Genomic DNA, 56,390 nt, shown 5'->3' on the forward strand with positions numbered 1-56,390 from the left:
CAGGACGCGTTCACGGGCGCCAGGGCGCCCTCCACTTCGGGAGGGATACGTCCGCGCGAAGAATGCGGCAGGGCGCGGCTGCTTCCGTCCGTGGCTGCCCGCGTGGAGGCCCGCGGGGTGATCCGGGCGGTGTCCACACCGTTCGCCAGCACGTGGACCTTGGCGGGGTGCTCGCCGGCGCGGTCGGCGGCCCAGGCCGCGACGGGACCGCTGACGGCGACGACGGCCGTCGCGGCACCGACGGCCGCGCGGGCGCAGCGCTCGGCTGCCGCCTCGTCGACGAGCTCGCGGTGGGTGCGCTGCTCGGCGACGAGCGGCGCGTTCACCTCCAGCACGCTGGGGACGCCGATGTCGCGCGCCCACGCCGTCGCGGCAGTGCCCCACAGGGAGTAGCGCTCATAGACCAGGTCGAGCGCCCCCTCGCCCGCGACGTCGCTGAGCACCTCGCGGACGAGTGCGTCCGCCTCTCGCAGCGCGATCTCGCGCTCCGCCGTCGACCGGGTCGGCGCCACCGGGACCTCGTGCACGACGACGTCCGACAGGTCGGTGGGGACGTCCCCGCCGGGGCGCGTCGTCACGACGTGCACCTCGGCGCCGGCGCGCACCAGCTCGCGCAGCACGGCCTGGACGTGCACGGACGACCCCTTGCGGCCGAACACCGGCACCCCTGGGTCGGAGCTCACGTACGCGACCCTCATGCCGCCCTCCCCTCCGCGACGGTGGCCGCCGCGCTCTCCAGCACGTCCAGCAGGCGGCGGGACGTGCCGACGACGTCGAACTCGGCCTCGATCAGCGCCCGCGCGCCGTCGGCGAGCCGCTGCGCCTCGCCGGGGTCGTCGAGCAGGGCGCCGAGCGCCGCGGCGAGCGCGGGGGCGTCGCCGGGCGGCACGAGCCGGCCGGTCGCGCCGTCGTGCACCGCCTCGGGGATGCCGGTGACCGGCGTCGAGACGACGGGGGTGCCGAGGGCCATCGCCTCCAGCAGCACGGTGGGCAGGCCGTCGCGGTTGCCGTCTGCGCCGAGCACGCACGGCGCGGCGAAGACGGCGGCACGCGCGACGACGTCGCGCACCAGGTCCTGCGGCAGCGGGCCGTGGAACGTCACGTGCTCCGCGCCGTCCCGCAGCAGGCCCAGCGCGGCGGCACGGTCGCGCAGTTCGGCCTCCTGCGGGCCGGACCCGACGAGGTCGAGGTGCACGTCACGGTTGTCCGCCACGAGGAGGGCGAGGGCGTCGAGGAGGTCGCCGAAGCCCTTCTTCTCCACGAGACGGCCGACGGCGCACACCCGCCCGGGCCGCCGCGGCGCCGTCGCGCGGGCGTACTCGTCGAGGTCGAGCCCGTTGTACACGCGCACGACGCCGCCTGCCGCCGGCCCGTAGGTGTCGCGCAGGTGGGCGAGGTTGTGGTCGCTCACGGTGACGACGGCGCGCGCGTCGGCGAGCTTCGTCCGCAGGTCGGCGGGGTCCACCGACTCGTGGAAGATGTCCTTCGCGTGCGCGGTGAACGTGTACCCGATCCCCAGGACGGCGGCGGCGAGCCGCGCGACCGTCGTCGCGACCGACCCGAAGTGCGCGTGCAGGTGGGTGAGCCCGGCGTCGTGCGCGGCCGTCGCCACCCACAGCGCCTGGACGGCGTCCTCCGGGTCCGCGGCGAGCAGGTCGGCGAGGGTGGCGGCCGGCAGGCCGCGGAGGTCGAGCCGGTCGTGGGCCCGGGCGAGCGCCGACCAGGCGTCCGCCGCGCGGGCCGCGCGCGGCACGAAGCGCACCGGCGCGGCGACGGCCGCGAGCGCCGCGTGGAACCGCGTGTCGACGGGCGCGCGCAGGGAGAAGATCTCGATCTCCACGCCCCGGCGCTCCAGGCCCCGCACCTCGTTGACGACGAACGTCTCCGAGAAGCGCGGGTACATCTTGGTCACGTAGCCGACGCGCGGGGTCGATGCCGTCGTCGAGGGAGTCCTGGGGGTGGTCTCAGGCCGTGGCACGGTGCTCCTCCTCCTGCTGGTCCTGCGGGTGCGGGGTGGCGGCCCCCGCGCGGGCGGGGGTCGCGAGGCGGTCGGCGAGCCCGACCACGAGCTCAGGGACGCGCGCCAGCCCGTCGAGGTCGACGTCGACCTCGGGCCGCCGGGGCGCGTCGTCGGCGGCGGTGCGGGCGAGCCAGGCGCCGACCCGCTCGGGGGTGATCGCGCCGACGAGGACGTCGAGCAGCCCGAGGTCGGCGAGCCGGCAGGCCCGCACGAGCTGCTCGGCGCGGGGGTGCGTGCGCGGCACGACCAGGCCGGGGCGGCCGGACGCGAGCAGCTCGCACACCGAGTTGTAGCCGCCCATGGTCACGACGGCGGCGGCGCCCTCGACGAGGGGGACGACGTCGCGGACGAACGCGTGCACCTCGAGGTCGTCGCGGCCGGAGGCGGCGGCGTCCAGCCGGTCGCGGGCGGCCTCCGGCAGGTACGGCCCGGTGACGAGCACTCCCCGGTGGCCCGCGGGCAGCGGCGCGGCGGCGAACGCCTCCGCGAGGGACGCGCCGTCCTGCCCGCCGCCGACCAGGCAGAGGACGTAGGGCGCGCCCTCGCGCACCGGCTCGTTGAGGGTCATGGACGCGCGACCGCGACCGAGGTATCCGGTGAGGGTCGTGGACGCGCGACCGCGACCGAGGTATCCGGTGAACACCGTGCGGGCGGCGATGTGGTCGGGTAGCGCGTACTCGGCGAGCGGGTCGTAGACGTGCGCGTCGCCGTACACCCACACCTCGTCGAAGAACCGCTCGACGACGGACGTGCTGCGCTGCTCGTGCCACTCGCGGACGGCGACCTCGGGGGTGTCGAGCACGTCGCGCAGCCCGAGCACGCACGCGGTCCCGCCCTCGCCGCGCAGCCGCCGCAGCGCGGGCAGCAGCTCACCGCCGACGCCGAGCGGCACCTTGTCCACCACGAGCACGTCGGGGCGGAACGCGGCGAGCGCGCCGTCGAGCACGCCCGCCCGGACACGGACGACGTCGTCCAGCGTGCCGCCCCAGGCGCGTGGGCCGTAGCCCCGGTCCGGGTCCTTGCCGACGCGGGGCAGCGTCACGACCTCCGTGCGCTCCGGCAGCGGCAGGCTCGTCGCCTCCCGCGCGCCGGACAGGAGGAGGACGTCGACGTCCGGGTCGGCGTCCACCACCGCGCGCGCCAGCAGCGACGTGCGCCGCACGTGGCCGAGGCCCTGCGTGTCGTGGGAGTAGAACGCGACCCGGCGTCGCGCCGGGAGCTCGGGTTCGACCGCTGATATCTGTCGCACCCTGGTCACCCTGCGGAGGTTGCCTGAGTCACGGATGAGGCGACCATGAGGGGGTTCTCATCCGGACGGGCGCAGCATCTGCACAGGGCACGCCCAGGTCCGCCGCTCACCCGTCCCGCGGGTCTGGCACGCTCCCGTCGTGACCCGACGACGCATCTTCGTGCTGGTGAGCGCCCTGATCGTGGCCGCCGCGCTCGCGGCTCTCGTCGTCGTCTGGCGCCCCTGGGACCCCGTGCCGGACGAGCTGCGCGCGGCCGCCAGCCGGGTAGCCGACCTCCCCGGCGTCGTCTCCGCTGAGGTCACCGGCTACGAGGTGGCCTTCCGCGACGCGAAGGACGGCGACGTCGCCCTCGCGACGGTCGACGTCGTGCTGGACGACGGACTCTCCCCCGAGGCCGCGAGCGCGGCCGCCGCGCGGGCGGACGGTCTGCTCGCGGCGACGCGGGTCGACGGGGTGCGCACGCTGTCCCGCACCACGGCGGTGCACACCGGCGACCCGCGGACCGCGCACGGCGTCGAGGTCTACCCGCTGACCGCGTGGGTGACCGAGGACGGCGACGCGTCCTCCGTCGCTGACGCCGTCGTCCTCCGCCGTGCGGGCGCGACGACGGTGAGCGGCGTCAGCGCGGAGGCGGCCGACGGAGAGGGACTCGTGCGGCTGGCGGAGGAGGCCGCGGAGCACAAGATCGCCGCGTCGCTCGGCACCGCCGACGACGCCGTGCGGTACGACGCCTCCGGGCGCGTCCCCGTGGTGGCGGCCGCGCGGCTGGCCGTCGACGCGGCCGGGCGGCCAGGCGTGGCGTCGGTCGTCGTGCACGCGGGGTTCCCCCCGGGCACGACGGCGGCGGACGACACCGCGCTGACGCTCCAGGTCGGCCTCGCCGGGCCGACGTCGTCCCCCGAGGCGGGCGGCGTCGCGCGCTGGCTCGACGACCCCGCCCGCGACGCCGGGGGCCGCCACCTCGCGTACACGCTCACCGAGCCGGGCTACGCCGCGCGCGTCGACGGCTGGGTCGCGGCCGCGCCGCCCCCGACGCCCGAGGAGCACACCGTGCCGCTGCCCGCGGGCGTCGGGGCGTGGCCGGCCGACGACGACGCCCCGGCCTGCGCGGGCGACGACCTCCGCCTCACCCTCGGTACGCCGGACGCCGCGGCCGGCGGCCGGTATCTCGCCGTGCTCGCCGAGAACGTGTCCGGGCGGCCGTGCGCCCTCGACGGCGTGCCGCGGCTGACCTTCCGGGACGCCGACGGCGAGCCGCAGGACGACGTCACGACCGAGCCGTCCGCGCCCGGAGTCGTCGCGGGCCGCGTCGTCGTGCCGGCGGGCGAGCGCGCGCTGGCCACCGTGCAGTGGCGGGCCATGTCGACGGCGAGCGACCCGGACGTCACCACGACGGTGGACGTCGTCGCCGTCCCGGACGGAGATCCGGTCCCGCTGGTCCCGACCGCCGAGCTCGACGTGCTCGACGGCGCCGAGGTGCGCGTCGGCCCGTGGGCGCAGGGGGCTGAAGGCTGGTCGTGAGGCGTCACGCACCTCGACCGGTGCGAACGCACAGCTCCGTGATCTCGTGCTGGAACTGTCCCGAGTCGAGGTCGAGGTCGCTGATCCACAGCATCTTCTCGAGCTGGACATCCGTCTCCCGCGCGATCCCGAGCGAACGGACGCGGACCGGCGCGTGCTCGATCCCCGTGCGCATGCCCGCCGGGCCGCCACGATTCGCGTCCGCGTCCAGCCGCCCCCAGGGACCCACGACCCACATCGCCACCTCACGGGCGGGCGGGATCTCGACCGTCTCGGTCGTGCCGGGCGGCGGGCCGTCCGACGGGTCGAACGCGAAGTCGTCCCGCGGGTCGGCGGCGACCGCGCCGAACCGGAAGACGTCGGGCAGCAGGCTCGTCACGGTGATCGGCCAGCGGGCGTCGTTGCGGACGGTCTGCACGACGGCGACGTCCTGGTCCGCGGCGAAGAGCGCCCAGAAGCCCTCATCCGGGTACGTGCACTCGTCCCTGTAGCCGGCGCCCGACGAATACATCGACCCGAGCTCGACGTCGGCGCTCGCCGACAGCCCCCACCACCCGCCGATGGCCGCGGCCGCCAGCACCGCCGCTCCGACGGCCGCAACGGTCGAACGCCGGACCCGCCGTGCGCTCACATCGCCCCGAAGCACCAGCGCCGGATCTTCGACTCGTCCTGCACGGAGTCGAGCACGCGGACGCCGTCCACGGCGCCGCGCCAGGCGCCGCCGCCGACGGTGATCGGCCCGGACGGCGCGGCCGTGAGCGGCCCTGCCTGCGCCCGTCCGGACCGTACGGGCGCCCCCATCCCGGTGAGGGAGCAGGTCCACAGGTCGACGGCGCCCGTCGCGGCGTTCCGCATCCCCGCGAGGAAGACCCAGCTGCCGGGCTCGGGGGCGACACCGGACACCGCTGTCGTCGACGTTCCGCCGTCACCGGTGGCGACCGAGAACGCCCAGCAGGTGCCGGTCGCCGACGTGCAGGAGTCGTCGGCGACGGTGCCGAGCGTGAAGCCCGGCCGTCCGTCCTCCCCCTGTGTGACGACGGACGCGGTGGCGCCGTCGGCGTCGGGCCGCACGAACGCCGCCACGGTGACGTTGCCCGCCGCGTCGACGACAGCGCCGTCGGTCGCCGCCACGTCGGAGTCGGCGTCGAAGGTCAGCGCGCCGTCGCCCGGGACGCCCCAGGGACCGGGCGACCACAGGTCCGTGCCGGACAGGTTGAGCGCGTTGCCACCGCCGAGGGTGCTGCCCGCCGTCGTCCCCGCGAGCTCGTCGAACCACCAGGTCGCACCGCGGGCCACGGGGTAGGCGACCACGAACCGGTACTCCCGCCGCGGGCCCACGTTCCCCGCGGCATCCACCGCCTGGGCGTACAGGACGGTCGGGCCGGCATAGCTCGGCGTGAGCTCGACGACCTCCCCCGGCTGCGCGCGGTCGAACAGGGCGTCACCCACGGTCGAGTACTGCACGTAGGCCACGTCGTCGGAGCCCGGCACGTCGAACCGGAACCCGCCGGTCATCCCGACCCCGCCCGCGGTCCCGTCCTCGAGGTAGACGGCGGGGTACCCCTCGACCGGGGTGACGACGGTCTCGCCGGGTGCCGTCACGTCCACCGTCAGCTCGCAGCCGACCGGCTCCGTGACGTCGCCGCTCGGCAGCACCGCCTGCGCCGTCCACCCGTACGTCCCGCCCTCGGCGAGGACACCGTCCGGGACCTTGACGGAGTGGGTCACCCCCGACACCCGCGGCGTGGTCGGGACCGACCGCCACAGCTCGTCGCCCGTCGCGAGGTCGCGCACGGCGAACTCGGCGCTCATCGAGGACGGGAACGGCTCGCGCGCGTTGGAGAGCTCGGCCACCAGGGTCGGCGTCGTCGAGCGGACCGCCGGGCGGTCGTCGCCCGCCGCGCACGACGTCTCCGGCCGGACTGTGCCCAGCGCGACGACGGTGTCCGTCGCCCGCAGCTCGACGGTCAGGGTCGCGTCGGGGCCGAAGGCTGCCCGACCGCAGCCCCGGCAGTCCTCGTCCGCCGCGGCGAGGCCGAACGCCAGCGGGCCGCCGGAGCGCACGGCCTGTCCCACGGCCCGGGTGACGTCGACGTCGACGCGCCGGTCGCCGCCGCAGCCCGCGCCTGAGAGGTCCGCGCCTGTGGACCTCCACCCGGGCGTCGAAGCGGACCACGTCGTCGCCACGGTCACGGCCGGCACCGCGTGCACCCGGACGTCGTCGATCCCGCACGCCTGGTCACGGCCCACCGGGAGCGACAGCGTCGCGGCGACCAGCACACCGTCGGCCAGCGCGGCCGGGTCGCCGAGGTCCCCGAAGTCGTAGGCCACGCGCTGCACCCCGCGCGCAGGGCAGCCCCGCCCGCCCTCGCCGACGCACTGCCCGACGACACGGTCGCCGTCGAACCCGAAGCCCGCCGTGCTGGTCGGGGCGCCGCTGCGCAGCGCCGTCCATGCGAGCGGGCCGGACTCGAGGACCACCTGCCCGCTCGGTACCTCCGTCGTCTCGAGCTGTGGTGCGGCACCGGGTGAGGCCGTCGCCGTCGTGGCGCCTCCCGTCAGCACGAGTCCAGCAAGGGCGAGCGTTGCCAGGAGCTGACGTCGTCGAACCACCGTTGACCACCGTTCGTCGTCCTCGACGCGACCAGCGCAGGTCGCCCGGACCGTCGCATCTCGGACAAGTCCGACCGAAAGGTAGCGGATCCTGTCGCCCCAGCGAACCGCAGGACCTGTTTTTCACCCGCTCGCACCAACCCCGGCGCGGCCCTCAGCCGAACGTGAACGTGTAGACCGCGATGCCGTCGGGCACGTCGAGCTCCACGATCCCGTCGGTCTGCCCGTCGCCGCGCAGCACGTCGTACAGGGTGGGGTTGCCGGCCACGTCGATCTCGCGCTCGGCGCGCACGCTGCCGTCGTCGGCGAGCACGCGGGCGGTGACCGTCCCCTCGCCGCCCAGGACCGCGAACACGTCGGTCGAGCGGTAGGCGAGGCGGAGGGTGGCGTCGTCGGAGGCCGCCGTCGCGCCCTGGAAGTCGACCTCCCACGTGCCGCCGAGGGAGAACGTGTCCGTCGGCTGCTCGTCCGGGTGCTCGTAGTCCTGCTTCCCCGAGCCGTACTCCGGGCCGCCGGAGTAGTTGAACACCTTGTTGAGGGCGAGGTACGTCTCCGGCGTCGTCTCCTCGCCGGGCGTCGTGTCCGCGACGTCGGTGGCGGGCGGCAGCTCGACGTCCGGGTCGGCGGCGCGCAGCAGGTCGCGGACGTGCTGCTCGGTGACGCCGTAGTCGCCCTCGCCGTGCTTGATGTACCGGACAGTCCCCTCGGCGTCGATCAGGTACTCGGCGGGCCAGTAGCGGTTCCGGTACGTCGTCCAGGTCGAGTACGAGTTGTCCTGCGCGATCGGGTACTCGACGCCGAGGTCGCGGGCGCCGGCGACGACGTTGCGCGTCTCGCGCTCGAAGGCGAACTCCGGCGTGTGCACGCCGATCACCTCGAGGCCGGCGTCCCGGTAGGCGTCGTACCAGGCGCTCACGTGCGGGATGGCCCGCTGGCAGTTGATGCAGGAGTACGTCCAGAAGTCGATCAGCACCACCTTGCCGCGCAGGTCGGCCAGGTCCAGCGCCGCACCGTCCGGGGTGTTGAGCCACCGGGTGATGCCGGTGAGCGGCGGCGCGGTGCCGCAGTCGGCCAGCTCCGCCGACCCGTTGGAGCACTTCGAGAGCTCGCGGTTGGCGTCCGTGACGATCCCGCCCAGGTCGAGCGCGTCCTGCACGGAGGCGTTCTCGTCCACCTGCTGCTGCAGCGCCCCGGTGTAGTCCGGCAGCGCGCGCTGCAGCTGCTGGGGCAGGTTCAGCGCGAGCGCCCCCGCGAGCAGGAGGACGACGACGCCGCCCGTGACCCGGATGCCGCGCTGGTGTCGCCGGAACGCCGAGACCCGTTCGGCGACGCGCCGTCCGGCGAGCGCGAAGACCAGCAGCGGCACCGCCGCGCCGACGGCGAACGACACCGTGAGGGCCACCGTCCCCGGCCCGATGTCTCCCGTCGCGCCCGCGACCGTGATCGCCGCGAGGACCGGGCCCGCACACGGCACGTAGAGCACCCCCAGCCCGAGGCCGAGCACGAACGCGCCCCGGTCCTGTCCGGCCGCGCGGCGCGACCCGAGCGACGCGAGCCGCAGGAAGGGCCGCTCCAGCACCTCCTCGAACCGCGGCACAATCATCCCCACCCCGAGGGCCGCGAGCAGCACGATGCCCACCCAGCGCAGCAGGTCCTGCGGCAGCCCGAGCGCGCCGAGGACCAGCGAGCCCAGCAGCGTCATCGTGCTGAAGCTCAGCACCAGCCCGGCGATCACGAGGTAGGGCCGCCACGACCGCGCACGGCGCCGGGCGGGCCGGTCCGCCAGTCCGACGGCGGGGGCTCCCTCGCCCGCCGTCGCGACGCCGGTCTCGACCTGCCCGCCCGCGCCCGCGTGCACCGCCGTCGGCACGTCGAAGCGCAGCGCCGGCTCGCGGGCGCCCTGCACCCCGCCGGCGAAGAAGATCACCGGGAGCATGGGCAGGATGCACGGCGAGATGCCGGTGATGAGGCCACCGAGCAGGCCGATCAGGACCAGGGTCTCCATGCCCGTCGTTCGGAACCGAGGGGCCGGCGGATGGGATCGCCGACGACACCCATCCGGTGCGCCGCCCACTCCGAACCCCCGGACGAGCGCCCCGGGACCGGAGGGGCGACGACGCAAGGAGAGAGAACGATGAACGTCCGCACTCGTACCCGCACCGCCGCCGCCGCCGGCTTCGCCACCCTGGCCCTGCTCGGGCTCGCGGCCTGTTCGTCCGACTCCGGCGCCGACGCCGGGTCCGGCTCCGAGGAGACGATGACGGAGGAGTCGCCGATGGCCTCCGAGGAGCCGTCGGAGGCCATGAGCGACGACATGTCCGCCGACCCGGCGGCGAACCTCGTCGGCCCGGGCTGCGACGCCTACGCCGAGCAGGTGCCCGACGGCGCCGGCTCCATCACGGGCATGTCGACCGACCCGGTCGCCGTGGCCGCGTCCAACAACCCGATGCTGAAGACCCTCACGCAGGCCGTCAGCGGCGAGCTCAACCCCGACGTCGACCTGGTCGACACGCTCAACGGCGGCGAGTTCACCGTGTTCGCGCCGGTCGACGACGCGTTCGGGAAGGTGGACCAGGAGACCCTCGACACCCTCTCCACCGACGCCGACCTCCTGACCACGGTGCTCACCTACCACGTGGTGCCCGGCCAGATCCTGCCCGAGGACATCGTCGGGGAGCACGAGACCGTCCAGGGCGACACCCTCGAGGTCACCGGCTCCGGCGACGAGCTCAAGGTCAACGACGCCAACGTCGTCTGCGGGGGCGTCATGACGCAGAACGCCACCGTCTACCTCGTCGACTCGGTGCTGATGCCGCCGATGTGACGCCGCGCCGGGGACACCGGTCGTCCGTCACGAGGCTCGCAGGGCCGCCGCACGCAGGGGGTGCGGCGGCCCTTCGGCGTGCATGGAACGGGGTGCGGAGACAGACGTGCGGGGACCTCGTGCGGACCGGTGTCCGCGGGTCAGGACTCGATCGCCAGCACGGGGTCGGTGGTCGGCTGCGCCGAGCCGCCCGCCGGCTCCAGCGTCACGGCGACCACGTGCCCGGCGCCGCCCTCGACGAGCGCGCGCGACACGCCGCCGGAGGCCGTCGGCATCAGGCCCGCGGACACGGGCGTGTCGTCGGCGACGATCCACAGCTGCCAGTCGTGACCTTCGCCCGGGGCGGGCATGCCCTCGGCGGAGACCAGGACGTCGCCGCCCGAGACCAGGGCGGTGGCCTCGCCGCCGCCCTCCACGGGCGCCGTGACGAGGCGCGCCTCCGGGTCGGCGAGCATCTGCGCGACCCGGTCGGCCTGCGCCTCCAGCCGGACAGCCTCGCGGTGCTCCTGGACGGCGATCGTGGTCGGCACGGCGACCGCGACCACCGCGGCCGCCGCGGCGGCGACCAGGCCCCAGCGGCGGCGCGGCCGGACGGCGGGCGTCGCCGGCGCGCCGGGGGCCGCGCCACGTGCCGCGGCCTGCGGCATGCCGGCCACCCGGGCGAGCACGGCGTCGCGCACGTGCGCGGGCGGCTCGTGCTCCACCGCGAACGCGGCGACGACGTCCTGGTACTCGTCGAGGGCACGCCGCGCGTCGGGGTCGGACTCCAGCAGCCGCTCGACGGCGCGGCGCTCGAGGTCGTCCACGGCGTCGAGGGCGTACGCGGGGAGCAGGTCCCAGGCGTCGCGCGTGGCGTCGTCGTCAGCCACGGGCCACCCCCAGGCAGTCGCGCAGGCGGCCGAGGCCGTCGCGGATCCGGCTCTTGACGGTGGGCAGCGCGGCGCCGAGCCGCTCCGCGACCTCCCGGTACGTGCGGCCCCCGTAATAGGCCTCGACGACCGCCTCCCGCTGGGTCGCGGTCAGCGAGTCGAGGCAGCGGCGCACGGCCGCCCCCTCGAGCCGTCGCTCGACGTCCTCGATCACGACGTCGCGGGGGGCGCCGGCGACGGACGCGTCGACGTCCCGCTGGTCGCGGTCGCGTCGCGCCTGCTCGGCGCGCACCCGGTCGACGGCGCGCCGCCGGGCGAGCGTCGCGACCCAGGTGCGCGCGGAGGCGCGCGCCGGGTCGAACCTGGCTGCGGTCTGCCACACCTCCACCATCACCTCCTGGGTCACCTCGGCGGCGTGGTCGGGGTCGCGCAGCACGCCGAGCGCCGTCCCGTGCGCGACGGGGGCGAGCGCGTCGTAGACCGGACCGAACGTGGCCGGGTCCGCGCCGACGCACGCCACCAGGGCGGCGTCGGCCGACCTCGGAGGCGTCGTGGCTGGCGGCACCTGGCCAGTCTGCCGCACCGGCCCGGCCGGATCGATCGCCATCCGCTCCCCGCGTGTCCGGTCCCGGACCGTCCGGGACACCTCAGGTTCGACGCCGGCGGCCCCGTGGATGGGTCGGTGCCGTGTGCCGCGCGTCACGCCGCACGCACGACGGCCCGATCAGGCCTCGCGGCGCGCGCGGACGGCGGCGGCCAGCGTTCCCAGCAGGTCCGCCGTGGTGTCCCAGTCGAGGCAGGAGTCGGTGACGGACTGGCCGTAGACGAGCCCGTCGAGCGGCCCCGGCTTCTGCGCGCCCGCCACGAGGAAGCTCTCCATCATGAGGCCGGTGACGTCCCGCTCGCCGTCGGCGACGCGCGCCGCGAGCTCGCGCACGACCTCGGCCTGCCGCACGTGGTCCTTGCCCGAGTTGCCGTGCGACGCGTCCACCACGACGCCCGCCTCCACCGCCCCGCCGAGGCCGGACGTGCGCGCCACCGCCAGCGCGTCCGCCACGTCCTTCTCCGAGTAGTTCGGGCCGCCGCGCCCGCCGCGCAGGATGACGTGGCAGTCCGGGTTGCCGGTCGTCTCGACGGCGGCCGCCCGCCCCTCGGCGTCCGCCCCGAAGAAGGTGTGCTCGCTCGCCGCCGTGATGCAGCCGTCGACGGCGATCTGCACGTCGCCGTCCGTCGCGTTCTTGAAGCCGACCGGCATCGACAGCCCCGACGCCAGCTGCCGGTGCACCTGCGACTCCGCGTTGCGCGCGCCGATCGCGCCCCAGGTCACGGCGTCGGCGATGTACTGCGGGCTGGTGGGCTCCAGGAACTCGCACGCGGCGGGCACGCCTGCGTCGAGCACGCCCAGCAGCACCTCGCGCGCCAGGCGCAAGCCGTGGTGCACGTCGTGGGAGCCGTCCAGGTGCGGGTCGTTGATGAGGCCCTTCCAGCCGACCGTGGTGCGCGGCTTCTCGAAGTACACCCGCATCACGACGACCAGGTCGTCGGACAGCTCACGCGCCACCGGCGCCAGGCGGCGGGCGTAGTCGAGGGCGGCCGCCGGGTCGTGCACGGAGCACGGGCCGACGATGACGAGGAGCCGGTCGTCCTCGCCGCGCAGGACGTCGCGCACCTCGCGGCGGGACGTCGTCACGAGGTCGCTGCGCGGGGTGCCGAGCGGCAGCTCCGCCCGCATGACGCCGGGCGCGGGCAGCGGGTCGAGCGCGCGGACCCGCAGGTCGGAGGTCTCTGCCATCAGGTCAGTATGCGGCCGGGCGGGTTCGGACGGCGCGGTGCGGTCGGTGGCTGCGGGGGTGGCGCTGGTGGCGGTGCTCATCGCGGGGCTCCTGGAGGGTGTCGGCGGCAGGGCGGTCGGGGGGTGGAGGCTCGGCGTCGTCGTCGCGGCGACTGCTCGATCCGTGGTCCATGCCCGACCGGAGCGGCCCGTCTGACGACGAAGGGCCCCGGACGCACGATGCGTCCCAGGCCCTGTGCTGGCTCCGGAGTAGTCGTCGGTCAGGCGTCAGCCCGCCGAGCTCCTACCGGAGCCGGCGTAAAGCGCCAATACCAACGGGTGTCCACGACGAGGACGGTACGTCGCCGTCCCCGCCTCCGTCCACTCGCGTCCACCATCCGGTCCGGCAGCCCGGTCCGGCAGCCCGGTCCGGCAGCCCGGTCCTCCAGCCCGGTCCGGCGACACCGGGCGGACCCTCGTAGTGTCGACGCATGCCGGTGCCCGACTTCGTCTCCGCCCTGCGCTCCCACGTCGGCCACGACCTGCTGTGGCTGCCGGGGGTGTCCGCCGTCGTGCTCGACGACGACGGCCGGCTGCTGCTCGGCCGCCGCGCCGACAACGGCCTGTGGGCGGTGGTGTCCGGGATCCTCGAGCCGGGCGAGGACCCGGCCGTCGGCCTGGCCCGCGAGGTGCTCGAGGAGACGGGCGTCGACGTCGTCGTCGACGCGCTCGTGGCGGTCACCGTCACCCCGCCGGTCGAGTACCCGAACGGCGACCGGTCGCAGTACCTCGACCTGTGCTTCCTGTGCCGGGCGGCGAGCCCTGCCGCCGCCGCGCGGGCCCACGTCGCCGACGACGAGTCCACCGACGTCGCGTGGTTCGCGCCCGACGACGTCCCGGCGGACCTCGCACCGTCGTCCGCGGAGCGGCTGGGACACGCCCTCGGCTGGCTCGCCGCCGGCTCCGGGGCCCCGTACTTCGTGCGCTGACCGTCCGCCCGCCCCGAGAGGAAGGCGCCCGTGCCGACCCCCGCCACCCCGTCCACCCCCGAGGAGCTGTTCGCGCACTCCCCCGCGGGCCTGGCGATCTGTCGGGCGTTCGCGGACCTCGTCGCGGACGTGACGGGCGACGACGTCACGACGCGCACCACGAGGACGCAGGTCGCGTTCCGCCGCCGGCGCGGGTTCGCGTTCGTCTGGCCGCCGTGGGTGGGGGTCCGCGACCACGTCGACGCGCCCGCCGTCGTCACGTTCGTCCTCCCGCGCGAGGACCGCTCCCCGCGCGTGACGCAGGTGGTGCACCCGACGTCGAGGGCGTGGACGCACCACGTCGAGGTCCACGACGCGGCCGAGCTGGACGACGAGGTCGCCGCCTGGGTGCGCGAGGCGTACGACGCCGCGGGCTGAGCACGTCCGTCCCGGTCCGCGACACGTGCCCCCGTTCGTCTCGCGGGTGAAACGTGGAAGTGGTTATGTGTGCCCCGCCACAGTTTGCTCGGGCGCACCGACGCGCCCCCGCACGACGGTGCCCGGCCCCCACGGCCGGGTCGCTCCGACACCCCTGGAGGAAAAACCGTGAGAGCACGCACCACGAGCGCGTTCGGCGCAGCGGGAGCCCTGCTGACCGCCGCCGTCCTCGTTCCCGGCATCGCGGCGTCGGCGTCCTCGGCGCCCGCGCCCGACGCCCCACCGTCCGACCCCGCGGCGCACGTCAAGGAGGACGACCGTCCCGACCCGCTGGCGGAGAAGCGCACCGCGCTCAAGCAGGAGGCCGTCGACCGCGTCGCCATGGGTGACGCCACCGTGCAGACGCTGGGCAAGGGCGCCCACACGTCGAAGTCGGTGAAGGTCGGCAAGAACCAGTGGGTCGAGTACGAGACCGAGCAGACGGCGCAGCTGCTCACGTTCCTGGTCGACTTCGGCGGCCAGGCCGACCCGCGCTTCCCCGACGCCCCGCAGACCGGGCCGGAGCACAACGAGATCCCGGAGCCCACGCGCAGCGACAACTCCACCTACTGGGAGGAGAACTTCTCCCAGGAGCACTACAAGGAGATGTTCTTCACCGGGCTGGAGGACCAGAACGGCGAGTCGTTCGCCGGCGTCTACGACGAGATGTCGTCGGGCCGGTTCGACCTGCAGGGCGACGTGTCCGACTGGGTGACCGTGCCGTACAACTCGGCGTCGTACGGGCAGACCGAGTCGAACACGGACATGACGCGGTTCGTGCAGGACTCGGCCGACGCCTGGTACGCGGACCAGGTCGCGCAGGGCAAGACGGCCGAGGAGATCGACGAGTACCTGCAGTCGTTCGACGTCTGGGACCGCTACGACATCGACGGCGACGGGATCTTCGACGAGCCGGACGGCTACATCGACCACTTCCAGGCCATCCACGCGGGCGAGGGCGAGGAGGCCGGCGCCCCGGAGTCGGCCATCTGGTCGCACCGGTGGGCGGTCAACCCGCTGGGCACCAACGGCCCGGCCGGGTTCCCGAAGGTCGGCGGCATCAAGATCGGCGACTCCGACATCTGGATCCGTGACTACACGACGGAGCCGGAGAACGGCGGGCTCGGCGTCTTCGCGCACGAGTTCGGCCACGACCTCGGTCTGCCCGACTACTACGACACCGAGGGCGGCGAGAACGGCACCGGCTTCTGGAACCTCATGAGCTCGGGCTCCTGGCTGGGCCACGGCGACGGCACCATCGGCACCACGCCGAACCACATGGGCGCCACGGAGAAGATGTTCCTCGGCTGGCTCGACTACGCCACCGTCGACCAGGGCGAGCGCGCCACCGTCAAGCTCGGCCCGTCGTACCACGCGACGACGAAGCCGCAGGCGGTCGTGGTGAACCTGCCGGACGGCGTCAAGGACGTCGACCTCGGCGTCGACCCGTACGACGGGCAGTTCGCCTACTCCGGCACCGGCAGCAACGCGAACTACACGCTCACGTCGCCGTCGTTCACCGTGCCCGACGGGGCGTCCCTCACCGCCAAGGTGCAGTACGCCATCGAACCGGGCTACGACCACGCGTTCGCGGAGGTCTCGACCGACGGCGGCTCCAGCTGGACCCCGCTGGCGACCAACCTCTCCGACGAGGACGCGAACGGCGGCATCTCGGGCGACTCGGGCAAGAAGTGGGTGGACCTCACCGCCGACCTCGCTGACTACGCCGGCCAGGACGCGCAGATCCGCTTCCGCTACCAGAGCGACGGCGGCCTCAACCTGCTGGGCCTCACGGTCGACGACGTGGCCGTGGGCGACGCGCTGACCGAGGACTTCGCCGACGGGTTCGCGGACTGGACGAACGACGGCTTCCACGTCATCGGCGCGGACGGCACCTACGAGGTCGAGTACTCGCACTACTACGTGGCGGAGAACCGGCAGTACGCCGGCTACGACTCGACCCTGAAGACCGGGCCGTACAACTTCGGCTGGACCTCGTCGAAGCCGAACACCGTGGAGCACTACCCGTACCAGGACGGCCTGCTGGTCTGGTACGCGAACAGCTTCTACGGCGACAACAACACGTCGCAGCACCCGGGCGGCGGGCAGGCCCTGCCGGTCGACGCGAACGCGCAGGCGCTGCGGTGGTCGGACGGCACGGTCGCCCGCAACCGCATCCAGGCGTTCGACGCGACGTTCGGCCTCGGCAAGTCCGACGCGTTCACCCTGCACCGGGAGACCGCGGCGGGTCTGACGACGCTGCGCACCTGGTCGAACAAGGCGGACAGCGTCTTCGACGACACCGACCCGAACGCCTACTACGACGCGACGAACCCCGGCGGGTCGGTCGTCGTCGGCGGCACGGGCACGAAGATCAAGGTCAAGGCCGTCAACGGCAAGAACGGCGTGATGACGGTGGACGTCACCACGCCGCGCAAGAAGGGCTGAACCTCACCACCCCGCAGACCTGTCAGGGCCACGTGCACCGCACCGTGCACGTGGCCCTGACAGGTCTCAGCGGGCGTAGCGGGCCACGAAGTTCGGCAGGATCTTCATCGGCTCGGTGACCTGGTGCTCGCGGGAGCGCGCGACGATGCGGTCGCCCTCCTCGGGCGGGAAGTACCCGTACGTGCGATACACCTCGACCCGCTGCTCGATGCCGGCCAGGTCCAGCTCGGGGTGGAACTGCGTGGCGTACAGGTTCCGGCGCACGCGGAACATCTGGACCGGAGCGTCGGCGGAGCGGGCGAGCAGGGTGGCCGACGGCGGCAGCTCGCGCACCGCCTCCTTGTGGCCGAGGTACGCGGTGAAGCGGGCGGGCACCCCCGCGAGCAGCGGGTCCTCCAGCCCCTCGGGGGTCAGCTCGATCTCGGCCGGGCCGACCGGCTCGGCGTAGGTGCGGTCGACGACGCCGCCCTGGTGGGTGCCGAGCGTCCCGACGCCGTAGCAGGCGCCGAGGAACGGGAAGTCGCGCTCCACGAGCACGTCGAGCAGGGCGGCCATCTCCCGTTCGACGCGACGCTGGACGTCGGACTTCTCGGGCTCGGGATCGGAGGAGTTGAACGGCCCGCCCCCGACGATCACCCCGGAGAGCGCGTCGAGGTCGACGTGGGGCAGCGGCTCCCGCTCGAGACGCACGCGCCGCAGGGACGCGGGCGTCAGCCCGGAGTAGCGCAGCACGGCCTCGTACTCGCCGTCGGCCGCGGCGTCCTCCGCGCGGGTGCCGAGGAAGAGGAACGGCCTCACGGTCGCAGGCTAGACGCCCCGGCGGACGCACGCCGGTCGTCCGTGACGACGGGACGCCGCGCCCAGAACGACGCGAGCGCGGAGCCCGAGACGTTGTGCCACACCGAGAACAGCGCGGCGGGCAGGGCCGCCGCCGGCGTGAAGTACGTGGTGGCGAGGCTGGCCGCGAGGCCGGAGTTCTGCATCCCCACCTCGACGCTCACCGCGCGGCGCGCGGCCTCGTCGAGCCGGGCCAGGCTCGCGGCGCCGTAGCCGAGCAGCAGCCCCAGGCCGTTGTGCAGGATGACGGCGAGCGCCACGAGGATCCCCGTGCTGAGCACGGCGTCGGCGTTCGCGGCGACGATCCCGGCCACCACGATCACGATCCCGAGGACGGAGACCAGCGGCAGGTAGGGCAGCAGGTACCGCTCCACGATCCCGCCGGCGAACGTCCGCACCAGCAGGCCCGCCAGCACGGGGAACAGCACGATCTGCACGATGGACGTGACGAGCGCGCCGTAGGTGACGTCGAGCTGCGACCCGGCGAGCCACAGCACGAGGGCGGGGGTGAGCACGGGCGCCAGCAGCGTGGACACCGAGGTCAGCGTGACCGACAGGGCCGTGTCGCCCTTCGCCAAGTAGACGATGACGTTGGACGCCGTGCCGCCGGGGGCGGCGCCGACGAGGATCATGCCGATCATCGCCTCGCCCTCGAGACCGCACAGGTGCCCGATCCCCCACGCCAGCGTCGGCATGATCGTGAACTGGGCGACCACGCCGAGCAGCACCGCCCAGGGCCGCCGCACGACGAGCCCGAAGTCGGAGCCCCGCAGGGTGAGCCCCATCCCGAACATGATGATCCCGAGGAACAGCGGGGTCTGTGCCGCGATCGGAGACAGGGCGTCCGGTGCGAGCAGCCCCGCCACCCCGCCCAGCACCACGAGCACCGCGAACCACTTCCCGGCGAGCTCCGCCACTCTGCGCATGGGCCGGGACTCTACCGTCCGTCCGGGCAACCGTGCGTGCGGCGGAGAGCCTCCCGGCGGGAGGCCCTCCGCCGCGAGGTCAGGACCAGCGGAAGAGGCGGGCGGCGAGCGGCAGCAGCACGGCCGTCCACACCACCATGACGACGCACTGCAGCGCCGGGAACCCCTCGCCGAACCAGCCGGCGTCCATGGCCTGCGTCGCCGCACCCATCGGCGTGAACTGGCCGATGTCCCGGATGACGTCCGGCATGATCGGCCCCGGCGTCCACAGCCCGGAGAGGAACAGCAGCGGGAAGTAGACGAGCGACCCGATCGCGTTGGCCGTCGACGGCTTGTTCACCACGGCGGACAGGAGCATGCCCAGGGAGAACATCGCCAGCATCCCCAGCACGAACGCGAGGACGACGACGCCGAGCTGGTTCGGGCGCACGATGCCGAACGCCACCTGCGCCACGACGAGGGCGAGCGCCACCCCGGCCAGCGACGTGACCACGTTGATGATCAGGTGCACCAGGATGAGGACCTGCGGACGCATCGGCGTCGTGGACAACCGCTGGAGCACGCCCTTGTCGCGGAAGGTCGCGAACGTCACGGGCAACGACAGGACGGCGAGCGTCCCGATCGCCATGGCGAGCACCGTGGGCAGGTACGTCGCGATCGGCGTCACGCCGTACCAGATCGAGTCCGGCGGGGCGTCGGTGATCGGCTCTCGCATGCCGGGGATGGCGAACCCGACGCCGAGGAGGATGACCGACGGGAACAGCACCCCGAAGAACACCGACCCGAAGTCGCGCAGCCAGACGGCGGTCTCGATCCGCAGCAGCGGCCCGAACCCGCGCCAGCCGCGGCGGGGCAGCCGCACGGGGGTGGCCGTGGAGATGGCGGTGGTCATGACCGTGCTCCTTCGCTGACGAGCGCCGACTGCGCCTCGGGGTCGTACGTGCGGCCGGTCACGGCGAGGAACACGTCCTCGAGCGACCGGGTGACCGTGCGGACGTCGTCCGGCACGAGGTCCGCGGCGGCGAGCGCCGGGACGAGAGAGAAGAGCACCCGGCGGGTGCCCGTCACCGCGATCTCGACGTCGGACCCGTCGAGCGGTGCCACCGCCTCGACCTCGGGGTCCCGGTCGGCCAGGACGGCGAGCTCACGGCGCCCGCGCTCGACGTCCTGCGGCGCGAACCGCACGACGACCGTGCGCCCGCCCTCCAGCCGGTCGATGAGCTCGGTGGGCGACCCCTGGGCGACGACCCGCCCGGCGTCGATGATGACGAGGCGGTCGCACAGACGCTGGGCCTCCTCCATGAAGTGCGTGACGAGCAGGACCGTCACGCCGGCCCGCCGGACACGCTCGACCAGCTCCCAGGTGGCGCGCCGTGCCTGCGGGTCGAGGCCCGTCGTGAGCTCGTCGAGCACCGCGATCTCCGGGTTGCCGACGAGAGCGAGGGCGATCGAGAGGCGTTGCTTCTGACCGCCGGAGAGGGTGGCGAACCGCCGGTCGGCGTGCGGCGTCAGGTCCAGCATCGCCATCAGCTCGGCCGGGTCGGCCGGGTCCGCGTAGAAGCCGGCGAACAGCTCCAGCGCCTCCGCCACCGTGATCTTGTCGTGCAGCGTGGCCTCCTGGAGCTGCACGCCCAGGACGTCCCGCACGGCGGCGGGGTCGCGCTGCGTGTCGATGCCGCGCACGCGCACGGTGCCGCCGTCGGCCTGCCGCAGGCCGGCGAGCGTCTCCACGGTGGTCGTCTTGCCGGCCCCGTTGGGGCCGAGAATGCCGAAGATCTCGCCGGGCTGGACGGCGAACGACACGTCGTCCACGGCCACCTTCGGTCCGTACGTCTTGCGGAGGTTTCTGACCTCCACGATGGGGTCGGCCATCTCGGTGCTCCTCTCGGTCGTGCGGTTCAGGGGTCCTCGGTGTTCTCGGACAGCGAGGTTCGGGTGGTTCACGGCCGGACCCGCACGCGGGCCATCAGCCGGAGAGCTCCGACGCCGGCGACCGCGACGGCGAGGACGCCGCCGATCGCGACGACGAGCGCCGCGACGACGGGGTCGTCGTACCCGCCGCGCAGCGGGATGCCGAGCAGACCGGTGCGCGTCGACAGGTCGACGATCGCGAGCGGGACCAGCAGCGGGACGGCGTGCAGGGGGCCCAGGAGGTACAGGCGCACCGGCAGCGCCCGGTAGTAGCCGATCGCCGCGGCGCCCACGAGCGCATAGGTCGGGACGACGAGGGTCTCGCCGACGATCGTGACGACGATCCCGGCGACCGTGTCGAGCGGCAGCGGTGTGGCACCTCCCGGCCACGGCTCGTCGATGGCACGGAAGACCCGCTCCTCGGCGAGGGTGAGCAGGACCGTCAGCACGCCGAACACGGGGCCGACGATCGCTGCTCCCTGCAGGACACCGATGACGAGCGACCGGCGGGTCCCGCCCGCCGCGAGGTGCCCGCGGAGCCAGGCTCCGCAGTAGATAGCCGCGACCGCGAGGGCGACCCATCGCGCCGGAGCGCCCGCCAGCTCGTAGGTCAGGCCGACGAGCTCCCCGCCCCACTGGTCCACGGCGGCCGGGACCACGGCGACGACGAAGGCCCAGATGCCCCAGAACCAGGCGCCCGCGGCCAGCAGCCTCCGGACGAACCGGCGGCGGACCGCCGCCGACGCGACCCGCTGGAGCGTGCCGGCATCGGGTGTCGAGAGGGCCGTCGTGGTCGTCATCTCGCTCACCTCGTCGGCCGCAGTCGGAGGGAACGCACCTGCCACCACATCCAGCCGACGGCCAGGGCGAGGACGACGACCGCCTGCAGGAGGCCGAGCGCCGCGGGCGCCTGGCCCCCGCCGAGCCCGAGGCCGCCGAGGGCGTCCGCGAACGCCCCGTTGCGGGTGGCGTGGTCCACGAGGAACAGCAGGGCCAGGCCCGGCAGCAGGAGCGCCGTGCCGCGCCACACGCCGCACGTCCGGTACGCGGCCTGGGCGGCCATCCCGACCAGCATGTACACGACGACGGTGATCGCCTCCCCCACGCCGGTGACCACGAGCCACGCGCCGCCGGCGTCGAGACCGCTGCCGAGCTGCTCCCACTCCCAGCCGAGCGCCCCGAAGAGGCCGCGCTCCACGAGCAGCATCAGCGCGTACGCGGCGCCGTACGCGACGCCGGCGACCAGCGAAGCCAGCAGGCCGCCCACGGCCAGCGACCGGCGCGTGCCGCCGGCCGCCAGGTGCGGGACGACGAGCGAGGCGAGCGCGATCATGCCGAGAGAGAGCGCGAACCACGGGGCCGCGTACTCGGCGCCGGTCATCACTCCCCCGCCCATCACGCCCCCCGCCTGGTGCACGACCAGCGGCACGCCGACGGTCGTGACGAGGAAGATCGCCCAGAACACGCCCCCGATGACGAGCGACGCCTGGCCGACCGACCGCGCGACCCTGCGCACCGAGCGGGCGTGCACCCGGGCCACGAACGCGTCGCGGTCGGCGCGGGTGACGACGGCGCTCATCGCGGTTCCCCCGCCCGCTCGCCGTCCTGCGGCTGCGTGAGCCGCACGAACAGGTCCTGCAGCGGCAGGGAGCCGAGCTCGACGCCGGCCGCGCGCGCCGCGGCTGCGGCGCCGTCGTCCGGGGCTCCCTCGACGGTGACCTGCACCGTCGCGCCGAGGCGCTGGCGGTGCAGCTCGCGCCGGCCGCGGGCGAGCTCCTCGACCGCGGCGACCGGGCCCGTGAGGCTGAACCCGCGGGACTGCATCTCCTCCGCGGTCTCCGCGAGCAGCACGGCACCGCGGTGCAGCACGACGACGTCCTCGAAGAGTCGCTCGACCTCCTCGACCAGGTGGCTGGACAGCAGGATCGTGCGCGGGTGCTCGGCGTAGTCGGCGAGGATCTCGTCGTAGAACGCGTACCGGGTGGGCGCGTCCATGCCGAGGTAGACCTCGTCGAGGATCGTCAGCGGGGCACGCGCCGCGAGCCCGATGACGGCCCCGACGGCGGACCGCTTGCCGCGCGAGAGCGCGGTCGGCTTCTTGCGCGGGTTCACCTCGAACAGGTCGAGCAGGCGCGCGGCCAGGTCGGCGTCCCAGTACGGGCGCAGGTCGGCGTAGTACTTGAGGGTCTCGGAGACCCGCTCGTCGTCCATGAGGTCGCCGCTCTCGCGGACGAACTGCACGTTCGCGGTCACCCACGGGTTCTCCCACGGGTCCTCGAGCAGCTCGCCCGTGCCGACGCGGACCGTGCCCTCGGTGGGCCGGTTGAACGCGGCGAGCAGCGAGAGCAGCGTGGACTTGCCGGCGCCGTTGCGCCCGAGGATCCCGGTGATCACGCCGGGACGCAGGTCCAGGGTGACGCCGTCCAGGGCGGTGCCGCCCTCGTCCTTGACGGCCGCGCCGTCCATGGTCAGGCGGCGCTGCGCTCCGAACCGGACGACGACGTCGTCGAGACGGGCGCCGAAGGGTGCGGGGGTCATGACTCCTCCGTGGTGGTCGTGGGGCCGCCGGGCTTCCGGTGGCCGGTGCCGAGGACGTACGCGACGAGGTCGTCGGTCGGGATGCCGAGCAGGTCGGCCTGGGCGAGCGCCGGGCCGAGCACGTCGTCGAAGTACGCCTTGCGGTGCTGGTCCAGCAGCCGCTCGCGCGCCCCGGGGGCGACGAACATCCCCAGCCCGCGGCGCTTGTACAGGACGCCCTCGTCCACCAGGCCGGTGAAGGCCTTGGCGGCGGTGGCGGGGTTGATGCGGAACGTCGTGGCGAACTGAGTGGTCGACATGACCTGCTCCTCCTCCGCGAGCTCACCGGCGAGCACCTGCGCGCGGATCATCTGGGCGATCTGCACGTAGATGGGTTCGGGTCCGTCGAACACGCGGGCCTCCTCACGGCAGGTTCAGTGGTTCTGGGGTTCATTACTCGACTAATGAACCATAGACCCATGCCGGCGCGCAACCCTTTCCGGCAGGTCCGTCCCGCTCAGTGCGGCGAGCGCCGTCCGACCGCGGGCGCGACCACCGCGATCGCGGACGCCGCGAGCACGTGCCAGGCAGGGTGCGAGAGCGTCCCGACGACCGTGCCGACACCGAGCGCGGCCAGCGCCAGGAGCAGGCGGGGCCGCAGGCGCGGCCGGGCCCGGGCGCGCAGCAGCACGGCCACGACGGCGACGGCCGCCACCGCTCCCTGCGCGACGACGGATGCCCCGGGCCAGAGGGCCGCCAGCACGACGTCGGCCAGCATCGGGACGAGCCACCACCGGGCCCGCAGCCGCCGCCCGGCGAGGTCGGCGACGGCGTCCGCCGCGACGAGCGCGTACGCGCCCAGCAACGGCGGGTCGTGCACCACGGGATTCCACGAGGGCGCGGGGCCGTGCTGCACCACCGACCCGACGCCGACCAGCATCGAGAGGACGCCGAGCGCCACACGCGACGACGCCCCCGCAGCGCTCCGGTGCGCCGTCGTCACGATCCAGGCGCCCGCGACGACGAACGCGAGGCTCGACCAGGTGTCCGCGGACCACGACATCCGTCCAGTCAATGAGCCTGCCCGCGTCCTCGCCGCCGGAGCGACCGCCCGCCGGGGCGCGAACCACCTCGGCACGCCCTGGACTACCTCGGCAGGTCCGGAACTACCTCGGCACGGCCCGGGCTACCTCGGCACGGCGCGGGCTACCTCGCCGGGTCGGCCGGGCGGACGGGTGCGCCGAGCGACCGGCGGCGCTCGGACCGGCGGCGGGCGGCGTCGTGCGCCTCGTGCAGCAGCTCCACGACCCTGCGGCCCGTGCGCTCCCCCGGGTTCACGACGCACACCCACCCCAGGTCGCCGTACAGCGGGTGCGGGAGGAAGACGTCGGGGACGACGGCGCGCTCGGGCCCGCGGTCCCCGACGAGCGCCCGCAGCCGGTCTCGGCCCACGTGCACGTTCACGCGCCACCGGTCGGGTCGGTCGAGGTCGCACGAGACGTCGTCGGGGTAGTTCTTGGTGACGACCGTGCCGTACGGCTGCACGGCGGTCGGCACCTGGCCGTCGGGGGCGTAGTAGAAGAACGCGTCGCCCCAGGCGAGCTCGGGCGTCCCGTCGCCGGCGCGGGGCTGAAGGACGAGCACGCCCTCGAGCCGCCGCACGGCCGCGATGATCTGGTCCATACTCGGAGGCGTCGTCATGGTTCAAGCGTGACCTTGAAGTGCTTCTGTGGGGTGGGGATGGAGCGTCCGCTGCGGACCGTCGACGTCGCGCGCGCCACCGGCTACTCGGTGCAGCAGGTGCGCGACCTCGAACGGCTCGGTGTCCTGCCTCCCGCCGACCGCGAGCCGAACGGGTACCGCGCCTATGGAGCGCGTCATGTCCGGGCCGCGCGCGCCTACCGGGGGATCGCTGCGGCCGTCGGGCCCGTCGTCGCGCGGCGCACGATGATCGAGGTCCGGGGCGCGCCCCTCGTCGACGCGGCCGCCGCAGTCGACGAGCTGCACGCGCAGCTCGCCACGGAGCGCGCCCGAACCCTCCAGGCCCTCGACGCGCTGGCGATGATCCGGGCCGAGCCCGCGGACCCGTCGAGCGGCGCCGTCCTCACGATCACCGAGCTGGCCGACGCGCTCGGGGTGCGCACCTCCGCGCTGCGGCACTGGGAGGCCGAGCACCTGCTGACGCCCGGGCGGGTGGGCTCCCTCGGGGCGCGCGTCTACGACGCGGCCGCGGTCGCCACCGCCCGGGTGGTCGCCGCCCTGCGGTCCGCGGGGTACGGCATCCCCGCGCTGCGCGCCGTCGTGGGAGCGCTGGACGGCCTCGACGGCACGGTCGACGCCGAGGCCGCGCTGCGGGAGCGGCTGGAGCGGATCGCCGGACGGTCCGTGGCCCTGCTGCGGGCGGGGGCGGACCTCGCCGTCGTCGTCGAGCAGCCTTCGCCCGGCGACGCCGGACGCGACCGGTGATGCTGGGAACCGTGACGGAACCTGCCACCGGCCCCCGCCGCGACGCGGTCGTGGCCGGCATCCACGTCGTCGTCGACGGGCCGCCCGACGCGCCGCCGCTGCTGCTGGTGCACGGGTCGGGCGCGACGGCGGCCAGCTGGTCGCCCACGATCCCGGCCCTCGCCGCGTCCCGCCGCGTCCTCGCGATCGACCTGCCCGGCTGCGGCCGCTCGGCGCCGGCGCCCCCGTACGACGTCCCCGCGCAGGCCGACCGGGTCGCGGCGCTCCTCGACGAGCTCGGCGCGACCGCCGCGACCGTGGTGGGGCACTCCAGCGGCGGGTACGTGGCGACGGCGCTCGCCGAGCGACGCGCGGACCTGGTCGGCGCGCTGGTCCTGCTGAGCACCGGGCCGGCTCCGGACGCGATGCTCCCGGAGGCGGCGGTCGTGCGCGTCCTCATGGGACGACCGTTCGGCCCGCTGCTCTGGCCGCTGCGCACCACGGGCATGCTGCGCCGCGGGATCCGCTCGGTGACGGCACGCCCCGTGGTGGTGCCCGACGGCTTCCTCGCCGGCGTGCGCCGCACCCGCTACCGGGACTTCCGGCAGGTCATGGACGGCTACGCCGCCTACCTCGCCGAGCGGTCGGTGCCGGACCGGCTCACCGCCGCGGGGACGTCGCCCCTGGTGATCTTCGGAGACGCCGACCCGCGATGGGACCCGGCGTCCGCGCACCGCTACGAGGCCGTGCCCGGCGCCCGGCTCGAGTACCTGTCCGGGGTCGGGCACGTGGCCATGCTCGAGGACCCCGAAGGCGTGACGCGCCTGATCCTCGACGCGCACTGACGGCCGGGACGGCTCGGGGCCCGCCGACGATCGCTCGTCGTCGGGCCCCGAGCTACCCCGGCAGATCTCGCGCTACCTCGCGGGGACCGGAACTACCCCGGCAGATCTCGCGCTACCTCGCGGGGGCGGCCTCCGCCGCGTCGACGTCGTCGAGCGCGTCGAGCTCGGCCAGGTCCGCGGCGACGATCTCCGCGATCTGCACGGCGTTGAGCGCCGCGCCCTTGCGCAGGTTGTCGTTCGACACGAACAGCACGAGGCCGCGCCCGCCGGGCACCGACTGGTCGGTGCGGATGCGGCCGACGAACGACGGGTCGGCGCCCGCCGCGGCCAGCGGCGTCGGGACGTCCGCCAGCTCGACGCCCGGCGCGGCGGCCAGCAGCTCGCGCGCCCGCTCCGGGGTGATGGCGGCGCCGAACTCGGCGTGGATCGCCAGCGAGTGCCCGGAGAACACCGGCACGCGGACGCAGGTCCCCGCGACGGCCAGGTCGGGCAGGCCGAGGATCTTGCGCGACTCGTTGCGGAGCTTCTGCTCCTCGTCGGTCTCGCCGGAGCCGTCGTCCACGAGGTTGCCCGCCAGCGGCAGCACGTCGAACGCGATCGGCGCGACGTACTTCTCGGGCGACGGGAAGTCGACCGCCGCGCCGGAGTGCGCCAGCCCCTCGAGGTCGCCGGCGACGGCGGCGCGCGCCTGGTCGGCGAGCTCCTTGACCCCGCCGACCCCCGAGCCCGACACCGCCTGGTAGGTCGCGACGCGCAGGCGCTCCAGCCCGGCCTCGTCGGCCAGCGGCTTGAGCACCGGCATCGCGGCCATCGTGGTGCAGTTCGGGTTGGCGACGATGCCCTTGGCGGCGTCGGCGATCGCCTCCGGGTTCACCTCGGAGACGACCAGCGGGACCTCGGGGTCGAGCCGCCACGCGGACGAGTTGTCGATGACGACGGCGCCCGCCTCGGCGAACCGGGGCGCGTGCTCGCGCGACGTGCCGCCGCCCGCCGAGAAGATCGCGACGTCCACGTCCGCCAGGTCGTCGGTGGCCGTGGCGGCGACGTCCTCGACGACGACGTCCACGCCCTCGAACGGCAGCGTGCTGCCCGCCGAGCGCGCCGAGGCGAAGAACCGCAGCTCCTTGACGGGGAAGGCGCGCTCCGCGAGGAGACGCCGCAGGACGCCGCCGACCTGGCCGGTGGCGCCGACGACGGCGACGTTCACGCCGGTGGTGTTGATCTGGACCATCAGCGCGTCACCGCCCCGTGCCGGCGTAGACGACGGCCTCGCCGTCGGCGGAGTCCAGGTCGAACGCGGTGTGGATGGCGCGCACGGCGTCGTCCAGGGCGTCCTCCCGGGTGACCACCGAGATGCGGATCTCCGAGGTGGAGATCATCTCGATGTTGATGCCCGCGTCGCGCAGGGCGCCGAACAGGCGAGCCGAGACGCCGGGGTGCGACTTCATCCCCGCGCCCACCAGCGACAGCTTGCCGATCTGGTCGTCGTACTGCAGCGACGCGAACCCGAGCTCCTCCTGCAGCGCGTTGAGCGCGGCCAGGGTGCTGGGGCTGTCCGCGTGCGGCAGCGTGAACGAGATGTCCGTGAGCCCGGTGTGGGCCGCCGACACGTTCTGCACGATCATGTCGATGTTCGCGCCCGCGCCGGCCACGACCTCGAAGATGCGGGCCGCGGTGCCGGGCTTGTCCGGCACACCGACGACGGTGATCTTGGCCTCGCTGCGGTCGTGCGCGACGCCGGAGATGATCGGGGCTTCCATCTGGGTTTCCTCCTGCTCGGCCGCCGGGGCGTTCGGGTCGATCGCGTCGCCGTGCGTGCCGGTGACGAGGGTGCCGGTGGTGTTGCTGAACGAGCTGCGCACGTGCACGGGCACGTCGTAGCGGCGCGCGTACTCCACGGCACGCAGGGCCAGGACCTTCGCGCCGGACGCCGCGAGCTCGAGCATCTCCTCGTAGGTGACGCGGTCGATCTTGCGGGCGTTCGGGACGATGCGCGGGTCGGCGGTGAACACGCCGTCGACGTCGGTGTAGATCTCGCAGACGTCGGCGTCGAGGCCGGCCGCGAGCGCGACCGCCGTCGTGTCCGAGCCGCCGCGGCCGAGCGTCGTCACGTCGTTGGTGGAGCTGACCCCCTGGAAGCCCGCGACGATCGCGACCTGCCCCTTCTCCACCGTCTCGCGGATGCGGTGCGGCACCACGTCCACGAGCCGCGCGCGGCCGTGCACCGCGTCGGTCATGAGGCCGGCCTGCTGGCCGGTGAAGGACTTCGCCTTGACCCCGAGGTTCGTGATCGCCATCGCGAGCAGGGACATCGAGATGCGCTCACCGGAGGTGAGGAGGATGTCCAGCTCGCGCTGCGGGGGGAGGGGGGTGATCTGCCCGGCGAGGTCGAGGAGCTCGTCCGTGGTGTCGCCCATGGCGCTTACCACGACGACGACGTCGTTCCCCGCTCGCTTGGTCGCGGCAATCCGCTTCGCCACGCGCTTGATGCTGTGGGCGTCGGAGACGGATGATCCGCCGTATTTCTGCACGACTAGTGCCATTGTCACAACCTTCTGCTGGCCGGCCTCCGTCTCTCTCAACGGTCCGCCGGGGCGTGTGCTTGCCCGTCGATGCTACGTCGTCGTCACCTCGTGCCGTGGGCGTGGTCCAGGTCGTGAACACCTCACGGCCCGCTGTGCCACGTGGCGTCGGTCGTCGGCGCGGGGGCGGCGAGCCGCGCCTCGGCCAGAGGCGGGTGGTCCGCCAGTTCGGCGTTCGCGTCCCGCCTGCTCCCCGCCGTGCGACCGCCGCCCCACCCGAGGAGCGCACGGTAGGCGCCCAGCGACCCGGCCGCCGCGAGCACGTCCTCGTCCGCGTGCGGGCTTCCCGCCGGCGCGGGCCCGGCCAGGGGCGCCACGTACAGGGCGTCGGTGGGGCAGTACGCCTCGCACATGAAGCAGGTCTGGCAGTCCGACTGGCGCGCGACGACGGGCACCCCGTCCTCGCCGCGGTCGAACACGTCGGTGGGGCACACCCTGATGCAGATGTCGCACGAGATGCACCGGGCGGCGCTGACGACCTCGATCACGCGGGCACCTCCTCTCTCGTGGTGGACGGCGAGGCCGGCCGTGGGGCGGACAGCGGGGCCGGAGGCCCCTCGGGACGGGTCCAGACGCGGTCCAGCCCTCCCGTGAGGAGGCGGTGTCGCAGCCGCGGGTCGGCTGCGGGCGCATCGACCCGCCGGTGCATCCCCCGCGACTCCCCGCGCGCGAGCGCGGCGGTCGTGACCCAGCGGGCGTGCGCGACGAGCGACGCCGCGACGCGCGCCCGCAGCCGTTCCCGGCCCTCCCCCGCCAGCCCCGGGACGGCGGCGCCCCACAGCGTCTCGAGCTCGGTCTGCGACGCGCGCAGGCCCGCGGCGGTCCGCAGCACGGTGCGCGCCGGGGGCAGCACGTGCCGCTGGGCCGCGGCGATCACCTCGCGGGCGTCGACGTCGGCCGCCGCGCCGTCCGACGGCCGCAACCCGGCCCGGCCGAGCGCGTCGACCCGGTCCGGTACGCCGCCGCGGGCGAGGGCGAAGCGGGCGGCGCCCCGGCCCGCCCAGGTGCCCGACGAGATCGCCCAGGCGCCGTTGTGGCTGCCGCCGCCGCTGATCGCGCCGGTGACGAGCTCCCGGGTCGCGGCGTCGCCGGCGGCATAAAGGCCGGGCACCGTGGTGGCGCAGTCGTCGGTGACGACGCGCAGGCCGCCGGTCCCCCGCACGGTGCCCTCGTAGACCATCCGCAGCGGGTACGCCGTCGTGAACGGGTCCACCCCTGCCTTGTCCAGGGGGACGAAGTAGTTGGGCTGAGCGTCGCGCATCTTCTGGTGGATCTCGCGCGGCGCCCGGTCGAGGCGCGCGTACACGCGCTGCCCCTGCACCAGGAGCGACTGGGCGAGCTGCCGGCCTGGCCCGTCGTCGCCCGCGCCGAGCGCCTCGCCCCGCTCGTCGTAGAAGGTGGCCCACTGGAGCATCCGCCCCTTGGTGTGCACGCCCCACTCCGGGGCGAGCGCGTACGCCGTGGAGAACTCCATGCCGGACAGCTCGGCCCCGGCCTCCACCGCCATGAGGACGCCCTCGCCCGTGTCGACGTTCGTGCCGAAGCCGCCGGCGAGGGCGGCGCACCCGCCGGTGGCGACGACGACCGCGCGGGCGCGCACCCGCCACGGCCGTCCGCCGTCCTGGCGGGCGACGCCGGCCGCGCCGCTGACGACGCCGGCCCGGTCGGCGACGAGCTCGAGCGCCGGGTGGTGGTCGAGGAGTCGGACCCCCGCGCGGTGGACGGCCCGGCGCATCCGGCGCATGTACTCCGGCCCCTGGAGGCTGCTGCGCACGGGCGCCCCCGCGGCGTCGTGCGGGAAGGGGTAGCCCTTGGCGGCGAGCACGTCGAGCTGCTCCCAGGTGGTCTCCAGGACCCGGGCCATCCAGGTGTCGTCGGTGAGGTGGCCGCCCCTCTCGGCGCGCGCCCGGGCCGCCCGCACGCGGGCCTCGCCGGGCTCGACGAGCCACAGGTTGTTGCCGCCCGAGGCCGTGGCACCGCTGGTGCCGCAGTACCCCTTGTCGGCGAGCACGACCTCGGCCCCCGCGCCGGCGGCCGCCAGAGCGGCCCACGTGCCGGCGGGGCCGCCGCCGAGGACGAGCACGTCGGCCCAGGCCTCGAGGTCGTCCGCCCCGCTCACGTGCCGACCTTCTCGTCGACGCCGAGCTCGGCGAGCAGCCGGGCACGCAGGGCCGCGAAGCCGTCGACGGACCGGGATCGCGGCGCGTCGAGCGTCACCGGCAGGTCCAACGAGATCCGACCGGCCGTCAGGACGACCACCCGGTCGGCGAGGAGCACGGCCTCGTCGACGTCGTGCGTCACGTGCAGCACGGCGGGCCGGTGCCGCTCCCACAGGTCGCGCAGCAGCCCGTACATCTTGAGCCGTGTGAGGGCGTCGAGCGCGCCGAACGGCTCGTCGAGCAGCAGCAGCTGCGGCTCGCGCACGAGGGCCCTGGCGAGCGACACCCGCTGCGCCTCGCCGCCCGACAGCGTCCGCGGCCAGGCGTCGGTCTTGGACTCCAGCCCGACCTCCGCCAGGGCGGCCCGGCCGCGCTCCGCGGCGTCCGGCCCGCGGAGCCCGAAGACGACGTTCGCCAGCACGCGCCGCCACGGCAGCAGCCGGGGGTTCTGGAAGACGACGGCGGGCGACGGCACGACGCGCACGGTGCCGCCCACGTCGGGGTCGAGCCCGGCGAGGGTGCGCAGCAGCGTGCTCTTCCCGGACCCGCTGTGGCCCAGCAGCGCGACGAACTGGCCGCGCGGGACGACGAGGTCCAGCCCGTCGAGCACCACCTGCTCGCCGAACGCGCGTCGCGCGCCCCGCACGACGACGGCGTCCTGCGCCGCCGTCATGCCGCCACCCCCGTGAACCCCGCGCGCCAGGCGAGCAGCCGGTGCTCGAGGTGCCGCACGAGCGCGTAGCTGAGCAGCCCGGCGACGGCGTAGATGAGGATGATGAGCACCGACACGTCGAACTGCAGCATCGTCTGGGCGCGGGACATCAGGTAGCCGATCCCCTGCGTGGTGTTGATCGTCTCGGCGAAGATGAGGCTCAGCCAGGCGCTGCTGAGCCCGAGCCGCAGCCCCACGAGGAATCCCGGCGCGGCCCCCGGCAGCACCACCTGCGTCACCAGCTGCCACCGGCTGACGCCCAGCGTCTGGGCCACCTCGACGAGCTGCGCGTCCACGTTCCGGATGCCGCCGTAGGTGTTGATGTAGATGGCGATGCCCACGCCGAGCACGATGAGGACGATCTTGGGCTCCTCGCCGATCCCCATCCAGATGATGAGCAGGGGCAGGAGGGCGAAGTTCGGCACGGCCTTGAGGATCTGCATCGTGGAGTCCAGGAGGTCCTCCCCGGTGCGGGTCAGGCCGGCGACGACGGCGAGCGCGCCGCCGACCAGCACGCCGATCACGGTGCCGACGACGACACGCGCCAGCGAGGCCCCGACGTGCGTCTGGAGCTCGCCCGACACGACGAGCTCCCACGTACGGGCGGCGACCGCCAGCGGCGGCGGGAACAGGTCGCGGTTGAGCAGCCCCAGCTCGCTGGCGACGGCCCAGGCCAGGAGGAGCGCCACCGGCCCGGTCAGCCTCCGGACGCGGCGCGGCACCCGCGACCAGGGCCCGCGGCGGGGGCGCCCGCCGGCGGTCACGTCCACGAGGCCGTCCGGGGCCCCGCCCGCGGGGGCGGTCGCGGCGGCCGGTCGGCTCTCGAGCGTCGGCGCCGCCATCAGGAGACCCCTGCCCACTCGCGGACGTCGAAGGCCTCGTCGAACGCGCCGTCGTCGTGCAGGAAGTCGTGCGCGGACTGGAGCTGGTCCAGGCCGGCGTCGGGGTACGGCTCGAGGGTGAACTCGTCCTCGTGCGTCGCCTCGCGCACGAGGTCGACGTCCACGCCGTCCGTCTCGGCGACCCACTGCGTGTACTCGTCGAAGCGGTCGACGATGCTCTGGTTCGTCGCGACGACGGCACCCTGCCAGGCCTCGCGGAACCCGGGGTGGGCGTCGACGAACTCCGTCGACGCGATCGTCGCGCCGGTGCTCTCGAGGCCGTGGTCCGACGTGCGGTCGATGACGGGGAACCCCTTGCGCGCGAGCTCGACGGCGCTCGCACCGCCCACGAGGGTGGCGTCGACGGAGCCGGAGCTGAGCCCGGCGATCGACTCCGGGGTGCCGAGGTCCTTCACCTCGATCTGGTCGGCCAGGCCGGCGGCCTCGACGAGCTGGTGGGCGGACCGGTCGCGGATGGTGCCCTGCGGCGCCGTCACGTCCTTGCCGACGAGGCCCTCGATCGTGGTGGGGCCGCCGGGCGCGCCGATCAGCCAGGTGTCGCCGTTGATCGAGTCGAGCGCGAGCAGCTCGACCTCGGCCCCGTTGCCGCGGGCCGTGAGCGCCGGGTTGTCGCCCACCGCGGCGACGTCGACGGCGCCGCCCAGCAGCGCGGCGACGACGTCCTTGCCCGACTGGAAGAAGGAGTACTCGATCTTGTCGACGCCGGCGTCCTTCAGCTCGTCGAGCAGGATCCCCTCCTTGTCGCCCCAGCCGAGGGAGCCGGCCGGCGTCCCGGTGACGGACGTGGCGCCCACGCGGAGCGTCCCCACGGACGCGTCCTCGCCGGAGCCCGTGTCGGCCTGCGACGCCGCCGAACAGGCCGACAGGGCGACGACGAGCGCCGCCCCGAGCAGGGCGTGGGCGGGGCGGACGGAGAACGCGGGCACGGTCATGAGGACTCCTCGGAGACGGGCGGACGGGTCGTCGGCACGCGCCGGAAACTAGATCCCCCCGAGCGGATTGGTCGAGATCGGGGGAATCGTCTTGCCATCTGGACATCCGCCGTCTGGCGGATGAGGTGCGGCGCCACACGTCGACCGGCCCGTGCCGCCGTGCACCGCGTCGCACGCCCGCACGTGCCGGTCTATGTTGGCGTCGTCCACCTGCCATCCGTGCCAGGAGACCGACCGATGACAGCACACCGCTGGACATCCGCTGCCGCCACCGCCGTGGTGCTCGCGCTCGTCGCCACCGGGGCTCCCGCGGCCGTGGCGACGCCGCACCTCGCGGAGCGGTCCGCCACGACGCCCGCCGGAGGCTCCGCAGGCGACGACCCGTCCGCCGTCGAGGCGACCGTCAGGACTACCCCGGCGGGGGCACCCGACCCGGCCACCGCCCGCACCCTCGGCTCGGATCCGGCGCGGACCACGACCAGCGGGGACGTCCTCGCCGCCACCTCCGACGTCAGCGGGTTCGCGACCGTCGGGGTCACCTGGGCCGGTCCCGCCGGCGCCGGCCTGGTCATCAGGGCCCGCACCTCGGACGACGGGGGCGCCACCTGGTCGGGGTGGAGCCTCCTGGAGATCGAGGCGCTCGACCCCGACGCGGCCGAGGGCGGGTCCGCCCCCCTCGTCGTCGGGGACGTGGACCAGGTCCAGGTGGCGGTCGAGAACGTGGCGGCCGAGGACGTGCACGACGTCGAGCTCGTCGCCGTCGACCCCGGCCAGGGCGCGGTGGACCGAGCAGCCTCGGACTCGTCGCTCGACGACGCCGGCGGCTTGTCGCCCTTCGGGAAGGGTGCCGGCGGCGCCGTGTCGCTCGCCGGCGCCGTGGCGGCCGGGGACCAGCACGACGGGCCCGCCATCCGCTCCCGCGCCGACTGGGGCGCCGACGAGTCCCTCATGACCTGGACCCCTCGGCAGGGCCAGGTCAAGGGCGCGATCATCCACCACACCGCCGGCACCAACAGCTACACGTCCGCGCAGGTGCCGTCGATCATCCGCGGCATCTACACGTACCACGCGAAGACCCGCGGCTGGGGCGACATCGGGTACAACTTCCTCGTCGACCGGTGGGGCCGCACCTGGGAGGGCCGCGACGGCGGCGTCGAGCTCGAGATCGTCGGCGCGCACGCCGTGGGGGTCAACGACGAGACCGTCGGGGTGTCGGTCCTCGGCGACTACGAGCAGGCCACCGTCAGCGACGCGGCCGTCCGCGGCGTCATCGACCTGCTGGCCTGGAAGCTCGCCCTGCACGGCGTCCCCGCCCGCGGCCACACCACCCTCGACGGCTCGCGCGAGGCCAGGATCTCCGGGCACCGCGACGTGGGCAGCACCGCCTGTCCGGGGGCCTCGATCTACCGGCGCCTGGCCGAGATCCGCAGCAAGGTCGCGAGCGGCCAGGCCAGGTGGCGACACCTGTGGAACACGAGCACCGGGTACCTCGTCGAGTACCGCCCCCACCTCTCCCGCGACGAGGTGTGGTTCGTCTCCGGCGGCACGCGGCATCTCCTCACGAGCACCAGGGCTCGTGCGGCGCTGGCGGGGCGGCTCGGCCGGGCCTCGTACGCGAGCCACACGTTCCTGACGAGCCTGGAGCGGGGCACCGACTTCGACTCCCGCTGGGCCCGGGTGCCGTCCGGCCGCTACGTCATGCTGGACGGCAACGGCGACCTCATGTGGGCGACCGCCTGCGGCACCGTGCGCCACTGGGGTGGCGACTGCACCGACCCCCGGATCCCCGACAGGGCCAAGAACGCCTTCGACGTCGAGCCCATCTCGTTCTTCGCCAGGTCCGAGCGCACCGGCTACCTCTACCGGATCCACGACGGCCGCAGGGAGCGGGTGTACACCAGGGACGCCTGGTGGCGGCTCACCCGCGCGGTCGGCTGGACCCAGCTGCGGGACGTGAGGGTCACGTCAGCCCTGCTGAACGAGTTCCCCGCGGGCCCCTCGCACCGCTAGGCGCCGGTGACGACGTCGTAGCCCAGCTTCACGATCAGCGCGCCCACGACGACGACGAAGATGACGCGCACGAAGGCGCTGCCCTTCGCCACGGCCATGCGCGCCCCGACGTACGCGCCCACGAGGTTGGCGGCGCCGATCATCAGCCCCAGGCCCCACAGCACGGCGCCGTGCGGCACGAAGAACAGCAGCGCGCCGAGGTTGGTCGCGAAGTTGACGATCTTCGCCAGCGCCGACGCCGGCAGGAAGGCGTAGCCGAGCACGCTCACCAGCGCGATGACGAGGAACGTGCCGGTGCCCGGGCCGAGCAGGCCGTCGTACGCGCCGATGACGAGGCCGATGCCGGCGGCCGTCCAGCGGTGGCGGTTGCCCTCCCAGCGCAGGTTGTCGTGCGCGCCCAGCTTCGGCTTGAGCACCGTGTACGTGGCCACCCCGATCAGCACCACGAGGATGATCGGCTTGAACAGGTCGGCGGGGATGCGGCTGGCCAGCGCGGCGCCGCCGAAGGCCCCGGCCAGCGCGGCGAGCGCCATCGGGCCCGCCGTCGTGAGGTCCGGGCCCACCCGGCGGTAGTACGTGATCGCGCTGGTGGACGTGCCCATGATCGAGCCGAGCTTGTTGGTGGCCAGCGCCTGCACCGGCGAGATCCCCGGCACCAGCAGCAGCGCGGGCAGCTGGATCAGCCCGCCACCGCCGACGACGGCGTCGACCCAGCCGGCCGTGAGCCCGGCCAGCACGAGCAGCACGATGGTGAGGGTGTCGAGGTCGGGCACCGGGGAATCCTGTCATGCCCGCCGACGCCGACCGGCGCCCGTCCCACCGCCCACCGCCCCACGACCGCCGCCCCGTGCCACCCTGGGAGGCATGACGGACGAGCAGCGCCCCGCCGTCGCGGCGACCGGCACCGTCGAGCACGGGCCCGGCCGGCGCGAGCTCGTCGTCGTGCGCAGGTTCGACGCCGACGCCGCCGACGTGTGGGCCAGCATCACCGAGCCGGGCCTGCTCGAGGCGTGGGTCGGCCGCTGGGAGGGCGATCCGGCGACCGGCACGGTCCAGTTCTTCATGACCGCCGAGAGCCCGGACGCCGAGGCCGCCGAGTGCGTCATCACGCGGTGCGAGCCGCCGCGCGGGTACGCCGTCGACACGGCGACGCCGGGCGGGGTCTGGCACCTGGCGCTCGACCTCGCGGAGGCGGACGGGGTGACGACGCTGACGTTCCGGCAGCGGCTGGGCCCGGACGACGACGCCGCCTCGATCGGTCCGGGGTGGGAGTACTACCTCGACCGGCTCGTCGCGGTGCGCTCGGGGCGGGGTGCGGACACGGTGGCGTGGGAGTCGTACTACCCCGCGCAGCGCGAGCACTACGCCCGCGCGGCGACCGCCGCGGGCTGACGCCCCGGCTCAGGAGTGCAGGGCGTCGTACTCCGCCTCGGCGGCGACGTCGTCCGCGACGTCGAGCCGCAGGTGCGCGAGCACCCCCTGCAGCACGCGCAGCGCCGACGACGCCCGCTCGCCCCACGAGGACAGGTAGCTGAACTGCCACCACCACAGGCCCTCGAGCTCGTGCCCGTCGTCGAAGTGCTGCAGGCCCTTGGCGATCTCCTCGGCGACGCACGCCAGGTCACCGGACAGCGTCGCGGGCGCGACGTCGGCGCTCAGCGCCGGGTCGGACACCTCGACGTAGTCGTCGAAGCCGTCGAACATCTGCGCGAGCGCGTCGCGCAGCGGGTCCACGTCGGTCTCGGGCCCGGCGTCGGGCTCCCACCGCTCGGCGGGGACGACGTCCACGATCGCGGCGAGGCGCGCCCCCGCGGACAGCAGGTCCGACGTCGCGAGGATGAGCAGCGCGATCTCCGCGCCCGGTGCGGCGCCGGACGCGACCTGCGTCGTCGTCGACAGGAACGTCCGCGCCTGCGCGGACATCTGCTCGGCGACGTCCCGGAACTCGGATCCGGCCTCGATCTCACCCACGGGGTCCCCTCCTCCTGCGTCGTGGTCTCGACAGGCTCGACCGACGGCTGCGGGAGCCGGTCAGCCGCCGACGACCCGCCGGCCCTCGAACGCGCGACCGAGGGTCACCTCGTCCGCGTACTCCAAGTCTCCCCCGACGGGCAGACCCGACGCGAGGCGGGAGACGGTGACGCCCATGGGCGCGATGAGCCGCGACAGGTACGTGGCCGTCGCCTCGCCCTCGATGTTGGGGTCGGTGGCGAGGATGACCTCGGTGACCGTGCCGTCGGCCAGGCGCGTCATGAGCTGGCTGATGCGCAGGTCGTCGGGGCCGACGTTCTCGATCGGGTTGATGGCGCCGCCGAGCACGTGGTACCTGCCCCGGAACTCGCGGGTGCGCTCGATCGCGACGACGTCCTTGGGCTCCTCGACGACGCAGATCACGTCGTCGGAGCGGCGCGGGTCGGCGCAGATGCGGCATCTCTCCGACTCCGCGACGTTGCCGCACGTCTCGCAGAACTGCACGCGCGCCTTGACCTCGGTGAGCGCGTCGGCGAGCCGGCGCACGTCGGCGGCGTCCGCCGCGAGCAGGTGGAACGCGATGCGCTGCGCGCTCTTGGGCCCGACGCCGGGGAGGCGGCCGAGCTCGTCGATCAGGTCCTGGACTGCGCCCTCGTACACAAGGGTCCAGCCTACGGGCTGGCGGGGACGGTCCGGCCTCTCAGAGCCAGCCCTTGGCACGCGCCAGCCGGACGGCCTCGTGCCGGTTCGCGACCCCCAGCTTGGCCACGGCGGACGACAGGTAGTTGCGCACCGTGCCGGGGGCCAGCGCGGCCCGCTCGGCGATCTCCTCCACGGGCGCGCCGTCGGCGGCGAGCTCGAGCACGTCCGCCTCGCGGGCGGTCAGGGGCGAGTCGCCCGCGGAGATCGCGTCGGCCGCGAGCTCCGGGTCCACGTACCGGCCGCCGCTCGCGACCTGTCGCACGGCACCCGCCAGCACGGCCGCCGACACCGACTTGGGCAGGAAGCCCCGCACCCCCGCGGCGAGCGCCTTCTTGAGGTGCCCGGGCCGGCCGTGGCTCGTGACGATGACTATACCGCAGGCCGGCACCGTCCTGCGGACCGCCTCGGCGACCTCGATCCCGTCGGCGCCCGGCATCTGCAGGTCGAGCACCGCCACGTCGGGGGCGTGCCGCTCGATCGTCCCCACGGCCTCCGTCCCGTTCCCCGCGACCGCCACGACCTCGAGATCGTCCTCCAGGGCGAGCAGCTGGGCGACCGCGTCCCGGATCAGCGTCTCGTCGTCGGCGAGCACCACGCGGATCACCCGTCCACCTCCCCCGGCACGCGGGCCGTGAGGACGAACCGGTCGCCGTCGGCCGCCACGTCGAGCGCTCCCCCGACGGCGGCGAGCCGCTCCCGCAGCCCGACCAGGCCGGCGCCGCCCTCCAGCCCGGCCACCCCGGCGACGCCCACGCGGGCTCCGTCGTTGCTCACCCTCAGCACCATCTCCCCCGTCTCCTCCTGCCTGTCCAGATCGATCCGGCACTCGCGCGCGGCCGAGTGCCGCACGATGTTCGTGACGGCCTCGCGCACCACCCAGGCCAAGGCGTCGGCCTGCGGGGCCGCCAGCTCCGGCACCTCGCCCACGACCCGCACGGTCACCCCCGCCGCGCGCAGCACGGACCGGGCCCCGTCGAGCTCCGTCGACAGGTCGGCCGCCCGGTAGCCGGCGACGACGCCGCGCACCTCGCGCAGGGAGTCCTGGGCGAGCGTGCGCACGTCGTCCATCTCGTCGGCACCCCGCGGGTCGCCGCGACGCGCGAGCGCGGCCGCGAGCTCGGACTTCACCGCGACGGCGGACAGCGCGCGTCCGACGACGTCGTGCATGTCCCGCGCGATGCGCAGCCGCTCCTCCGCGACGGCGAGCCGCGCCGAGGCCTGCCGCGCGGTGTCGAGCTCGCGCACCACCTCGACGATCCACATGGACAGCCGCACCGTCGACGCCCAGAACAGGAGGAAGACGTACGCGCCCAGGCCGGTGCCGAGCGCGGACGCGACCGTCCCGGCGCTCGCGTCGGAGGCGAGCCGGACGCCGATCACGACGACCGGCACCGCGAGACCGACGGTCAGCACGCGCCGGATCGGGGTCGCGACGGCGAGGGCCCCGCAGGTCGCCGCCCCGGCCACCGCGATCATCATGCTGCGCGGGTCGCCCATGAGGCCGCCCCCGACGGCCGCGGGCAGCACGAGGACGGACACGAGCCAGACGGCGCCCGTCACCGCGAGCAGCGCCACGACCACCGGGCGGGGGCGCCGCCCGGTGGTCAGCGGCTCGTCGAACCCGACGTGGATGGTGCCGAGGCACAGCGCCATGTGCACGAGGCCCAGGCACGCCAGGACCGCCGCCGCGCCGACCGCGGGCACCTCGTCCGTGCCGGCAAGCGCCGCCACCGCGTACAGGTAGAAGAAGGGCTCGAGGAGGACGAACGAGTAGAGGCTCACGCGGGTGTACGTCTCGACCCCGCGCGCACCACCCGCCAGGGCCGTGCCGGGCCGACGACGTGTTCTCACGCCGTCAGCCTGCCACGATGCCGGGGCCGGCCGCCCCGGCGGGAGGTGGGTCACCGACGCGGCTCCCAGCGCATCCACCGCCGGGCGGCGAGCGCGCCCACGACCGTCCACGCGGCGAGCACGGCCACGGGCAGCGCGGCCGCGCCGAACGTCTCGGCGAACGTGACCACCTGCCCGTCCCCGTCGATCCCGCCGGCGCCGAGCAGCATGAGGTCCGTGATCGGGCGCAGCGGGGTGAACGTGCCGATCGTGTCGAGCACGCCGGTCGACGCACCGGGCGCGCCGAACAGGCCGGCGAACGGGATCGCGACGACGAGCAGCGGCAGCGTGGTGAGCTGCGCGGACTCCACGGTGCGGGACAGGCCGGACGTCGCGGCGGCCAGCAGCGTGAGCATCGCGGCCCCGCCGAGCACGGCCACGACGACGAGCAGCGGGTTGACGAACGCGGGCGGCGTGAGGAACACCGACACCGCGACGGTTCCCAGCACCGTCTGCGCCAGCGCCACCACGAGCGCCGGGACGGCCGTGCCGACCAGGAGCTCCGCGCGGGAGCACTCCCCCACGAGGTAGCGCTTGAGCACCAGCTCCTCGCGCCGGGCCACGAACGCGACGGTGAGGTTGTAGTAGACGACGAACGCGAGCGCCATGAACGTCAGCAGGTTCAGCAGGACGGCGCCCGTCGCGGCGGGGGCCTCGTCGCCGATGCCGCCGACCGCGGCGAACAGCCCGACCGTCATCGGCGGCAGGGCGAGCGCGTTGAACAGCGCGGTGCGGTTGCGCACCAGCAGGCGCAGCTCCGCGCGGGCGAGGGCCGCGACGCGGCGGCCGCCGCCGCCCGTGCCCGTCGCGGCCCGCCGGCGGGCCGGGGTGGTGGTCGTCGTGGTCATGCCGCTGCCTCCGTGTCGGTCGTGCGGTGCGCGTCGGCGCCGTCGTCGAGGGCGAGGAACGCCTGCTCGAGCGACGCTGCCCGGGCGTCGAGGTCGTCCAGCCGCAGGCGCCGCGCCTCGGCCCACTGGAGCAGGGTGAGCAGGTCGTCCTGCAGGCGCGTGGTGCGCAGGCGCAGGCGGCCCGTGCGGTCGACGTCGGGGACGCCGACGACGCCCGCCAGCGCGGGCAGGTCCGCCACGGCGGGCGCGACGGCCCGGCCGCCGTCGTTGCGCACCACGGCCTCCACGCGGGCGGGCTCCGCGGCGACGACGTCGGCGACCGACCCCGTCCGCACCACGCGGCCGGCCTGCATGATCGCGATGCGGTCGGCGAGCTGCTCCGCCTCCTCCAGGTAGTGGGTGGTGAGCAGCACCGTGGTGCCGGCGTCGAGCATGCCCTGCACCAGCGCCCAGGTGGCGCGGCGGCTCTCCGGGTCGAGTCCGGTGGTGGGCTCGTCGAGGAAGAGGAGCTCGGGGTCGCCCATCGTGGCGAGCGCGAGGTCCAGGCGGCGCTTCTCCCCGCCCGAGAGGCTGGCGACACGCACGTCCGCGCGGTGCTCCAGCCCCACGGCGCCGAGGACGTCGGCGACCGGGCGCGGCCGCGACAGGGTGCCCGCCCAGGTGCGCGCCGTCTCCGCGACGGTGAGGTCGCCGGAGAACCCGGCGCTCTGCAGCATGATCCCGAGGGAGCGGACGACGTGCCGCCGCTCCCGGTACGGGTCGCGACCGAGCACGCGCACCGTGCCGCCGGAGGCGGGTGCGAGCCCCTCGACGAGCTCGACGAACGACGTCTTGCCCGCCCCGTTGGTGCCGAGCAGGGCGACGAGCTCCCCGCGGTGGACGTCGAGGTCGACCCCGCGGACGGCCTCGAACGCGCCGTACCGGCGGCGTGCCCCGCGGACGTGGACGATGGGTTCCGAAGTCATGCCTCCACCCTCGCGGCGGCGCGTCGTCGCAGGTAGTGCCGCCCGTCACCGGGTTCCGTGAGGAGCGCACGGACGGGCCGTGACATCTGTCATGCCGTCCCGGTGACGGGCTGATGTCCCCCGGGTGACAGGTCCGGGAACTCTGCGCCCAGGACACGCGCCCCGGGCGTCCACGCCCTAGCGTCGGTCGGGTGACCCACCGCTGGGCCCGGCCGCTCGCCGGCGCCACCGTCGCCGCCCTGTCCGCGCTCGCCGTCGTCGTCCCGGCCGCCGCCGCGTCGTCCGCGCCACCGTCGCCGGACGCCGTCACCTCGGCGCACGGCCCTGCGCGCGCCGACCACGTGGTGCTCCTCGCCCTCGACGGGTTCGACGCCGAGTACCTGGGCCGTGCGCCGATGCCGCACCTCGAGGCGCTGCTGCGCCGCGGGTCCGTCACGACGTCCACCGGGGTCATGACCTCCATCACGAACCCGTCGTGGGCGTCGGTCGCCACCGGGGCGTGGCCGGAGCGGCACCTCAACTCCGCGTACTGGTTCGACCCCGTCTCGGGCACGGCCCAGGGGCAGCAGCGGGCCCTCGCGGTGCCGACGATCGCCGAGGCGGTCCGCGCCGGCGGCGGCACCGTCTTCTCGTCGCAGTGGTTCATCGTGCAGGACCATGGCGTGTCGTACGGCGACCCCGAGGGCCTGTACACCCAGCCGGGTGGCGACTGCAGCCGGCGCGTCGACGACGCCGTGGCGGTCTTCGCCGGCGAGCCGGTGAGCTCGGGCGGGGAGATGGTCCGGGCCGACGGGCTGCCGGCCCTGACGGCGGTGTACTGCGACGCGCTCGACGCGCTCGGGCACGCCGGCGGCGACGAGCACCCCGGCATCCCCGCCGCGCTCACCGAGCTCGACGCCCAGCTCGGCCGGCTGGTCCAGGCCACGAAGGACGCGGGGACCTACGGCCGCACGACCTTCGTCGTCACCGGCGACCACGGCATGACCACCTTCGACAAGGGGTTCGCCGCGGAGGGCCTCGCCGCGATCGCCGACGCCGGCTACACGGGCGAGGTCCTCACGGCCGGGAGGTCGCCCGCCCCCGGCACCGACGTCGCGATCGTCGTCGGCGGCGTCGCCGACCTCACGCTGCTGGGCGACGCCGCGGACGACCCGGCGGCCGAGCGCCGCGTCCGGCGCGCGCTCGAGGCGCTGCCCCAGGTCCGGGCGGTGTACGACGACCGCGACCAGCGGCGGATGCGCATGAGCCCACGCCACGGCGACCTCGTCGTCGAGCCGGAGCCGGGCTGGTCGTTCGGGAGCACGCCCGCCGCGCCCGCGGGCCGGCACGGCTCCACCACCGAGCTGGAGGTGCCGCTCGTGCTCGCCGGGTCCGGCGTCCTGCCCGGGCGGCACCCGCGCGACCCGTGGCACGTCGACGTGGCCCCGACGATCGCCGCGCTGCTGGGCGTCGACCCGCCGGCCGGGGCCCAGGGCCGGGTGCTGTCGGAGGCGCTGCGGCGCGGCTGACGCCGGTCGCGCGACGGCTCAGCCCTTCTCCGCCCCCAGCGTGAGCCCGCTGACCATCGCCCGCTGCGCGGCGAAGAAGCCGATGACGACGGGGACGGTGATCGCGATCGACCCGGCCATGAGCACCGTGACCGGCACGTCGAACGTCGCGAGCTGCGCCACGCCCAGCGACACCGTCCACCGCGACCGGTCGTCGACGAGGAAGAGCAGGGCGTACAGGTACTCGTTCCACGCGATCATGAAGATGTACAGGCCGGTGGCGGCGATGCCGGGCATCGTCATGGGAAGCACGAGGCGGCCGATCACCTGCAGGCGGCTCGCCCCGTCGAGCGCGCCGGCCTCCTCGACCGACGCCGGCACGGACGCGAAGTAGTTGCGCAGCATGTAGACGGCCAGCGGCACCGTGCTCGCCATGTAGATGAGCACGAGGCTCGCGATGGACCCGCGCAGACCCAGCCGGCTGAACAGCACGTACAGGGGCACGGCCAGGGCGATCCCCGGGAGGATGTACACCCCGAGGAACACCGCGCCCACCACGCCCCGCCCGGGGAACCTCAGCCGGGTCACGGCGTAGGCCCCGAGCACGCAGACCAGCAGGGTGGCGAGCGTGGTGGACGACGCCAGCACGAGCGAGTTCACCATGAACCCCCCGAGCCCGAAGCCTCCGGCGTCCAGGGGTCGCAGCGCCGTGAGGTACGGGGTCACGTCCACCTGCGTGGGCCACGGCACGGCCGGGTGCGCCGCGACGTCCGCGAACGGGCGCAACGACAGCCCCAGCGCGTAGAACAGCGGGAACGCCGCGAACAGCGTGCCCGCCGCGATCACGACGACGCGCACCGCCCCCGCGACCCGCTCGCCCCCGGACCGTCGACGCCTCCGACGGCTCGCCGCCGCCTCGACCGGACCCTGCCTCACTCCGTCTCCCTCCGCCGCTGCAGCACCAGGTAGAGCGCGATGAACACGGCGAGGATCGCCGTGATCGCCACCCCGACGCCGGACGCCGCCCCGATGTCCGAGCGGGTGACCAGCTCGTTGTAGACCCGCACCGCGAGCACCTCGGTCCCGGCCGCGCCCCCGGTGAGCAGGTACACCTCGTTGAAGGTCTGGAACGTCCAGATGAAGCGGAGCAGCAGGAGGATCGAGACCACCCCCGCCAGCTCCGGCAGGACGACGTGACGGATCCGCTGCCACGGCCCCGCGCCGTCGAGCGCCGCGGCCTCCTCCAGGTCGCCGGACACCGCGTGCAGCCGCGCCGCCGCGAACAGGTAGGCCAGCGGGAAGGTGTGCCAGACCATGACCACGATGACGCTGACCAGCGCCACGGGGACGGTGACGCCGAGCACCGTCGTGTCGGGCGTGGTGAGGAAGGCGACCGGCTCGTCCCAGCCGAGCAGGCTCGTGCCCACCGCGTTCACCCAGCCGTACTGGGTGTTCAGCAGGGTGCGCCACGTCTGCATCGACGCGACGACGGGCAGCACGTACGGCACGAGCACCAGCGCCCGCACCACCGCCCGGGCCGGGAACGGCCGCCGCAGCGCGAGGGCCATCGCGACGCCGGCCGCGACCGACAGCACCGCCGTCGCCACCGAGAGCACCACCGTGGTGCGCAGCGCCGTCCAGAACCCGGCCGACGTGAACAGCCCGACGACGTTCTCCGGGTCGAGCTCGAGGTCCGCGAGGGTCAGGTGCGGCAGCTGGGCGAGCTTGATGTCCTGGAATGCGAGCACCACCACTGCGAGGAACGGCAGCACCACCACGGCAGCGACCACCAGCACCGTCGGCGCCACCAGGGCGGCGCCCGCCCGGGCGTCCTGCCGGGAGCGGGTGCTCCGGGCAGGACGCCCGACCGGGGCGGCGACGCGGGTCACTCGAGGTCCTGCTGCACCGTCTCGACGGCGGACCGCAGGTCGTCCGCCACCTGGGCGGGGTCGCCGTCCGAGAACAGCGGGCCCACGGTCTGCGGCACCACCTGCTGCTGGATCGTCACGGAGGCCAGCAGCGCGTCCGGCGTGCCCGCGCCCCAGCGCACGTACTGCTCCGCGCCCGTCGCGAGCGCGTTCGCCACGTCCTGCCCGTACACGTCCGTGATCGACCGGTCCCCGCCGTCGGCCCCGAACGGCAGCGTCGCCCACGCGTCCACGTACTCGGTGGGGTCGTCCGGGGTGCCGAGCCGGGTGGGGATCCGGCCCTCCGTGGCCATGCCCAGGGAGTCCGCGTAGCCCTCCGTCATGAGGAACTCCACGTACTGCTTCGCCGCCTCGGTCTGCGCCCCCTCCGGGATCGACAGCTGGAGCACGTTGCCGAACTGGACCGCGTCGTCGTTGCTCGGGCCGAACAGCCCGGTCACCACGCCAGTGTTCGCGGAGAGGTACGTCGGGTCGTCGGCGCACTCGTCGCACGTGACCGGGTTGTTGGGGTCGAAGCCCGCCACCTCGTCGAGGATGTGCGTGGAGAACATCACCATCGACGAGTCGCCCGCGAGGTACGACGCGCGCGCGGCGTCGACGTCGAGCTCGCCCTTGCCGGCCGTCGCCGCCATGCGCTGGTAGAGCTCGAGCCCCTCCACGCAGGCGTCCGAGTCGAGCGTCACGGTGCCGCCCTCCGCGAGCTGGCACCCGTTGGGCAGCAGCGTCGCCTCGAGCGTCTCCCCCGCCCACGCGTCGCCGGGCTGCGTGCCGAGCGCGATGCCGCCGTCGCCGGCCGCCCGCATCGCCTCGGCCGCGTCGGCCACGTCGGCGAGCGACTCCGGAGGCTCGACGCCCGCCTTCTCGAACTGGTCGGTGCGGTAGAGCAGCAGGTAGCCCCAGCCGTCCATCGGGACCCCGGACGGCTGGTCGTCCACCGTGACCATCGACATGGCACCGTTGGCGAACGTGTCCGGGCCGAGGCTCTCGACGAGCTCGGCGGCGGCGTCCTGGTCGAGGATGCCCTGGTCGACCCACGCCGGCGACTGCTCCCAGCCGTGCAGGATGACGTCCGGTACCTCCCCCGACGCCGCGTTGGCCAGCAGCGTCGTGTTCTGGTCCGCGCCCGCGAGGGGCACGACCTCGACGTCGATGCCCGTCTCCTCCGTGAACCGGGACGCGATCTCCTCCTGCGCCGCGACCCGCTCCGGTGTCGTCTGCGCCGTCCAGAACGTGAGGGTGTCGACGTCCTCCGCGGCGTCGTCCCCACCACCGCCCGAGCACGCCGCGAGCAGCAGCGCCGCCGCCGCGAACGCCGGGGCGGTGCGCATGACCCTAGGTGTCGTCATCTCGTTGCCTCCTCCTGCTCCGCCGGCTCCTTGCCGGTCCGGTCGTGCGTTCCCTGCTGCGCCGCCAGGAGCCGGCCGGCGGCGACGACGACGTCGCCCCCCGGCGCGGTCGGCAGCGGGACGTCGCCGTCCACCCAGGTCTCCTCGGCGTCGGCGACGGCCGCCCGCAACCGTGCGACGGCCGCCCCGGCGTCCTCCCCCTCGGCGACCGCCTCGAGCGCGGCGAACCACGCCGCCCAGCGCGGGCGGTACAGGCCGTCCACGAGGCCCGCCCAGTGCCGTCCCGAGTAGTCGTGCAGGCCCGAGTCGTCGCGGCCCCAGACCGTCACGATGCGTCGGGCGTCGCGCGCGAGGACGGCGCGCTCGCCCGCGTCGTCGCCCCACCGGGCGGCGTCCTCGACCCAGCGGCCCGCGAGCCGGCTCCCGCTGGTGCCCGCGAGCGCCGCCAGGTCGTCGAGGGCCGCGAGCACGGTCTCGCCCTCCGCCCGGACGGCGGCGGCGTCGCCCGCGGCGGCCGCGGCGGCCGCGCGGTGCACCGGGGCGCGCAGCCGCTGCGCAGCGACGTGCGTCGTCACGTCGATCAGGTCCTCCACCCAAGGCCCGCGGGGCCCGAGCTCCTCGACCACGGTCGTGAGGAGCGCGGCCGCGCGGGCGAGCTCGGGCAGATCGCCCAGGACGTGCGGGTCCGCGTCGACGTCCACGTTCGCCGACGGCGGCCGGTCGGGGTCGAGCACCTCCCCGGCGCGCCGCTGGGTCGCGAACGGCGGGGCGAGGTCGACGGGCCGCGCGATGACGGGGGACGGCGCGGACCGCGTCGCGCCCGGTCGGTACACGGTGCGGCCGAGCACTCGCCAGGCCTCCTGCGCGGCGTCGCGCACGCGCGGGTGCCCCGCGAGGCGGTAGCGCCGCCCGACGAACCCCGCCAGCCACCCGTCGACGTCGAACCCGTCGAGGTCCTCGATCCAGGGCAGCCGGGTGGCGAGCTCGTAGAAGGCCGGGTTGTGCTCGATGGCCTCCGGCGCCAGGCCGACCCCCCGCAGCGTCGCGGGCGCCGAGCGATGCGCGGCGCCGTACCCGTCGAGCAGCCCCCGCAGGTCGCCGTGCAGGGAGAACCGGGCGCCGAAGTTGTGGACCGTGCACCACACCCAGGGCCGGCGGGCGATCTCCCGGTCGTCCGACCAGACGGGCGCGTGCTCGGCCCACAGGTCGAGGAGCAGCAGGCGGTCGCCCGGCACCGCCTCGAGGAAGGCGTCGACGCGCTCCCGCGTCCAGAACGCCCGGTGGTAGTGGAACGGCCAGGCCTGCATGACCCACGTGGCCGCCGGGTCCGCACCGCGGATACCCTCCCACAGCGAGCGGCCCAGCTCCCGGAGGTAGTCCGGGTCGGCCGAGGGCGGCTCGGACTCGATGAGCGGGTCGGCGGAGTAGAGGTGGTCGGTGCCGACGATGGCCTGCTGGTGGCGTCGCACGCTCCCGGCCAGCTCCCCCAGCTCGGCCGAGCCCGGCTCCAGGAGCGCCGTCGTGAACCCCTGCCACCGGGTGCGGCGCGCGCCGGCGGGGGCGAGCGCGTCCGGCACGTGCCCGCCGAAGGCCGGCAGCACCGGCCGCATCCCGAGCTCCCGCATCCGTGCCGCGACCCGCCGTGCCAGGGCGGCACGCCGCTCGAACCACCGCGGGGGCAGCGGCCCGCCGAACCCGCTGAGGCTGCCCATGAAGGTCCACGGCAGGTAGGCGGCGCCGCCGAGCCACTCCCGCGACTGCTCGGCCGTCGCCCCGGCGTCGACGAACGCCGCGTGCAGCACCGCCTCGTGCCCGAGGGTGAGCAGCGGCGCGGTGACGCCGTGCAGCGCCATCCAGTCGACCTCGCGCTCCCAGCGCGCCCAGCCCCAGAACGGCGCCGAGTACCCGGTGGTGACGACGTTGAGGTAGTACCGCACCGCAGCGTCGGTGCGGCACGTGGTGGGGGCGGCGTCGGGCCAGCGGTCGGGGCGCTCGCGTGCCGCGACAGGGTCGTCCCAGGTGACCTGGAGCCCCACGACGTCGGCGAGGTAGCGGGCGAAGCCCACGCCCAGCGTCGCGACGTCCCCCGCGCTCACCTCGAGCGTCCCGCCCGCGGCGGAGTACCGGAACATCCCCTCCCCCAGTCCCGGGTCGACGTCGAGCCGCACGTCCCGTGCCGGACGGCCCGTCGCACGCTCCACGAGCCGCCGGACGCCGGCCGCGCCGCGGGTCACGTCCCCGGTCACAGGTGCACCACCTCCCCCGTGCTGCGCGAGCGCTCCGCGGCGAAAGCGATCCGGTGGCTGACGGCGGCGTCGGCGAGGTGGGTCGGCACCCGCACCCCCGGTCGCACCCGCCGGTCGCGCACCGTGGCGACGAACTCGCGCATCAGCCCGTCGTCCCCGCCGGCGTGACCGTCGGACTCGCGGCGCCCCGGCTCGACGAGCAGGTCGACGTCGTCCACGGGCGCGGTGACGACGGTCACGACGTCGTCGTCCGGGAGCCCGGACCGGCCCTCGGCGTCGCGGTCCCACCGGGGCGCCCCTCCGAGCTCCGCGCCCCGGCGCGGCAGGAAGCGGCGCAGCGTGACCTCCCCGGTGTCGAGGCGCCCCTCGATCTCGCCGTGCGACCCGAGGATGCGCACCGTGCGGGTGTTCGCCTCCGTGAACGCGCCCACCCGCAGCGTGGCCGTGACCCCTGCGGCGTAGGTCAGTGCCACCACCTGGTGGTCCACCGCGTCGTTGTCGCAGCGGTAGACGCAGCGGCCGTACGGGCCCTCCCGCAGCGCGCGCAGCCGGCCCTCCGCGGACGTGTCCCCGGTGATCGCCGTGACCGGCCAGGCGTGGTGGTCACGCAGCCGTTCCACGTAGAACCGGGGGGCGTGGAACGGGCAGGCGTCGGCCGCCGGGCAGCCGTCCGTGCAACGCTCCGGGGCGCCCTCCGGCGCGTTCTCCGGGCGGAACTGCGTGAGCGCCCCCGTGGAGTACACGGTGGCCGGCTCGGCCCCGAGGAGCCAGGTGATCACGTCGAGGTCGTGGCACGCCTTGGCCAGCAGGAGCGGGCTCGAGGTGTCCGCGCGCCGCCAGCTTCCCCGCACGTACGAATGCACGAAGTGCCAGTACCCCGGGTCCTCGGTCTGCTCCAGGTGCACGACGCGACCGACCGCGCCCTCGTCGAGCAGCTCCTTGAGGTGCCGGAAGAACGCCGTGTAGCGCAGCACGTGCGCCACCCCGACCGGGACGTCCGCCTCGCCCACCGCCCGCACGATCTCCTCCAGCTCGGCGGGGGAGGTGGCCACCGGCTTCTCCACGAGGATGGCGTACCCCCGCCGGGCGGCGGCCAGCAGGGGCCCGGTGCGCAGCCGGTCCGGGGTGGCCACGACCACCGCGTCCGCGATCCTGTCCGCCGCCAGCAGGTCCTCCCACCCCGAGTAGGCCCGGTCCACCGCGATCCCATGCGCGGCGACGAGGGCGGCACGACGGCCGTCGTCGGGCTCGGCGACCGCCACGACCTGCACCTCGTCGGGATGCCGCAGGCAGTAGTCCGCGTACGCCTCGGCGCCACGGTGCCCCGCCCCGACGACGGCGATCGTCACTGGTCGCACGCCCTGCTCCTCACCCTCGTCGCCGCTGATGCGTCACGAGACTCGCCGGGGGCACGCCCGGCTGCAAGAATCCGGGCGATGACGAACGGAACCTCCGTCTCGAGGGACCCCGTGCACGGATCGTCCGCCTTGACGGGGCCCGACCGACGGATCGTCGGCGCGCTGCTCGCCCACCCACGCGCGACGGTCGCGGCCCTCGCGACGGCGGCCGGTGTCACCTCGCCGACCGCGTCGCGCCGGCTGGCGGCGCTCCTCGCCCGGGGCGACGTGCGCGTCACGGGGGTGCTCGACCGGGAGTGGGCCCGGGCGGGCCTCACCGTGTGGTTGCGGGTGCGCTGCGCGCCCGGCCACAGCCGCGACGTGGCGCGCCAGATCGCGTCGTGGGACGAGGCCGGGTACGTGGCGGTCACCGGCGGCGAGCTCGACTGCGCGGCACAGGTCGCGGTGCGCAACGCCCGCGAGCTGCTGGGCGTGACCCACCACCGGCTGCGGTCGATGACCGGCGTGGTGACGGGCGACGCGCTCCGCGTGCTGCGGCGCTTCGCCACCCCGCACGGGTGGACCGCGGGGATCCTCGCCCCGCAGGAGACGGCCCGGCTGCGGACCGGGCGCTGGGACGCCTGGGACGAGGGGCGGGAACCGCGCGAGGTGTCCCTCGACGAGGTCGACGCCCGGCTCGTGGACGCCCTCGTGGCGGACGGCCGCCTGAGCTGGCGCGAGCTCGGCGAGCGCGCCGCCGTCGCGCCCGCCACCGCCGGCCGGCGGGTGGAGGCGCTCATGCGGCGCGGACCGCTGCGGGTGCGCGCGGTCGTGGACCCCGCGCTCGTGGGGCGGCCCGTGGTGGCCCTCGTCTGGCTCCGGGTGCTGCCGTCCCGGCTGGAGGTCGCGGGGCGCACGCTCGCCGCCCATCCCGACGTCCTGAGCGTCGCCGCCACGACCGGGCAGCACAACCTGTGCGGCGAGATCGCCGTGGCCGACGACGAGGCCCTCTACCGGTTCCTCACGAGCGACGTCGGCAGCATCCCTGGCGTCGCCGCGGTCGAGGTAACGGACGGGCTCGAGGTGATCAAGCGCGCCGCGCGGATCTTCGGGTCGCCGCTCGACGACGACGCCGTCCCGCCCCTCCCCTGAGGTCGTCTGCGGCAGGATGCTCACATGGGCGAGGTCGCGGGATCCGAGGTCGTGGCGCTGTACGACGAGTCGGGGCGCCCGTGCGGCACGGCGCCGCGGTCGCGGGTGCGGGCGGAGAACCTGCGGCACGCGGCCACCGCCGTCGTGGTGCGCAACCGGGCCGGTGACGTCTACGTGCACCGCCGCACCGATACGAAGGACCTGTATCCCGGCCGGTACGACTTCTGCGCGGGCGGCGTGCTGCGCGCCGGCGAGGACCCGACCGACTCCGCGCGCCGCGAGCTGGCCGAGGAGCTCGGCGTGACCGGGGTGGAGCTGGTGCCGCTCGGCGTCGCCGACTACGCCGACGACCGCACCCGGATGCGCGAGTTCCTCTACGAGTGCACCTACGACGGGCCCGTGACCTGGCAGCCGGAAGAGGTCGCCTGGGGCGCGTGGGTGCCGCCCGCCCGCCTGCTGCGGATGATCGACGACGTGCCGTTCATGCCCGACTCCGTGGCCAACCTCGCCGGCTGGCTCGACGACCTGCGCGCCACCCTGCCGAGGTAGTCCGGGCGGCCGCGAGGTAGTCCGAGCGACCGCGAGGTAGTCCGAGCGACCGCGAGGTAGCACCGGGACGGGCGGTCAGCCCGCGACGAGCTCGGCCTCGAAGCCGTCCGCGTCCTCGAGGTAGGCGGCGTAGTGGTCGGGGCCGCCGGCGAACGGGTGCCGATCGGCGAAGAGCAGCGACCACCCGTGCGCGGGCGCGGCAGCGACGAGCGCGTCGACCTGCGCGCGCGAGCCCGCGTGCAGGGCCAGGTGGTTCAGGCCCGGCCGCCGACGGTCGTGGGTGGAGGCCGACAGGGCGGGGCTCTGCTCGACGACGACGTAGCCGTCGTCGAGCAGCCACGACCGCCCGTGCTCCCACGCCTGGTGCGTCCGGTAGCCGAGCTCGCCGAGGAGCCATCCCCAGGAGCGCTCGGCGCGCGCCAGGTCGGGCACCCACAGCTCGACGTGGTGGACGGCCCCGCGGCGCGGTCGACCGGTCATCGGGCGGCGACGTCGGCCATGAGGTCGGCGGACAGCGGCGCGAGCGGGTGCGGCGCGGCCGGTTCGGCCGGGTCGACCCAGACGTGCTCGGCGAGCTCGGCGCGCGTCTCGACGTCGAACCCGGCGGGCAGGGCCACCTCGAAGACGTGCGCGTCGACCACGTGGTCCGGCTCGTTGGCCGCGACGGCGGCGCGGCGCCCGAGCAGGCGGGCGGCGGCCGGGTCGACGACCAGCCCGATCTCCTCCGCGCACTCGCGCACGAGCGCGGCGACAGGCTCCTCGCCCGGCTCGATCTTGCCGCCCACCTGCATGAACGCCGTGGTGCCGTGCTTGCGCACGAGCAGCGCGCGGCCGTCCTCGCGCACGATGACGGCGGCGACGATGTGCAGGGTGGTGACGCCCGGGCGGGCGTGCTCCGTGCTGTCGGTGGGGGTGTGACCGGTCATGTCAGGGCTGCTCCGCGATCTCCTCGATGACCTTGCCGTCCAGCACCTGCACCACGAGCTGCACGCCGACCAGCCCGGCGGACGTGATGTCGGGGTCGTCGGCGGAGGGCTCGTCGTCCGCGGGGTTCCCGCCGGACGCGGGCGCCCAGGACGACCGGCCCTCCGACTGCTGCGCCTCGCGCACCCGGCGCTCGGCGGCCTGCCGCGGGGTCTCGCGCGCAGGCGGGGCCGCCGGGGCGGACACTGCCGGGCCGGACGGGGCGGGCGCGCTCGCGGCCGGCGCGCTCGCCGGCACGTCGGGCTGGGGCCGCGGCGACGCGACGGGCCGGCCGACCCGGGCCGCGGCGGGCTCGTCGAGCGGCGGCTCGGGTTCGTCGTCGGGCGGGGGCTCGTGCAAGGAGACGCCGGCGAGCCAGGCGGCATCCGCCTCGTCGACCGAGGCGACCTGCCTCGCCTGCTGCTGCGGCTGCGGAGACCGCTGCGGGGCGTCCTGCGGCGCACGACGAGCGGGCGGCTCGACGACCGCGACGGCGGTGTCCGGGCGCGGCTCGCTCGCCGCGATGGTGGTGGCGGAGGGGCGGGCGCCGGCTTCCCCGCCGCCGGTGGCACCGCCTCCCCCACCGCCGGAACGCCCCTCGCCGGGCGGCGGGACGTCGGGCCATGCGGCGTCGTCGGACCGCTCGGAGTCGTCAGGCTCCTCGGCGGCGTCGCCGCCCGGGTCGGACGGCACCGGAGAGCTGCCGGCCTCCCGAGGACGCGCGCCGGCCTCGTTCTCGACGATCTCGACCTGCACTGCGACACCGAGCGCCTGGTAGACGGCGTCCGAGATGGTCTCCGGACGCCCGCGACGCGCCAGCCCGACGACGGCCGGCGCGAACCCGAGGTGCAGCACGTCACGCTCGAGGGTCAGCACCTGGGCGTTCTCGCCGAGGAACGCGGCGGCCTGCGGGCTCTGGATGGCGCCCAAGACCTCGCGCCACCGGCGTCGGACCACCTCGGTGGTCACGGCGCTGGCGGGTGCGGACGGCGCGGACTCCGGCTCCGGCTCCGGCTCCGGCTGAACCGCCGGGGCGGCCTCGACGGGCTCGACCGCCGCAGGCTCGGGCTCGACGGGCGGCGCGGCATCGACCGGCTCGACCACCGCAGGCTCAGGCTCCGCGGACGGCGCGGCATCGACCGGCTCGACCGGCTCGACCGGCTCGACCACCGCAGGCTCGGGCTCCGCGGACGGCGCGGCCTCGACCGGCTCGACCACCGCAGGCTCAGGCTCGACGGGCGAGGTGTCCTCGACCGGCTCGACCACCGCAGGCTCGGGCTCGCCGGCGCTCTCGGGCTCGGCGACCGGACGCCGGCTCGCCTGCAGGGCGGCCCGGGCAGCGGCGGCCCCGCTCAGCCCTCCTCCCCCGCCCTCGGACACCGGCGGAGCGGGAGTCGGTGCGGCGTCACCGTGAGCGGGCGGACCTGCCGGCGCGGCCGGACCGGCCGCGATCCTGCCCCGCTCGAGGCGGTCGATGCGCGCGGCGAGACCCTCCACGCCGTCGTCGGCGCCGGGCAGCAGCAGGCGCGCGCAGAGCAGCTCGAGGTGCAGCCGGGGCGAGGTGGCGCCCGTCATCTCGGTGAGCGCGGCGTTGACGAGGTCGGCCGCCCGCGACAGCTCGGACACGCCGAGACGCCCGGCCTGCGCGCGCATCCGCTCGAGCTGGTCGGCGGGCAGCCCCCGCAGCACGGCCTCGGCCGCGTCGCCGGAGACGGCGATGACGATGAGGTCGCGCAGCCGCTCCAGCACGTCCTCGACGAACCGCCGCGGCTCGTGCCCGGTGGCGATCACCTGGTCGACGACGCGGAAGATCGACGCGCCGTCACCGGCGGCGAGCGCGTCGACGACGTCGTCGAGCAGGGTGGCGTGCGTGAACCCGAGGAGGCCGACGGCGGTGTCGTACGCGACGACCCCGCCGGTCGCGCCCGCGATGAGCTGGTCCAGCACGGAGAGGCTGTCCCGCACGGAGCCGCCGCCCGCGCGGGTCACGAGCGGCACGACGCCACCGCCCAGCTCGATCCCCTCGGCCGCGGTGAGCTGCTCGAGATAGGGGCCCAGCACGTCCGGCGGCACGAGCCGGAACGGGTAGTGGTGGGTGCGCGACCGGATGGTGCCGATCACCTTGTCGGGCTCCGTCGTCGCGAAGACGAACTTCACGTGCGGCGGCGGCTCCTCGACGATCTTGAGCAGGGCGTTGAAGCCCTGTGGCGTCACCATGTGCGCCTCGTCGAGGATGAAGATCTTGTACCGGTCGCGGGCGGGCGCGAACGTGGCGCGCTCGCGCAGGTCGCGGGCGTCGTCGACGCCGTTGTGGCTGGCCGCGTCGATCTCGACGACGTCGAGCGAGCCGGGGCCGCCGCGCGCCAGCTCGACGCACGACGGGCACTCGCCGCACGGGGTGTCGAGCGGGGTCTCCGGGGTGTTGCGCGCGCAGTTGAGCGTCCGCGCGAGGATGCGGGCGGACGTCGTCTTGCCGCAGCCGCGCGGGCCGGAGAACAGGTAGGCGTGGTTGACGCGCCCGCTGCGCAGGGCCTGCATGAGCGGTGCGGTGACGTGCTCCTGGCCGATCACCTCGGCGAACGTCTCGGGCCGGTAGCGGCGGTACAGGGCTGTCGTCACCCGGCCAACCCTAGACGCCGCAGCCGACACCGACGAGGCCGCTGCTCAGGCGGTGGACGACGCGCGTCAGTGGGTCGTCACGGGGTGGGTGTAGAGGCTCGGCACGCAGCCGAGCTCGCCCGGCTGGAGCAGGATCCGGTCGAAGTCGGAGAAGCGCCACACCGGTGCGCCGTCCGGGCGCACCCCGACGATGCAGTCACCGGCGTCGGGCGACCCCACCGCCGCGACCAGGTCGCGACCCTGACGCTCGGCGCGCACGGTGAGCGGCTCCTCGAAGTGCTCCCGCAGCGTTGCCTCGGCGTCTGCCGCGGACGCCCCGTCCTCCAGCGCGCCCAGCGCCGACAGCACCGCGCCCTCCGCGTACGGGCCCAGCGACGGGACCGGGACCGGCTCGACGGACAGACTCGACCCGCCGCACTCGAGATGCTCGCGGTCGGCGAGCCTCCGGTCGACGCGCACGGTCAGGCGCCAGCACGACTCCGCCGACCCGGCCGTGCGCTGCCTCCCGAACATGGTGGTGGGCTCCGCAGGGACGTCCGCACGGATCAGGACGTCGACCGACGTGGGGTCGTCACCCCACCCGAACGGCGCGACGACGTACTCGGCGTCGCGCACGTCGTCGGGCAGTCGCACGTGGTCGGGGATCCACGCTGCGATCCGGTCGGGGGCGGTCGTGGCGCCGGTCGGGTCGCGCAGGTCGTTGACGTCGTCGGCGAGCCCCTCGACGATCCGGTCCACGTGGTCCTCGGCGACCCGCCCTCCGTCGGCCGAGCGCGTCGCCGCCCACAGGACCACGACGGGCACGACGACGACCAGCACGACGATCCCGGCCACGACGCCGAGAACCA

General features: G+C 75.0%; 54 protein-coding genes (1 of these 54 running past the window's edge). 12 read left to right on the forward strand and 42 right to left on the reverse strand.

What is annotated here, in order from left to right; translation table 11 throughout:
- The 3 genes from ACFQ8E_RS14510 to ACFQ8E_RS14520 form a co-directional block, all read right to left on the reverse strand.
- The coding region (locus ACFQ8E_RS14510) for a glycosyltransferase family 4 protein (protein ID WP_430551271.1) at positions 1-683 on the reverse strand (683 nt) is incomplete at its 3' end.
- 11 nt (positions 684-694) lie between these two features.
- A complete protein-coding gene (locus ACFQ8E_RS14515) occupies positions 695-1,978 on the reverse strand; it encodes a glycosyltransferase family 4 protein (RefSeq protein WP_430551272.1) in 1,284 nt (427 codons plus the stop codon).
- Positions 1,965-3,269 (reverse strand): glycosyltransferase family protein, encoded by a 1,305-nt coding sequence (locus ACFQ8E_RS14520; protein WP_430551273.1) that lies wholly within the window; start codon positions 3,267-3,269, stop codon positions 1,965-1,967. The genes ACFQ8E_RS14515 and ACFQ8E_RS14520 overlap by 14 nt, the downstream gene beginning before the upstream one ends.
- A 139-nt stretch (positions 3,270-3,408) precedes the next feature.
- Here ACFQ8E_RS14520 and ACFQ8E_RS14525 point away from each other — a divergent pair, with 139 nt between their 5' ends.
- Entirely contained in the window at positions 3,409-4,791 is a 1,383-nt protein-coding gene (locus ACFQ8E_RS14525) for a DUF4232 domain-containing protein (protein ID WP_430551274.1), read from the forward strand.
- Between the two features lie 4 nt (positions 4,792-4,795).
- On the opposite strand, the gene ACFQ8E_RS14530 is transcribed toward ACFQ8E_RS14525, so the two are convergent.
- From ACFQ8E_RS14530 to ACFQ8E_RS14540, 3 genes are all read right to left on the reverse strand, one after another.
- A complete protein-coding gene (locus ACFQ8E_RS14530) occupies positions 4,796-5,371 on the reverse strand; it encodes a hypothetical protein (protein WP_430551275.1) in 576 nt (191 codons plus the stop codon).
- Between the two features lie 47 nt (positions 5,372-5,418).
- The gene (locus ACFQ8E_RS14535; protein ID WP_430551276.1) at positions 5,419-7,404 is read right to left on the reverse strand and encodes a LamG-like jellyroll fold domain-containing protein; all 1,986 of its coding nucleotides are present in this window, start codon (positions 7,402-7,404) and stop codon (positions 5,419-5,421) included.
- Positions 7,405-7,558: 154 nt separating this feature from the next.
- Positions 7,559-9,409, reverse strand: a complete 1,851-nt coding sequence (locus ACFQ8E_RS14540; protein ID WP_430551277.1) for a cytochrome c biogenesis protein DipZ — start codon at positions 9,407-9,409, stop codon at positions 7,559-7,561.
- A 129-nt stretch (positions 9,410-9,538) separates the two neighbouring features.
- Here ACFQ8E_RS14540 and ACFQ8E_RS14545 point away from each other — a divergent pair, with 129 nt between their 5' ends.
- Complete coding sequence (locus ACFQ8E_RS14545) at positions 9,539-10,228, forward strand: fasciclin domain-containing protein (protein WP_430551278.1); 690 nt, start codon at positions 9,539-9,541, stop codon at positions 10,226-10,228.
- Between the two features lie 140 nt (positions 10,229-10,368).
- On the opposite strand, the gene ACFQ8E_RS14550 is transcribed toward ACFQ8E_RS14545, so the two are convergent.
- The 3 genes from ACFQ8E_RS14550 to ACFQ8E_RS14560 form a co-directional block, all read right to left on the reverse strand.
- Positions 10,369-11,097 carry an anti-sigma factor domain-containing protein gene (locus ACFQ8E_RS14550; RefSeq protein WP_430551279.1) on the reverse strand — a complete coding sequence of 243 codons (729 nt, stop codon included), beginning with the start codon at positions 11,095-11,097 and terminating at the stop codon, positions 10,369-10,371.
- Entirely contained in the window at positions 11,090-11,662 is a 573-nt protein-coding gene (locus ACFQ8E_RS14555; protein ID WP_430551280.1) for a sigma-70 family RNA polymerase sigma factor, read from the reverse strand. Before ACFQ8E_RS14555 ends, ACFQ8E_RS14550 begins: the two co-directional genes overlap by 8 nt.
- Before the next feature lie 159 nt (positions 11,663-11,821).
- Positions 11,822-12,889 (reverse strand): 3-deoxy-7-phosphoheptulonate synthase, encoded by a 1,068-nt coding sequence (locus tag ACFQ8E_RS14560; RefSeq protein ID WP_430551281.1) that lies wholly within the window; start codon positions 12,887-12,889, stop codon positions 11,822-11,824.
- A 470-nt stretch (positions 12,890-13,359) separates the two neighbouring features.
- Between ACFQ8E_RS14560 and ACFQ8E_RS14565 the strand changes: the two genes are divergently transcribed.
- The 3 genes from ACFQ8E_RS14565 (at position 13,360) to ACFQ8E_RS14575 (ending at position 16,761) form a co-directional block, all read left to right on the forward strand.
- The gene (locus tag ACFQ8E_RS14565) at positions 13,360-13,857 is read left to right on the forward strand and encodes an NUDIX domain-containing protein (protein WP_430551282.1); all 498 of its coding nucleotides are present in this window, start codon (positions 13,360-13,362) and stop codon (positions 13,855-13,857) included.
- A 30-nt stretch (positions 13,858-13,887) separates the two neighbouring features.
- On the forward strand, positions 13,888-14,274 hold the full coding sequence (locus ACFQ8E_RS14570; RefSeq protein ID WP_430551283.1) for a DUF5655 domain-containing protein: 387 nt from the start codon (positions 13,888-13,890) through the stop codon (positions 14,272-14,274).
- Positions 14,275-14,442: 168 nt separating this feature from the next.
- The gene (locus ACFQ8E_RS14575) at positions 14,443-16,761 is read left to right on the forward strand and encodes an immune inhibitor A domain-containing protein (protein ID WP_430551284.1); all 2,319 of its coding nucleotides are present in this window, start codon (positions 14,443-14,445) and stop codon (positions 16,759-16,761) included.
- Between the two features lie 66 nt (positions 16,762-16,827).
- Here the strand turns inward: ACFQ8E_RS14575 and ACFQ8E_RS14580 are convergent, their stop codons facing one another.
- From ACFQ8E_RS14580 to ACFQ8E_RS14625, 10 genes are all read right to left on the reverse strand, one after another.
- On the reverse strand, positions 16,828-17,559 hold the full coding sequence (locus ACFQ8E_RS14580) for a glutamine amidotransferase (RefSeq protein WP_430551285.1): 732 nt from the start codon (positions 17,557-17,559) through the stop codon (positions 16,828-16,830).
- On the reverse strand, positions 17,556-18,524 hold the full coding sequence (locus tag ACFQ8E_RS14585) for a bile acid:sodium symporter family protein (protein ID WP_430551286.1): 969 nt from the start codon (positions 18,522-18,524) through the stop codon (positions 17,556-17,558). The genes ACFQ8E_RS14580 and ACFQ8E_RS14585 overlap by 4 nt, the downstream gene beginning before the upstream one ends.
- A 79-nt stretch (positions 18,525-18,603) precedes the next feature.
- The gene (locus ACFQ8E_RS14590) at positions 18,604-19,416 is read right to left on the reverse strand and encodes an ABC transporter permease (RefSeq protein WP_430551287.1); all 813 of its coding nucleotides are present in this window, start codon (positions 19,414-19,416) and stop codon (positions 18,604-18,606) included.
- The gene (locus ACFQ8E_RS14595) at positions 19,413-20,396 is read right to left on the reverse strand and encodes an ABC transporter ATP-binding protein (protein WP_430551288.1); all 984 of its coding nucleotides are present in this window, start codon (positions 20,394-20,396) and stop codon (positions 19,413-19,415) included. Before ACFQ8E_RS14595 ends, ACFQ8E_RS14590 begins: the two co-directional genes overlap by 4 nt.
- A 68-nt stretch (positions 20,397-20,464) precedes the next feature.
- On the reverse strand, positions 20,465-21,235 hold the full coding sequence (locus ACFQ8E_RS14600) for a hypothetical protein (RefSeq protein ID WP_430551289.1): 771 nt from the start codon (positions 21,233-21,235) through the stop codon (positions 20,465-20,467).
- Positions 21,236-21,240: 5 nt separating this feature from the next.
- A complete protein-coding gene (locus ACFQ8E_RS14605) occupies positions 21,241-22,014 on the reverse strand; it encodes a hypothetical protein (protein WP_430551290.1) in 774 nt (257 codons plus the stop codon).
- Positions 22,011-22,973 carry an ATP-binding cassette domain-containing protein gene (locus tag ACFQ8E_RS14610; RefSeq protein WP_430551291.1) on the reverse strand — a complete coding sequence of 321 codons (963 nt, stop codon included), beginning with the start codon at positions 22,971-22,973 and terminating at the stop codon, positions 22,011-22,013. The genes ACFQ8E_RS14605 and ACFQ8E_RS14610 overlap by 4 nt, the downstream gene beginning before the upstream one ends.
- Entirely contained in the window at positions 22,970-23,365 is a 396-nt protein-coding gene (locus tag ACFQ8E_RS14615; RefSeq protein WP_430551292.1) for a GntR family transcriptional regulator, read from the reverse strand. Before ACFQ8E_RS14615 ends, ACFQ8E_RS14610 begins: the two co-directional genes overlap by 4 nt.
- 104 nt (positions 23,366-23,469) lie before the next feature.
- Positions 23,470-24,015, reverse strand: coding sequence for a hypothetical protein (locus tag ACFQ8E_RS14620; protein WP_430551293.1), 546 nt, complete (start codon positions 24,013-24,015; stop codon positions 23,470-23,472).
- Between the two features lie 143 nt (positions 24,016-24,158).
- Positions 24,159-24,653 carry a DUF6194 family protein gene (locus ACFQ8E_RS14625; RefSeq protein WP_430551294.1) on the reverse strand — a complete coding sequence of 165 codons (495 nt, stop codon included), beginning with the start codon at positions 24,651-24,653 and terminating at the stop codon, positions 24,159-24,161.
- A gap of 39 nt (positions 24,654-24,692) precedes the next feature.
- Here ACFQ8E_RS14625 and ACFQ8E_RS14630 point away from each other — a divergent pair, with 39 nt between their 5' ends.
- Both ACFQ8E_RS14630 and ACFQ8E_RS14635 read left to right on the forward strand, forming a co-directional pair.
- Positions 24,693-25,418: a MerR family transcriptional regulator gene (locus ACFQ8E_RS14630; RefSeq protein WP_430551295.1), complete on the forward strand. Its 726-nt coding sequence runs from the start codon at positions 24,693-24,695 to the stop codon at positions 25,416-25,418.
- 11 nt (positions 25,419-25,429) lie between these two features.
- Positions 25,430-26,242, forward strand: a complete 813-nt coding sequence (locus tag ACFQ8E_RS14635; RefSeq protein WP_430551296.1) for an alpha/beta fold hydrolase — start codon at positions 25,430-25,432, stop codon at positions 26,240-26,242.
- Between the two features lie 112 nt (positions 26,243-26,354).
- Here ACFQ8E_RS14635 and ACFQ8E_RS14640 read toward each other — a convergent pair whose 3' ends face one another.
- The 7 genes from ACFQ8E_RS14640 to ACFQ8E_RS14670 form a co-directional block, all read right to left on the reverse strand.
- Positions 26,355-27,473, reverse strand: a complete 1,119-nt coding sequence (locus ACFQ8E_RS14640) for an aspartate-semialdehyde dehydrogenase (RefSeq protein WP_430551297.1) — start codon at positions 27,471-27,473, stop codon at positions 26,355-26,357.
- Positions 27,474-27,480: 7 nt separating this feature from the next.
- On the reverse strand, positions 27,481-28,785 hold the full coding sequence (locus ACFQ8E_RS14645) for an aspartate kinase (RefSeq protein WP_429734073.1): 1,305 nt from the start codon (positions 28,783-28,785) through the stop codon (positions 27,481-27,483).
- 122 nt (positions 28,786-28,907) lie between these two features.
- Positions 28,908-29,312 (reverse strand): 4Fe-4S dicluster domain-containing protein, encoded by a 405-nt coding sequence (locus ACFQ8E_RS14650; RefSeq protein WP_430551298.1) that lies wholly within the window; start codon positions 29,310-29,312, stop codon positions 28,908-28,910.
- Positions 29,309-30,943 (reverse strand): FAD-binding protein, encoded by a 1,635-nt coding sequence (locus ACFQ8E_RS14655; RefSeq protein ID WP_430551299.1) that lies wholly within the window; start codon positions 30,941-30,943, stop codon positions 29,309-29,311. The genes ACFQ8E_RS14650 and ACFQ8E_RS14655 overlap by 4 nt, the downstream gene beginning before the upstream one ends.
- On the reverse strand, positions 30,940-31,656 hold the full coding sequence (locus ACFQ8E_RS14660; protein ID WP_430551300.1) for an ABC transporter ATP-binding protein: 717 nt from the start codon (positions 31,654-31,656) through the stop codon (positions 30,940-30,942). Before ACFQ8E_RS14660 ends, ACFQ8E_RS14655 begins: the two co-directional genes overlap by 4 nt.
- Positions 31,653-32,537, reverse strand: a complete 885-nt coding sequence (locus ACFQ8E_RS14665; protein ID WP_430551301.1) for an ABC transporter permease — start codon at positions 32,535-32,537, stop codon at positions 31,653-31,655. Before ACFQ8E_RS14665 ends, ACFQ8E_RS14660 begins: the two co-directional genes overlap by 4 nt.
- Positions 32,537-33,529: an ABC transporter substrate-binding protein gene (locus tag ACFQ8E_RS14670; protein ID WP_430551302.1), complete on the reverse strand. Its 993-nt coding sequence runs from the start codon at positions 33,527-33,529 to the stop codon at positions 32,537-32,539. Before ACFQ8E_RS14670 ends, ACFQ8E_RS14665 begins: the two co-directional genes overlap by 1 nt.
- Positions 33,530-33,766: 237 nt before the next feature.
- On the opposite strand from ACFQ8E_RS14670, the gene ACFQ8E_RS14675 reads away from it, so the two are divergent.
- A complete protein-coding gene (locus ACFQ8E_RS14675) occupies positions 33,767-35,539 on the forward strand; it encodes a peptidoglycan recognition protein (protein WP_430551303.1) in 1,773 nt (590 codons plus the stop codon).
- On the opposite strand, the gene ACFQ8E_RS14680 is transcribed toward ACFQ8E_RS14675, so the two are convergent.
- The gene (locus ACFQ8E_RS14680; protein ID WP_430551304.1) at positions 35,536-36,312 is read right to left on the reverse strand and encodes a TSUP family transporter; all 777 of its coding nucleotides are present in this window, start codon (positions 36,310-36,312) and stop codon (positions 35,536-35,538) included. The two genes, ACFQ8E_RS14675 and ACFQ8E_RS14680, sit on opposite strands and share 4 nt — an antisense overlap.
- 91 nt (positions 36,313-36,403) lie before the next feature.
- Between ACFQ8E_RS14680 and ACFQ8E_RS14685 the strand changes: the two genes are divergently transcribed.
- Complete coding sequence (locus tag ACFQ8E_RS14685) at positions 36,404-36,931, forward strand: SRPBCC domain-containing protein (RefSeq protein ID WP_430551305.1); 528 nt, start codon at positions 36,404-36,406, stop codon at positions 36,929-36,931.
- Positions 36,932-36,940: 9 nt separating this feature from the next.
- On the opposite strand, the gene ACFQ8E_RS14690 is transcribed toward ACFQ8E_RS14685, so the two are convergent.
- From ACFQ8E_RS14690 to ACFQ8E_RS14715, 6 genes are read right to left on the reverse strand one after another with little or no spacing between them, the layout of a single operon-like run.
- Positions 36,941-37,510, reverse strand: a complete 570-nt coding sequence (locus tag ACFQ8E_RS14690) for a DUF5063 domain-containing protein (RefSeq protein ID WP_430551306.1) — start codon at positions 37,508-37,510, stop codon at positions 36,941-36,943.
- Between the two features lie 60 nt (positions 37,511-37,570).
- A complete protein-coding gene (gene recR / locus ACFQ8E_RS14695; protein WP_429766609.1) occupies positions 37,571-38,170 on the reverse strand; it encodes a recombination mediator RecR in 600 nt (199 codons plus the stop codon).
- Positions 38,171-38,210: 40 nt separating this feature from the next.
- Positions 38,211-38,816 carry a response regulator gene (locus ACFQ8E_RS14700; RefSeq protein WP_430551307.1) on the reverse strand — a complete coding sequence of 202 codons (606 nt, stop codon included), beginning with the start codon at positions 38,814-38,816 and terminating at the stop codon, positions 38,211-38,213.
- Complete coding sequence (locus ACFQ8E_RS14705) at positions 38,813-40,063, reverse strand: sensor histidine kinase (protein WP_430551308.1); 1,251 nt, start codon at positions 40,061-40,063, stop codon at positions 38,813-38,815. The genes ACFQ8E_RS14700 and ACFQ8E_RS14705 overlap by 4 nt, the downstream gene beginning before the upstream one ends.
- Positions 40,064-40,113: 50 nt before the next feature.
- Positions 40,114-40,950, reverse strand: coding sequence for an ABC transporter permease (locus tag ACFQ8E_RS14710; protein ID WP_430551309.1), 837 nt, complete (start codon positions 40,948-40,950; stop codon positions 40,114-40,116).
- Positions 40,947-41,915 (reverse strand): ABC transporter ATP-binding protein, encoded by a 969-nt coding sequence (locus ACFQ8E_RS14715; RefSeq protein ID WP_430551310.1) that lies wholly within the window; start codon positions 41,913-41,915, stop codon positions 40,947-40,949. The genes ACFQ8E_RS14710 and ACFQ8E_RS14715 overlap by 4 nt, the downstream gene beginning before the upstream one ends.
- 191 nt (positions 41,916-42,106) lie before the next feature.
- On the opposite strand from ACFQ8E_RS14715, the gene ACFQ8E_RS14720 reads away from it, so the two are divergent.
- On the forward strand, positions 42,107-43,423 hold the full coding sequence (locus tag ACFQ8E_RS14720; RefSeq protein ID WP_430551311.1) for an alkaline phosphatase family protein: 1,317 nt from the start codon (positions 42,107-42,109) through the stop codon (positions 43,421-43,423).
- 18 nt (positions 43,424-43,441) lie between these two features.
- Here the strand turns inward: ACFQ8E_RS14720 and ACFQ8E_RS14725 are convergent, their stop codons facing one another.
- The 5 genes from ACFQ8E_RS14725 to ACFQ8E_RS14745 are packed head-to-tail and all read right to left on the reverse strand — an operon-like array spanning position 43,442 to position 50,280.
- A complete protein-coding gene (locus ACFQ8E_RS14725) occupies positions 43,442-44,338 on the reverse strand; it encodes a carbohydrate ABC transporter permease (protein ID WP_430551312.1) in 897 nt (298 codons plus the stop codon).
- Complete coding sequence (locus ACFQ8E_RS14730) at positions 44,335-45,291, reverse strand: carbohydrate ABC transporter permease (RefSeq protein ID WP_430551313.1); 957 nt, start codon at positions 45,289-45,291, stop codon at positions 44,335-44,337. Before ACFQ8E_RS14730 ends, ACFQ8E_RS14725 begins: the two co-directional genes overlap by 4 nt.
- Entirely contained in the window at positions 45,288-46,676 is a 1,389-nt protein-coding gene (locus ACFQ8E_RS14735; RefSeq protein WP_430551314.1) for an ABC transporter substrate-binding protein, read from the reverse strand. The genes ACFQ8E_RS14730 and ACFQ8E_RS14735 overlap by 4 nt, the downstream gene beginning before the upstream one ends.
- Positions 46,673-48,922: an alpha-N-acetylglucosaminidase TIM-barrel domain-containing protein gene (locus ACFQ8E_RS14740; RefSeq protein ID WP_430551315.1), complete on the reverse strand. Its 2,250-nt coding sequence runs from the start codon at positions 48,920-48,922 to the stop codon at positions 46,673-46,675. Before ACFQ8E_RS14740 ends, ACFQ8E_RS14735 begins: the two co-directional genes overlap by 4 nt.
- Entirely contained in the window at positions 48,919-50,280 is a 1,362-nt protein-coding gene (locus tag ACFQ8E_RS14745) for a Gfo/Idh/MocA family protein (protein WP_430551316.1), read from the reverse strand. Before ACFQ8E_RS14745 ends, ACFQ8E_RS14740 begins: the two co-directional genes overlap by 4 nt.
- Positions 50,281-50,409: 129 nt before the next feature.
- Between ACFQ8E_RS14745 and ACFQ8E_RS14750 the strand changes: the two genes are divergently transcribed.
- Both ACFQ8E_RS14750 and ACFQ8E_RS14755 read left to right on the forward strand, forming a co-directional pair.
- Positions 50,410-51,411 (forward strand): Lrp/AsnC family transcriptional regulator, encoded by a 1,002-nt coding sequence (locus ACFQ8E_RS14750; protein ID WP_430551317.1) that lies wholly within the window; start codon positions 50,410-50,412, stop codon positions 51,409-51,411.
- A 24-nt stretch (positions 51,412-51,435) separates the two neighbouring features.
- A complete protein-coding gene (locus ACFQ8E_RS14755; RefSeq protein WP_430551318.1) occupies positions 51,436-51,960 on the forward strand; it encodes an NUDIX hydrolase in 525 nt (174 codons plus the stop codon).
- Positions 51,961-52,035: 75 nt separating this feature from the next.
- Here the strand turns inward: ACFQ8E_RS14755 and ACFQ8E_RS14760 are convergent, their stop codons facing one another.
- The 4 genes from ACFQ8E_RS14760 to ACFQ8E_RS14775 all read right to left on the reverse strand — a co-directional run.
- Positions 52,036-52,440 (reverse strand): VOC family protein, encoded by a 405-nt coding sequence (locus ACFQ8E_RS14760; protein WP_430551319.1) that lies wholly within the window; start codon positions 52,438-52,440, stop codon positions 52,036-52,038.
- On the reverse strand, positions 52,437-52,886 hold the full coding sequence (locus tag ACFQ8E_RS14765) for an NUDIX domain-containing protein (protein WP_430551320.1): 450 nt from the start codon (positions 52,884-52,886) through the stop codon (positions 52,437-52,439). Before ACFQ8E_RS14765 ends, ACFQ8E_RS14760 begins: the two co-directional genes overlap by 4 nt.
- A gap of 1 nt (position 52,887) precedes the next feature.
- On the reverse strand, positions 52,888-55,542 hold the full coding sequence (locus ACFQ8E_RS14770; protein ID WP_430551321.1) for a DNA polymerase III subunit gamma and tau: 2,655 nt from the start codon (positions 55,540-55,542) through the stop codon (positions 52,888-52,890).
- 66 nt (positions 55,543-55,608) lie between these two features.
- Positions 55,609-56,390: the 3' portion of a hypothetical protein gene (locus ACFQ8E_RS14775; protein WP_430551322.1), read on the reverse strand. 1 nt of this gene lie beyond the right edge of the window; the window shows 782 of its 783 coding nt (coding positions 2-783); the start codon is cut by the window's right edge — 2 of its three bases fall inside, at positions 56,389-56,390; its stop codon occupies positions 55,609-55,611.

Origin of the sequence: Isoptericola sp. NPDC056573 (assembly GCF_042793335.1) — a bacterium.
GTDB lineage: Bacteria > Actinomycetota > Actinomycetes > Actinomycetales > Cellulomonadaceae > Isoptericola.

Excerpts from the sequence above, each read along its gene's own strand:
- ACFQ8E_RS14540 (WP_430551277.1), bottom strand. The coding sequence starts at position 9,409 with ATGGAGACCCTGGTCCTGATCGGCCTGCTCGGTGGCCTCATCACCGGC.
- ACFQ8E_RS14545 (WP_430551278.1), top strand. The coding sequence starts at position 9,539 with ATGAACGTCCGCACTCGTACCCGCACCGCCGCCGCCGCCGGCTTCGCC.
- ACFQ8E_RS14560 (WP_430551281.1), bottom strand. The coding sequence starts at position 12,889 with ATGGCAGAGACCTCCGACCTGCGGGTCCGCGCGCTCGACCCGCTGCCC.
- ACFQ8E_RS14565 (WP_430551282.1), top strand. The coding sequence starts at position 13,360 with ATGCCGGTGCCCGACTTCGTCTCCGCCCTGCGCTCCCACGTCGGCCAC.
- ACFQ8E_RS14585 (WP_430551286.1), bottom strand. The coding sequence starts at position 18,524 with ATGCGCAGAGTGGCGGAGCTCGCCGGGAAGTGGTTCGCGGTGCTCGTG.
- ACFQ8E_RS14590 (WP_430551287.1), bottom strand. The coding sequence starts at position 19,416 with ATGACCACCGCCATCTCCACGGCCACCCCCGTGCGGCTGCCCCGCCGC.
- ACFQ8E_RS14595 (WP_430551288.1), bottom strand. The coding sequence starts at position 20,396 with ATGGCCGACCCCATCGTGGAGGTCAGAAACCTCCGCAAGACGTACGGA.
- ACFQ8E_RS14600 (WP_430551289.1), bottom strand. The coding sequence starts at position 21,235 with ATGACGACCACGACGGCCCTCTCGACACCCGATGCCGGCACGCTCCAG.
- ACFQ8E_RS14605 (WP_430551290.1), bottom strand. The coding sequence starts at position 22,014 with ATGAGCGCCGTCGTCACCCGCGCCGACCGCGACGCGTTCGTGGCCCGG.
- ACFQ8E_RS14610 (WP_430551291.1), bottom strand. The coding sequence starts at position 22,973 with ATGACCCCCGCACCCTTCGGCGCCCGTCTCGACGACGTCGTCGTCCGG.
- ACFQ8E_RS14620 (WP_430551293.1), bottom strand. The coding sequence starts at position 24,015 with ATGTCGTGGTCCGCGGACACCTGGTCGAGCCTCGCGTTCGTCGTCGCG.
- ACFQ8E_RS14625 (WP_430551294.1), bottom strand. The coding sequence starts at position 24,653 with ATGACGACGCCTCCGAGTATGGACCAGATCATCGCGGCCGTGCGGCGG.
- ACFQ8E_RS14630 (WP_430551295.1), top strand. The coding sequence starts at position 24,693 with ATGGAGCGTCCGCTGCGGACCGTCGACGTCGCGCGCGCCACCGGCTAC.
- ACFQ8E_RS14640 (WP_430551297.1), bottom strand. The coding sequence starts at position 27,473 with ATGGTCCAGATCAACACCACCGGCGTGAACGTCGCCGTCGTCGGCGCC.
- ACFQ8E_RS14645 (WP_429734073.1), bottom strand. The coding sequence starts at position 28,785 with ATGGCACTAGTCGTGCAGAAATACGGCGGATCATCCGTCTCCGACGCC.
- ACFQ8E_RS14660 (WP_430551300.1), bottom strand. The coding sequence starts at position 31,656 with ATGACGGCGGCGCAGGACGCCGTCGTCGTGCGGGGCGCGCGACGCGCG.
- ACFQ8E_RS14665 (WP_430551301.1), bottom strand. The coding sequence starts at position 32,537 with ATGGCGGCGCCGACGCTCGAGAGCCGACCGGCCGCCGCGACCGCCCCC.
- ACFQ8E_RS14670 (WP_430551302.1), bottom strand. The coding sequence starts at position 33,529 with ATGACCGTGCCCGCGTTCTCCGTCCGCCCCGCCCACGCCCTGCTCGGG.
- ACFQ8E_RS14675 (WP_430551303.1), top strand. The coding sequence starts at position 33,767 with ATGACAGCACACCGCTGGACATCCGCTGCCGCCACCGCCGTGGTGCTC.
- ACFQ8E_RS14685 (WP_430551305.1), top strand. The coding sequence starts at position 36,404 with ATGACGGACGAGCAGCGCCCCGCCGTCGCGGCGACCGGCACCGTCGAG.
- ACFQ8E_RS14710 (WP_430551309.1), bottom strand. The coding sequence starts at position 40,950 with ATGACCACGACGACCACCACCCCGGCCCGCCGGCGGGCCGCGACGGGC.
- ACFQ8E_RS14715 (WP_430551310.1), bottom strand. The coding sequence starts at position 41,915 with ATGACTTCGGAACCCATCGTCCACGTCCGCGGGGCACGCCGCCGGTAC.
- ACFQ8E_RS14735 (WP_430551314.1), bottom strand. The coding sequence starts at position 46,676 with ATGACGACACCTAGGGTCATGCGCACCGCCCCGGCGTTCGCGGCGGCG.
- ACFQ8E_RS14755 (WP_430551318.1), top strand. The coding sequence starts at position 51,436 with ATGGGCGAGGTCGCGGGATCCGAGGTCGTGGCGCTGTACGACGAGTCG.
- ACFQ8E_RS14760 (WP_430551319.1), bottom strand. The coding sequence starts at position 52,440 with ATGACCGGTCGACCGCGCCGCGGGGCCGTCCACCACGTCGAGCTGTGG.
- ACFQ8E_RS14765 (WP_430551320.1), bottom strand. The coding sequence starts at position 52,886 with ATGACCGGTCACACCCCCACCGACAGCACGGAGCACGCCCGCCCGGGC.